58 protein-coding genes (2 of these 58 running past the window's edge) are annotated in these 57,491 nt (G+C 58.2%); 36 read left to right on the top strand and 22 right to left on the bottom strand.

Annotation, left to right across the window (positions count from 1 at the left end):
* From ccoG to A3709_RS07695, 14 genes are all read right to left on the bottom strand, one after another.
* Positions 1–358, bottom strand: the 5' end (the start) of a protein-coding gene (gene ccoG / locus A3709_RS07750) for a cytochrome c oxidase accessory protein CcoG (RefSeq protein ID WP_066052560.1). Its footprint begins 1,055 nt before the window's first position; only the first 358 of its 1,413 coding nucleotides appear in the window; it begins with the start codon at positions 356–358; its stop codon lies off the left edge, out of view.
* 74 nt (positions 359–432) lie between these two features.
* Entirely contained in the window at positions 433–1,308 is an 876-nt protein-coding gene (gene ccoP / locus A3709_RS07745; RefSeq protein WP_066052557.1) for a cytochrome-c oxidase, cbb3-type subunit III, read from the bottom strand.
* A complete protein-coding gene (locus A3709_RS07740) occupies positions 1,301–1,480 on the bottom strand; it encodes a CcoQ/FixQ family Cbb3-type cytochrome c oxidase assembly chaperone (protein ID WP_066052551.1) in 180 nt (59 codons plus the stop codon). The genes ccoP and A3709_RS07740 overlap by 8 nt, the downstream gene beginning before the upstream one ends.
* 4 nt (positions 1,481–1,484) lie before the next feature.
* Positions 1,485–2,093: a cytochrome-c oxidase, cbb3-type subunit II gene (ccoO, locus tag A3709_RS07735; RefSeq protein ID WP_066052548.1), complete on the bottom strand. Its 609-nt coding sequence runs from the start codon at positions 2,091–2,093 to the stop codon at positions 1,485–1,487.
* Positions 2,094–2,107: 14 nt separating this feature from the next.
* Positions 2,108–3,547, bottom strand: a complete 1,440-nt coding sequence (ccoN, locus tag A3709_RS07730) for a cytochrome-c oxidase, cbb3-type subunit I (protein WP_066052545.1) — start codon at positions 3,545–3,547, stop codon at positions 2,108–2,110.
* A gap of 53 nt (positions 3,548–3,600) precedes the next feature.
* Positions 3,601–4,200 carry a Yip1 family protein gene (locus tag A3709_RS07725; protein WP_066052543.1) on the bottom strand — a complete coding sequence of 200 codons (600 nt, stop codon included), beginning with the start codon at positions 4,198–4,200 and terminating at the stop codon, positions 3,601–3,603.
* 145 nt (positions 4,201–4,345) lie between these two features.
* Positions 4,346–5,098 (bottom strand): fumarate/nitrate reduction transcriptional regulator Fnr, encoded by a 753-nt coding sequence (gene fnr / locus A3709_RS07720; RefSeq protein WP_066052539.1) that lies wholly within the window; start codon positions 5,096–5,098, stop codon positions 4,346–4,348.
* Positions 5,099–5,176: 78 nt separating this feature from the next.
* Entirely contained in the window at positions 5,177–5,758 is a 582-nt protein-coding gene (locus tag A3709_RS24490) for a hypothetical protein (RefSeq protein ID WP_231871127.1), read from the bottom strand.
* A 6-nt stretch (positions 5,759–5,764) separates the two neighbouring features.
* Positions 5,765–6,124, bottom strand: coding sequence for a hypothetical protein (locus tag A3709_RS24485; protein WP_231871126.1), 360 nt, complete (start codon positions 6,122–6,124; stop codon positions 5,765–5,767).
* A gap of 21 nt (positions 6,125–6,145) precedes the next feature.
* Complete coding sequence (locus A3709_RS24480) at positions 6,146–6,382, bottom strand: hypothetical protein (RefSeq protein WP_231871125.1); 237 nt, start codon at positions 6,380–6,382, stop codon at positions 6,146–6,148.
* An 87-nt stretch (positions 6,383–6,469) separates the two neighbouring features.
* A complete protein-coding gene (locus tag A3709_RS07710; RefSeq protein ID WP_066052537.1) occupies positions 6,470–7,630 on the bottom strand; it encodes a helix-turn-helix transcriptional regulator in 1,161 nt (386 codons plus the stop codon).
* Between the two features lie 6 nt (positions 7,631–7,636).
* Positions 7,637–11,524 (bottom strand): DUF1631 family protein, encoded by a 3,888-nt coding sequence (locus A3709_RS07705; protein WP_082849979.1) that lies wholly within the window; start codon positions 11,522–11,524, stop codon positions 7,637–7,639.
* A 98-nt stretch (positions 11,525–11,622) separates the two neighbouring features.
* Positions 11,623–13,851, bottom strand: coding sequence for a lipopolysaccharide kinase InaA family protein (locus A3709_RS07700; RefSeq protein ID WP_066052530.1), 2,229 nt, complete (start codon positions 13,849–13,851; stop codon positions 11,623–11,625).
* Between the two features lie 67 nt (positions 13,852–13,918).
* Positions 13,919–14,698, bottom strand: coding sequence for an SDR family oxidoreductase (locus A3709_RS07695; protein ID WP_066052527.1), 780 nt, complete (start codon positions 14,696–14,698; stop codon positions 13,919–13,921).
* 208 nt (positions 14,699–14,906) lie between these two features.
* Here A3709_RS07695 and npdG point away from each other — a divergent pair, with 208 nt between their 5' ends.
* From npdG to ung, 5 genes are all read left to right on the top strand, one after another.
* Positions 14,907–15,590: an NADPH-dependent F420 reductase gene (gene npdG, locus A3709_RS07690; RefSeq protein WP_066052522.1), complete on the top strand. Its 684-nt coding sequence runs from the start codon at positions 14,907–14,909 to the stop codon at positions 15,588–15,590.
* Between the two features lie 16 nt (positions 15,591–15,606).
* Entirely contained in the window at positions 15,607–16,374 is a 768-nt protein-coding gene (gene cofE / locus A3709_RS07685; RefSeq protein WP_066052518.1) for a coenzyme F420-0:L-glutamate ligase, read from the top strand.
* Positions 16,374–17,336, top strand: coding sequence for a 2-phospho-L-lactate transferase (gene cofD, locus A3709_RS07680; RefSeq protein ID WP_066052515.1), 963 nt, complete (start codon positions 16,374–16,376; stop codon positions 17,334–17,336). The genes cofE and cofD overlap by 1 nt, the downstream gene beginning before the upstream one ends.
* On the top strand, positions 17,333–20,500 hold the full coding sequence (gene cofH, locus A3709_RS07675) for a 5-amino-6-(D-ribitylamino)uracil--L-tyrosine 4-hydroxyphenyl transferase CofH (protein WP_231871124.1): 3,168 nt from the start codon (positions 17,333–17,335) through the stop codon (positions 20,498–20,500). Before cofD ends, cofH begins: the two co-directional genes overlap by 4 nt.
* Positions 20,493–21,194 carry a uracil-DNA glycosylase gene (gene ung, locus A3709_RS07670; protein WP_369795128.1) on the top strand — a complete coding sequence of 234 codons (702 nt, stop codon included), beginning with the start codon at positions 20,493–20,495 and terminating at the stop codon, positions 21,192–21,194. Before cofH ends, ung begins: the two co-directional genes overlap by 8 nt.
* A gap of 1 nt (position 21,195) precedes the next feature.
* Here ung and A3709_RS07665 read toward each other — a convergent pair whose 3' ends face one another.
* Complete coding sequence (locus tag A3709_RS07665) at positions 21,196–21,765, bottom strand: phosphoribosyltransferase (RefSeq protein WP_066052646.1); 570 nt, start codon at positions 21,763–21,765, stop codon at positions 21,196–21,198.
* Between the two features lie 150 nt (positions 21,766–21,915).
* On the opposite strand from A3709_RS07665, the gene A3709_RS07660 reads away from it, so the two are divergent.
* Entirely contained in the window at positions 21,916–22,647 is a 732-nt protein-coding gene (locus A3709_RS07660; RefSeq protein WP_066052512.1) for a hypothetical protein, read from the top strand.
* Between the two features lie 66 nt (positions 22,648–22,713).
* Entirely contained in the window at positions 22,714–24,453 is a 1,740-nt protein-coding gene (locus A3709_RS07655; RefSeq protein ID WP_066052509.1) for an isocitrate/isopropylmalate family dehydrogenase, read from the top strand.
* A 7-nt stretch (positions 24,454–24,460) separates the two neighbouring features.
* Here the strand turns inward: A3709_RS07655 and A3709_RS07650 are convergent, their stop codons facing one another.
* Positions 24,461–25,390 carry a folate-binding protein YgfZ gene (locus tag A3709_RS07650; protein ID WP_197484114.1) on the bottom strand — a complete coding sequence of 310 codons (930 nt, stop codon included), beginning with the start codon at positions 25,388–25,390 and terminating at the stop codon, positions 24,461–24,463.
* 127 nt (positions 25,391–25,517) lie between these two features.
* Between A3709_RS07650 and A3709_RS07645 the strand changes: the two genes are divergently transcribed.
* Together A3709_RS07645 and A3709_RS24965 are read left to right on the top strand one after the other, a co-directional pair.
* Positions 25,518–25,784, top strand: a complete 267-nt coding sequence (locus A3709_RS07645; protein ID WP_066052502.1) for a succinate dehydrogenase assembly factor 2 — start codon at positions 25,518–25,520, stop codon at positions 25,782–25,784.
* Entirely contained in the window at positions 25,666–26,163 is a 498-nt protein-coding gene (locus A3709_RS24965; protein WP_369795127.1) for a protein YgfX, read from the top strand. The genes A3709_RS07645 and A3709_RS24965 overlap by 119 nt, the downstream gene beginning before the upstream one ends.
* Here the strand turns inward: A3709_RS24965 and nadB are convergent.
* On the bottom strand, positions 26,140–27,741 hold the full coding sequence (nadB, locus tag A3709_RS07640; RefSeq protein WP_066052499.1) for an L-aspartate oxidase: 1,602 nt from the start codon (positions 27,739–27,741) through the stop codon (positions 26,140–26,142). The genes A3709_RS24965 and nadB overlap by 24 nt on opposite strands.
* 266 nt (positions 27,742–28,007) lie before the next feature.
* Here nadB and rpoE point away from each other — a divergent pair, with 266 nt between their 5' ends.
* From rpoE to A3709_RS07555, 17 genes are all read left to right on the top strand, one after another.
* The gene (rpoE, locus tag A3709_RS07635; RefSeq protein ID WP_066052496.1) at positions 28,008–28,592 is read left to right on the top strand and encodes an RNA polymerase sigma factor RpoE; all 585 of its coding nucleotides are present in this window, start codon (positions 28,008–28,010) and stop codon (positions 28,590–28,592) included.
* Positions 28,593–28,637: 45 nt separating this feature from the next.
* A complete protein-coding gene (locus A3709_RS07630; RefSeq protein WP_197484113.1) occupies positions 28,638–29,234 on the top strand; it encodes a sigma-E factor negative regulatory protein in 597 nt (198 codons plus the stop codon).
* 1 nt (position 29,235) lies between these two features.
* The gene (locus A3709_RS07625) at positions 29,236–30,174 is read left to right on the top strand and encodes a MucB/RseB C-terminal domain-containing protein (RefSeq protein WP_066052493.1); all 939 of its coding nucleotides are present in this window, start codon (positions 29,236–29,238) and stop codon (positions 30,172–30,174) included.
* A gap of 1 nt (position 30,175) precedes the next feature.
* On the top strand, positions 30,176–30,643 hold the full coding sequence (locus A3709_RS07620; protein WP_066052490.1) for a SoxR reducing system RseC family protein: 468 nt from the start codon (positions 30,176–30,178) through the stop codon (positions 30,641–30,643).
* 23 nt (positions 30,644–30,666) lie between these two features.
* On the top strand, positions 30,667–32,061 hold the full coding sequence (locus A3709_RS07615) for a Do family serine endopeptidase (RefSeq protein ID WP_066052487.1): 1,395 nt from the start codon (positions 30,667–30,669) through the stop codon (positions 32,059–32,061).
* A gap of 84 nt (positions 32,062–32,145) precedes the next feature.
* The gene (gene lepA, locus A3709_RS07610; RefSeq protein WP_066052484.1) at positions 32,146–33,945 is read left to right on the top strand and encodes a translation elongation factor 4; all 1,800 of its coding nucleotides are present in this window, start codon (positions 32,146–32,148) and stop codon (positions 33,943–33,945) included.
* A 21-nt stretch (positions 33,946–33,966) separates the two neighbouring features.
* A complete protein-coding gene (lepB, locus tag A3709_RS07605) occupies positions 33,967–34,806 on the top strand; it encodes a signal peptidase I (protein WP_066052638.1) in 840 nt (279 codons plus the stop codon).
* A 45-nt stretch (positions 34,807–34,851) separates the two neighbouring features.
* Positions 34,852–35,238, top strand: a complete 387-nt coding sequence (locus A3709_RS07600) for a DUF4845 domain-containing protein (protein WP_082849977.1) — start codon at positions 34,852–34,854, stop codon at positions 35,236–35,238.
* The gene (rnc, locus tag A3709_RS07595; protein ID WP_066052477.1) at positions 35,235–35,927 is read left to right on the top strand and encodes a ribonuclease III; all 693 of its coding nucleotides are present in this window, start codon (positions 35,235–35,237) and stop codon (positions 35,925–35,927) included. Before A3709_RS07600 ends, rnc begins: the two co-directional genes overlap by 4 nt.
* Positions 35,917–36,816: a GTPase Era gene (gene era, locus A3709_RS07590; RefSeq protein WP_066052475.1), complete on the top strand. Its 900-nt coding sequence runs from the start codon at positions 35,917–35,919 to the stop codon at positions 36,814–36,816. Before rnc ends, era begins: the two co-directional genes overlap by 11 nt.
* A 19-nt stretch (positions 36,817–36,835) precedes the next feature.
* Complete coding sequence (recO, locus tag A3709_RS07585) at positions 36,836–37,552, top strand: DNA repair protein RecO (RefSeq protein ID WP_066052472.1); 717 nt, start codon at positions 36,836–36,838, stop codon at positions 37,550–37,552.
* Positions 37,553–37,556: 4 nt separating this feature from the next.
* Positions 37,557–37,928, top strand: a complete 372-nt coding sequence (acpS, locus tag A3709_RS07580) for a holo-ACP synthase (RefSeq protein WP_066052469.1) — start codon at positions 37,557–37,559, stop codon at positions 37,926–37,928.
* 40 nt (positions 37,929–37,968) lie between these two features.
* Positions 37,969–38,865 carry a cysteine synthase CysM gene (cysM, locus tag A3709_RS07575; RefSeq protein WP_066052466.1) on the top strand — a complete coding sequence of 299 codons (897 nt, stop codon included), beginning with the start codon at positions 37,969–37,971 and terminating at the stop codon, positions 38,863–38,865.
* Between the two features lie 5 nt (positions 38,866–38,870).
* Positions 38,871–41,105 (top strand): GTP diphosphokinase, encoded by a 2,235-nt coding sequence (gene relA / locus A3709_RS07570; protein ID WP_066052463.1) that lies wholly within the window; start codon positions 38,871–38,873, stop codon positions 41,103–41,105.
* Positions 41,102–41,914, top strand: a complete 813-nt coding sequence (gene mazG, locus A3709_RS07565; protein WP_066052460.1) for a nucleoside triphosphate pyrophosphohydrolase — start codon at positions 41,102–41,104, stop codon at positions 41,912–41,914. Before relA ends, mazG begins: the two co-directional genes overlap by 4 nt.
* Positions 41,915–42,031: 117 nt before the next feature.
* Positions 42,032–42,676 carry an adenylate kinase gene (adk, locus tag A3709_RS07560; RefSeq protein WP_066052457.1) on the top strand — a complete coding sequence of 215 codons (645 nt, stop codon included), beginning with the start codon at positions 42,032–42,034 and terminating at the stop codon, positions 42,674–42,676.
* A 146-nt stretch (positions 42,677–42,822) separates the two neighbouring features.
* The gene (locus A3709_RS07555; RefSeq protein WP_082849976.1) at positions 42,823–43,593 is read left to right on the top strand and encodes a hypothetical protein; all 771 of its coding nucleotides are present in this window, start codon (positions 42,823–42,825) and stop codon (positions 43,591–43,593) included.
* A gap of 61 nt (positions 43,594–43,654) precedes the next feature.
* On the opposite strand, the gene mobA is transcribed toward A3709_RS07555, so the two are convergent.
* Positions 43,655–44,257, bottom strand: a complete 603-nt coding sequence (gene mobA, locus A3709_RS07550) for a molybdenum cofactor guanylyltransferase MobA (RefSeq protein ID WP_082849975.1) — start codon at positions 44,255–44,257, stop codon at positions 43,655–43,657.
* A gap of 68 nt (positions 44,258–44,325) precedes the next feature.
* On the opposite strand from mobA, the gene tsaB reads away from it, so the two are divergent.
* From tsaB to A3709_RS07520, 6 genes are all read left to right on the top strand, one after another.
* Positions 44,326–45,027 carry a tRNA (adenosine(37)-N6)-threonylcarbamoyltransferase complex dimerization subunit type 1 TsaB gene (gene tsaB, locus A3709_RS07545; RefSeq protein ID WP_066052453.1) on the top strand — a complete coding sequence of 234 codons (702 nt, stop codon included), beginning with the start codon at positions 44,326–44,328 and terminating at the stop codon, positions 45,025–45,027.
* Complete coding sequence (locus A3709_RS07540) at positions 45,027–45,830, top strand: undecaprenyl-diphosphate phosphatase (protein WP_066052633.1); 804 nt, start codon at positions 45,027–45,029, stop codon at positions 45,828–45,830. The genes tsaB and A3709_RS07540 overlap by 1 nt, the downstream gene beginning before the upstream one ends.
* 10 nt (positions 45,831–45,840) lie before the next feature.
* Complete coding sequence (locus A3709_RS07535) at positions 45,841–46,713, top strand: NAD(P)-dependent oxidoreductase (protein WP_066052449.1); 873 nt, start codon at positions 45,841–45,843, stop codon at positions 46,711–46,713.
* A 14-nt stretch (positions 46,714–46,727) separates the two neighbouring features.
* Complete coding sequence (locus A3709_RS07530; protein ID WP_066052446.1) at positions 46,728–48,038, top strand: M18 family aminopeptidase; 1,311 nt, start codon at positions 46,728–46,730, stop codon at positions 48,036–48,038.
* The gene (locus tag A3709_RS07525; RefSeq protein WP_066052443.1) at positions 48,039–49,142 is read left to right on the top strand and encodes a DUF3524 domain-containing protein; all 1,104 of its coding nucleotides are present in this window, start codon (positions 48,039–48,041) and stop codon (positions 49,140–49,142) included.
* A 54-nt stretch (positions 49,143–49,196) separates the two neighbouring features.
* Positions 49,197–50,204, top strand: coding sequence for a tryptophan--tRNA ligase (locus A3709_RS07520; protein WP_066052440.1), 1,008 nt, complete (start codon positions 49,197–49,199; stop codon positions 50,202–50,204).
* A 261-nt stretch (positions 50,205–50,465) separates the two neighbouring features.
* Here A3709_RS07520 and tal read toward each other — a convergent pair whose 3' ends face one another.
* The 3 genes from tal to A3709_RS07505 form a co-directional block, all read right to left on the bottom strand.
* Positions 50,466–51,425 (bottom strand): transaldolase, encoded by a 960-nt coding sequence (gene tal, locus A3709_RS07515; RefSeq protein WP_066052438.1) that lies wholly within the window; start codon positions 51,423–51,425, stop codon positions 50,466–50,468.
* Between the two features lie 13 nt (positions 51,426–51,438).
* On the bottom strand, positions 51,439–52,482 hold the full coding sequence (dusA, locus tag A3709_RS07510) for a tRNA dihydrouridine(20/20a) synthase DusA (protein WP_156507608.1): 1,044 nt from the start codon (positions 52,480–52,482) through the stop codon (positions 51,439–51,441).
* Between the two features lie 86 nt (positions 52,483–52,568).
* On the bottom strand, positions 52,569–52,973 hold the full coding sequence (locus A3709_RS07505; RefSeq protein ID WP_066052436.1) for a hypothetical protein: 405 nt from the start codon (positions 52,971–52,973) through the stop codon (positions 52,569–52,571).
* Positions 52,974–53,128: 155 nt separating this feature from the next.
* Here A3709_RS07505 and A3709_RS24475 point away from each other — a divergent pair, with 155 nt between their 5' ends.
* From A3709_RS24475 to A3709_RS07490, 4 genes are all read left to right on the top strand, one after another.
* On the top strand, positions 53,129–53,836 hold the full coding sequence (locus tag A3709_RS24475; RefSeq protein ID WP_231871122.1) for a Rieske 2Fe-2S domain-containing protein: 708 nt from the start codon (positions 53,129–53,131) through the stop codon (positions 53,834–53,836).
* 13 nt (positions 53,837–53,849) lie between these two features.
* Positions 53,850–54,299, top strand: a complete 450-nt coding sequence (locus A3709_RS24470) for a hypothetical protein (RefSeq protein WP_231871121.1) — start codon at positions 53,850–53,852, stop codon at positions 54,297–54,299.
* An 850-nt stretch (positions 54,300–55,149) separates the two neighbouring features.
* Complete coding sequence (locus tag A3709_RS07495) at positions 55,150–55,749, top strand: isochorismatase family protein (RefSeq protein ID WP_066052433.1); 600 nt, start codon at positions 55,150–55,152, stop codon at positions 55,747–55,749.
* A 378-nt stretch (positions 55,750–56,127) separates the two neighbouring features.
* Positions 56,128–57,009 carry a TIGR03620 family F420-dependent LLM class oxidoreductase gene (locus A3709_RS07490; protein WP_066052430.1) on the top strand — a complete coding sequence of 294 codons (882 nt, stop codon included), beginning with the start codon at positions 56,128–56,130 and terminating at the stop codon, positions 57,007–57,009.
* A 14-nt stretch (positions 57,010–57,023) separates the two neighbouring features.
* Here the strand turns inward: A3709_RS07490 and A3709_RS07485 are convergent, their stop codons facing one another.
* Positions 57,024–57,491: the 3' portion of a DMT family transporter gene (locus tag A3709_RS07485; RefSeq protein WP_066052627.1), read on the bottom strand. It continues 420 nt past the right edge of the window; the window shows 468 of its 888 coding nt (coding positions 421–888); the start codon falls outside the window, past its right edge; its stop codon occupies positions 57,024–57,026.

Raw genomic sequence — 57,491 nt, 5'->3', positions numbered from 1 at the left:
GTGGACAGGTATAGCCACACCAGATTCGCCCTGCGAAGGTGGTCACCGCGAACAACATGTAGGCGGCAATAATGAGCAGGAAGGCCAGCATCGGAAAATCCTGCGGCCAGAAGGTGAGACCGAGGATGTGGAATTTGCGCTCGGGTAAATCGAACAAAATGGCCTGGCGCCCATCCCAGGTGAGCCATGGCATCAGATAGTAGCCGAGCAACAACGGCCAGCCGGTGTAGAGCCTGACCTTCTGGAAAAAGCCTTCAACCTTGCGCGTGTAGATGCGCTCGCGCCGTTGATAAAGATCGACCTCGCCAACCTCGGCGGGGGCGACTTCTTTCAGATCAATCAGGTCCTTGTCAGACATGGCATGTGCTCACAGAAAAGGGGCGTGAGGTTGAGGGACCGGCGTCGGGCCCCTCGAGTGGACGTTGTTACAGTTTAGTTGCTCAGGCCGTAGACGTAGGCCGTCAGGATGTGAATCTTATCCTCACTGAGCAGGCCCTTCTGCGCAGGCATAACGCCGTTGCGTCCTGCGCGAAGACTGTGCGTGATCTGCTCCAGGGAGCCGCCGTAAAGCCAAATCCCGTTGGCCAGGTTGGGAGCGCCCAATGCCTGATTGCCCTTGCCATCTGCACCGTGACAGGCGACACAATAGGTCTGGTAATGCTTCGCGCCGGCTTCTTTCTGAGCGCTATCAATTTCGCGGCCACTGAGTGACATCACATAGGCTGAAACATCGGCCACACCCTGGTCGCCGAGAATGCCACCCCAGGCAGGCATGGCTGCCTTGCGCCCGTCAACCAGTGTGGCTTTGATGGCCTCGGGGGTGCCGCCCCAAATCCAGTCATCGTCCGTCAGATTGGGGAAGCCGTAGGCGCCCTTGGCATCGGCACCGTGGCAGATAGCGCAGTTATTACTGAACATACGCATGCCCATTTTGCGTACCGCAGGGTCATTGGCGATTTCCTCAATGGGCATGGCAAGGTAGCGATCTCGCATGTCGCGATAGCGCTTCTCTGCGGCGGCCACATCCTTATCGTGCTGTGATTCCTGGGACCAGCCGAGTAGGCCCTGGAAATTACCCATGCCCGGGTACATGATCAGATAGCCAATGCTGAACACAATGGTGATGACAAACATCATGAACCACCACGCCGGCATCGGGTTGTCGTACTCTTCGATACCGTCGAAGACGTGGCCGGTAGTTTTGGCTTCCGGGTTCTCGCGTGAACGGTTGGCGAACAGTATCCAGGTAATGAGCACTATCGTGAGTGAAGTGAGGATGATTACCCACAAACTCCAGAAACTAGTCATTCCTTACTTCCTCCTGCATGGTGTTCTGATGCTGCTCTTCATCTGCGAAGGGCAGTTGTGCGGCTTCATCAAAGGCCGATTTTCGTTTGCTGCTGTAGGCCCAGATACACACGCCGATGAACGAGATCATCAGGAATAGCGTACTCAGGCCGCGGAGATCGTTGATGTCCATGGTGTTAGCGCCTCGATTGCAGCAGCAGACCGAGCTGCTGCAGATAGGCGACCAGGGCGTCGATCTCTTTCTTACCTGAGACAGCCGCCGCTGCGTCAGCAATGTCATCATCGGTATAGGGCACACCCACCGTGCGCAGAGACGTCATCTTCTGGGCGGTGTGCTCGCCACTGAGCGTCTTTTCAAACAGCCAGGGGAATGCCGGCATGTTGGATTCAGGAACGACGTCGCGGGGGTTGTACAAGTGCGCGCGATGCCAGTCGTCAGAGTAACGACCACCTACGCGGGCAAGGTCAGGGCCGGTTCGCTTTGAGCCCCACAGGAAGGGATGATCGTAGACAAATTCGCCAGCCACTGAGTAGTGCCCGTAGCGTTCGGTCTCGGCGCGCAGGGGACGAATCATCTGCGAGTGACAGGTGTTGCACCCTTCGCGAATATAAATGTCGCGGCCTTCCAGTTCGAGTGCGGGAAGGGGTTTGAGGCCCGCAATGGGTTCGTTGGTTTCCTTAATGAACATCAGGGGCACCAATTCCACTAGCGTGCCAAAGCTGATGGCGATGATCATACCGACAATCATCAAGCCTATGTTGGTCTCAACTGCTTCGTGTTTCATATTCTCGTCACTCCTCAGGCGGCGCTGGCTGCAACAGGTGCAGGCTGGGCTTCGACGTCGCGGCGGGTTGTCATGTATACGTTGTAGGCCATGACCAGCATGCCACCGAAGAACACGGCGCCACCCAGTACACGGACCACATAACCGGGATAGCTGGCGGCGACAGACTCAACGAAGCTGTAGGTCAGGGTGCCGTCCTGGTTGTAGGCGCGCCACATCAGGCCCTGCATGATGCCGTTTACCCACATGGAAGCGATGTACATCACCGTGCCAATGGTCGCCATCCAGAAGTGGACGCTAATCAGGTCGGTGGAGTACATGCGGTCGCGGCCGAACACGATCGGAATCAGGTGGTACAGCGAGCCAATGGAAATCATGGCTACCCAGCCTAGTGCGCCAGAGTGCACGTGGCCAATGGTCCAGTCGGTGTAGTGAGACAGTGCGTTAACGGTCTTGATGGCCATCATCGGACCTTCAAATGTCGACATTCCGTAAAACGACAGACTGACGACCAGGAAGCGCAGAATTGGGTCGGTGCGCAGCTTATGCCAGGCGCCGGACAGGGTCATCATGCCGTTAATCATGCCGCCCCAGGAAGGAGCCAGCAGAATCAGTGACATGATCATGCCCAGGCTTTGTGCCCAATCGGGCAGGGCGGTGTAGTGCAGGTGGTGGGGGCCGGCCCAGATGTAAATCGAGATTAGCGCCCAGAAATGGACGATAGACAGGCGATAGGAATACACGGGGCGCTCCGCCTGCTTGGGCACAAAGTAGTACATCATGCCCAGGAAACCCGCGGTCAGGAAAAAGCCCACGGCGTTATGGCCATACCACCACTGGACCATCGCATCCACGGTGCCGGCATAGGCTGAATACGATTTAAAGGCCGATACAGGTACTGCTGCGGAGTTCATGATGTGCAAGATAGCAACTGTGACGATAAACGAGCCCAGGAACCAGTTCGCGACATAGATGTGGCGCGCCTTGCGCTTCATGATGGTGCCGAAGAACACCACGCCGTAGGCCACCCAGACCACGGCGATCAGGATGTCGATGGGCCATTCCAATTCGGCGTACTCCTTACTGGAAGTCAGGCCCAGTGGCAGGGTAATAGCGGCCGCGACGATCACGGCCTGCCAGCCCCAGAATGTAAATGCAGCGAGCTTGTCCGATACCAGGCGCACCTGGCAGGTGCGCTGGACAATAAAATATGAGGTGGCGAAGAGGGCGCAGCCCCCGAAGGCAAAGATTACCGCATTGGTGTGCAGCGGGCGCAGGCGCCCGAAATGCAGGTATTCGATACCCAGGTTCAGCTCGGGCCAGGCGAGCTGGGCGGCGATAATCACGCCAACCAGCATGCCCACTATCCCCCAGACTACCGTCATAATTGCAAACTGGCGCACCACCTTATAGTTGTAGGTGGGATGTTCCAGTGCGGAGTTAAGCTCGCTCATGGTTTCGTTCCAAAGTCAGATTTTGAGAAAGGCAAAAATCATTGTTGAGTGGGCTAGTCGGTAAAGGCAGGTGCCGCTCCGAAGTCCCATAAAATCACTGCGCCGACCATAATGCAGATCAGCAATACCAGTGCCACGCCCATAACCGCACTCGAAAACAGAAATCCGCGTTCCTCGGGGATGTCCATTAATATGGGGATGCCCAAATACATCAGGTAGACGGCCCAGCACACGGCGACAATGCCGATGAGTAGGTCCAGCCAAAGCACAGGGTAAAAACCCACTGCGCCAAAGATAAACATGGGGGTGGCTGCCAGGGAGCAAATGATGATGCCCTTGGCAATACTGGACTCCGCGCCGTAGGTGTCGCTCATCCAGTGAACGAAGTAGCCCAAAACGGCGAGGCATACTACCTGAGTTAAATAAAATAGGATACAAATTTGTAAGGCACTGTCTTTGGTCAGTCGGACGCTCTCTCCATCGCCGACTGTCCAGCCTATGTCGGTGGTCCCGTAGTACCAGGCCACAGCTGGAATAATCGACAGAATCCAGGGATACAGCAGCAAAGTCTTGAAGGAGCTGTCGGACAGCTCAGAAATGCTCTTCCACTGGGAACTAGGCTTAACAAGCAAGCCGAAGGTATGTTGAATCATTTGGTTATTATCTCCCCAAATCTACTCTGGTAGTTGCGTGCATTCTAGGATTTGTCAGGTAATTCACCATGATGTGAATCAAGATAGAAATGGTCGTCGACTGCGTCAAATACAGGTGTACACAACAGCGGCCGATAATCATGCGCTAGCTACTGAGGTTGGCAATGTTCCTCAGGCCCTGACTATCCAGAATTTCTATTTCCTTGTTGTCCACTTGCAGAATGTCCATTTTCTGCAATCGGCTGAATACCCGGGACACGGTTTCCACCGTGAGCCCAAGATAGTTGCCAATGTCTACCCGCGGCATGGGTAGACGGAACTGGGTTGCGCTGAGCTTGCGGCGCGCATTGCGACCGGAGATGCTCAGCAATAGTGCGGCCACACGTTCATCTGCCGAATTTTTGCTCAGCAGGGTGATCAGTTGTTGATCCTCGGTGATCTCGTGGCTCATCAGCTGGAAAAAGTGGCGCTGCAGGTTCGGTATCAGCGCACTGTGTTTTTCCAGTGAGGTAAAGGGAATTTCGCAGATGGCTGCGGTCTCCAGCCCCTTGGCGGAAGAGGCGTGGGAGTTGTTGGAGATACCATCCATGCCCAGAATTTCTCCGGGAAAGTAAAAACCAGTGACCTGCTCGCGGCCGTCATCAGCGGTCTTGTAGGCCTTGAGCGTGCCCGAGCGAACGGCATATACCGACTCGAAGTCGTCGCCTTCGCGGTACAGGTGCTGGTTTTTTTGCAGAGGTTTGCTGCGCTGGATGATGTCATCCAACTGGGCGATGTCGTCTGACTCCAGGGCCAGCGGCAGGCAGATGCTGTTAAGGCGGCAATTGCCACAGCTGACCTGAAGGTCGTGGGTGCAAGTCTGGTAGCTTTTGCTTCTCGACTCTGCAATGTTCGTCATGAGAAATCCCGTGCACTAGAACGGTGCTAATTATAATCTAAAATCCACAGTGGCAGTAACGTGATTTTTGGGCGTAAATCAGACGGTTGCGGAGAATCTGGGCGCGGGTTCGTCACCTTTTGGAGCCGTCAGATAGGCGTCGAAAGGCAGGCAGGTATTGCGTAGAAAGGGCCGCCCCTGCTGGTGAATTCGCACCTCGTCCCCAGAGATGCTCAGAAGTTCGTCGTCAACAAGCGGTTGGAGCGAGATCAGCTGCGTCGCAAACTTCTCGTTAAAGGCGATGCCAAAGCGTTCGTTGCACTCGCTCAGGTCCAGTCGCAGATTGGAAATCAGGCGCATGATCACGTGGCGGCGCAGCTGGTCTTCGGCGGTTGTCTTTACACCGCGATTGACCGGTAGCGCGCCGCTGTCGATGGCGCTGTAGTAGTCGCCCAGGTTGCGTTCATTCTGCAGGTAGTAGTCGCCCATCTGGCTAATGGCCGAAATGCCCAGGCCCAACAAGTCGTCTGCCATATGCAGTGAATAACCCTGGAAATTACGCTGCAGGCGTCCCTCTTGTTGAGCGATTGCCGGCTCATCGTCAGGAAGCACATAGTGATCCATGCCGATCAGGCGATAGCCGGCTTTCTGCAGCGTGTGGCTGATCAGCTCATGTAACAACAGGTTCTACTCCGGGGTGGATAGCGTTAAACGATCGATGGCCCGCTGGCTGGTGAAACGCTCGGGGAGGTGAGCGTAGTTGTAACAGGCAATGCGTTCGGGCCGCAGGGCGATGGTGTTGAGCTCCACTGTGCGCGGATCAATCTCGATGGAATATTCCCGATAGCCCTTGTCCAGCAGGTTGAAGTGGCTGGCCAGCATATGCATGAGCTCGGTGATCTGGGCGTGATCCAGGTACGTTGGAGTGCCCCCGCCCCAATGCATCTGGGTGATCGGCCGGGTGTCGCCAACCAGTGCTGATTGCAGGCGAATTTCCTGCTGCAGATGTTCCAGGTAGGTCTGGGCAACGCCTTGCTCACGGGTCACGATTTTATTGCAGGCGCAGTATTAGCAGATGTCCCGGCAGAAGGGCAGGTGCAGATAAATCGACAGCGGGTCGCGGCGGCGGTCGCCGTCGATTGCCTGCCAATCCAGATATTGTTGAAACGGAAAGTCCTGGCGAAACTGGTGAGCGGTGGGATAAGACGTATAGCGCGGCCCCTGACAGGCGTACTTGCGCGCGATGGTCATTTCCTCACGAAATTCCGAGGTGATAGTGGTGGTTGTGATAAGGTCGTTGTTCATCGTGGAAGGCCGGCGGTCATACAGGCGCAAAGTATCAAATTCCTGCACAGCGCTTGTTGATCTGGGTCGACGAGAGGCGGGGATAACCTAGCCCAGTGAGGCAACGCTCTTGATAATCAATCGCACCAGTTCGGCCTGTCGGGAAATACCGGTTTTCGCGAAGATCGACTTTAACTGGGCCCTGGCGGTGTGCTGGGAAATATTCTGTACTTCAGAGACCTCTGCCAGGCTCAGGCCGCGCGCCAGCAAAATGGCCAGATTGGCTTCTGCGGGAGTGAGCTCAAACAGCTCTCCGAGGGTTTGTTTGGAGGCCGATTCGTGCTGATCGGGGTCCGAGATAAAGACCGCTGCGCAGGGGCTTGATTGGCCCTGACTCCATTCGGAGTGCGGCACCGGGCGTACTACCAGACCGAGATCGGAGCGGCTGCCAGAGCGCGGAACTCGCAGCGCGTGAGCCACTGAGGGTTGCCCCTGGGCCTGTGCGGCAATGATTGTTGCCAGCGCCTGCTGCAGCTGACGGTTGGCGTCACGCCCGGCCAATTGCAGGCTGTCGCCGTTGCGGGTGAGACCATCACCTTCTTCGAGTAGCACCTGGGCGATCGGATTGGCGTTGCGAATTCTGGCTTGCTCGTCGAGGATGATGGTGGCCACCGCCAGTTGCGAAACGGCGCCGGCATAGACATCGCGTTCCGAGGTGGTGCGGTTGAGAGTTGCGTATATTTCTATGGCTCGTCTGAGATGGGGGGTCAACCGTCGCAGCAACTCGCGGTCGCGTTCGGTGAAACGAGGTTCCTGCTTTCGGCGCGAGAGACGCAGCCGTGCCAGCATACCGCCGGGCTCTGCAGTGTCGACCCCGAGAATCCTGAACAATCCAATCGGGTGCAGGTATTGTCGATAGTAGTCCGACGCAGTCAGCGCTTCGTCGGGCAATATGTCTTCCAGCGCTGTCACTTTTTCCAGCGGCAGATTAACGAACGGGTCGAGGGAGAAAAACTCATCGCGATAGGCTGTCAGTTCCCAGTCATCGGGGCTGGCCAATGCGGGCGCATCGGCACCTTCAGGGCGGACGCTATTGAGGATCAGCCCGGGATCACCGACGGCGGGGGGGCGCAATACCAGTGACACTACCTGAACATCGAGCATCTCGCGCAGCGCTGGCAGTGCAGTTTGCCAGGGCTGTTCTTCCAGCGGGCCCTGGTATATCAGCCCTATCAGCTCGTCGTAGTCAGTGTCGAAAGAAGCGTGCACGGCGGATTATCGCGCTATGGTGGAAAGTTCGGCAGTAATCTCGAATAGGGGTTTCGGTTTGCCCACGCCCCAGCCCTGCAGGTAGTCGACCCCAATTTCCTTGAGCTTGGCAATAATCTCATCGTTTTCCACCGATTCGGCAATGGTTTCCTGGCCGAGGAAGTGCGCCAGATCGTTAATCGATCGGGCCATGGCGTAGTCGGCTCGGCTGTGGTGGATATTGGAGATAAATGTGCCGTCAATTTTGACATAGTCAACGGGCAGTTCGCGCAGATAGTTGTGGCTAGCAAGCCCGGTGCCGAAATCATCGATTGAGAACTTACAGCCAATGTTGCGAAACGCCTGGACGAAGTCGGCGGCCTTGACAAGGTTGGAGATAGTGCCAGTCTCAGTGATCTCGAAGCAGATGAGGCTGGTGCCCACACCGAACTCGGAGATCTGCTCCAGCAGGTACTCCATAAAATCGTCGTCGGTGACGCTGACGCCGGACAGGTTAATGGCCAGGTGCGGGACTTCTTTCTGATCGTCCATCAGCTGGCTGATCCAGCTGAATGCCTCGCGGATCACCCAGCGGTCGACCAGTGTCATAAAGCCGTACTGCTCGGCAGACTGGATGAACTCTTCCGGCGACGTGATGGAGCCGTCCTTGTTGCGTAAGGCCAGCAACAATTCATAGTGCCGACGCTGCGGCGTATCGCCATCGACAGCGCTTTGCACAATGGGCTGAGCTCGCAATACAAAGCGATCGGTCGCCAATGCCTGCTCGAGATCTTCCCGGGAGCGGTCTTTCTCGTTTTGGTAGGTAGTCGCCTGGGCCTGATCCTCGTGATACATCTCTACACGGTTGCGCCCTTGTTCCTTGGCGTGGTGCATCGCCACGCGGGCTGACTCGAGCAGCTCCGCGGCCGCCTGGCTGTGCTCGAGGATCGGTGCGACACCGATGGAAACGGTAAATGAGACTTTTTCGCCCTCGATATCGAGACTGGCTTGCTCGATATCACTGCGAATTTTCTCTCCTAACTGGGCCGCCTGTTCCGCTGAGCGATCTAATAACAGCAGCGCGAACTCGTCGCCCTCCAGACGCGCTGAAGAACACTTTTTGCCGTGCAGCTGCGCGAGGAGTTTGCTGAATTCCAGTAGTACCTGGTCGCCGCTCACCTGGTCATAGACCTGGTTGACCAGATCGAATTGATCGACGTTGATATACAGCAGCGCGTGTTGCGTTTGTTTCTGCCGGGCGTGGTTAAGCGCTCTTTCCAGCTGATTGACGAAGGTATCGCGGTTAACAAGCTGGGTCAGCGAGTCGTGATTACGGGCGAAGCTGAGGGTTTTCTGCGCCTGTTCCAGTGTCCGGTAAATGCTCTTGTCCACGACCGACATGTCGTCCGCGGGCGTAGGTGTTTGCGCTCCCTGGCTGAGTTTACGCGCCAGCTGTACCGCGTTTAGATCGGCGGTTTTGTGGCCGCGTTCATCGACAAAGATAAATCGATCTTTCTCATCACTAATCCAGGCCAGGCGCATACGGTGGCGCTGCCCCTGTGCGTCCCGGTAACTTAACCAGGAATCGGGCTGTAATTGTTCAACGCGACGTACCCAGCGTCGCAGGCGCGGTAGTTCCCGTACCTTAGAATGAAGTGCTTCGGTATCTTTATCTTCGCTTGTCGGCGTCGCATCGACCTCGGCCGATTCAACGCTTTGATTGTTGGTCAGGATGTCGCGGAGTTCTTCCAGCACGGACTCGTGAGCCACGTTGGTAGGCAGTGCTGAAGTAATTTGCTGACCTACCATATCCAGCAGCGTTTCCGCTTCCATGCCGCGCTGCATGCCCACGTCACGATCAGCGTCGCCGTCCTGCAGCTGGGCTAACCACGAGACTAGCAGGTCGAGGCTGTTGACCTGATCTGACCAGACCTGGCTGTCGGGGCCCTCTTTGACATGGGTGAGAACCAGCAGGTCTCGATAGCCACTTTCAACCAGGTCCAGCAATACGCGCGGCGCAGCCGGCGGGCGGATACGCTCGTTAATCACATCGCTGACGGCGCGCCTTGCCTGGTGCAGTTTCTCCTGACCTTCCTGGGTGCGAACGACTCGCTCAACATTGCGCGCAATGGCGCGCTGCTGCTGATCTACCAGACGGTCGATTTTGCTCAGGGCGCGGCTGAATACAGCGTCGTCCTGGTGATAGTCGTTAACAATTTCGTCAACGACATGGTTAATGCGTTCTTCGAGTACGCGGTTGGGAAAGTTCGCCGAAGTGGCCAATGAGGACAGTTTGTCGACCATGTCGCGAGCCACGTGGCCGCGATCGGCAAAAAATGTCTGGTCCAGCAGGGCAAGTTTTGCCAGTGGAATCTGCAGGTTACTCAGAGTGGGTTTAAGCTCATCGTTGACATTGAGTTCTGCGTGAATCGTTCCGAATAAATTGTCGACCAGATCGAGCTGGTTGAGACTGTCGGCGCTGAGACCGCCGGTGCCGTGTAAATCACCCAGCTGCTCGCGGTGATCGGCGAGAAATTCGCGCAGCGAGGTGGCTTCACGCAGGGCCGCCTGCACTGCGGTGTCGCGCTGGATGCTGCCCAGCGCACTGGCCACTGCCCGGGCATCTGCCAGCGGGTTGGTGTTTGCAGTACCGTCAACAGGCGCTCCCCAGTTATCCGGCGCTGCCTGCTGTACGCCCAGCCCGCGTCTTAGATTCAGGGCGTCGATGATGGACTGGTATATACTCAGCGCAGAGGGATCGATACTGCCGGGTGTTGTCTGCGGCGCAGCTGCTGTATGAGCCTGTTCGCCCTGACCGTCGCTGCTCGCGTGAGAGTCAACGGCCGCGGGTGGGCCCGAGCGCGGGTTGCGCGTGGTGGTCCCGGTGGTCGGTGGGCGCAATAGTGATCCTTTGGTGCGTATCCGTTCCTCCAGCCCGCCGCCGATGCCGTGCTCCTCGAGGAAACTGTTGAGGTGCTGATAGGGCTCATCGAGCTTGCGGATGACCTTGCGCGCAAAGTAGTCGTAGCTTGCCCCAGCTGCTTCCGGGGGAAGTTCCAGCGAGCTGATGCCTATCTGAAAGGCCTGGCTCAGCTGGCGTGGGTGGATGGGCAGACGCACCTGGAGAGGATCGGCGCTGATCAGTTTGGCCGTGCGGAGAATAAGCGCTTCCAGCGGCAGGGCGTGTTGCTCCTCACCCATAGCTACCATGCGATTAATCGCCAGGTCGTGCTCATAGTCGTTCAGGTCAACCAGGTCCAACTGATCGGCCGGCGTACCTCCCTGAGTAAAGTTACGGCCTCCTTCAGGGGGGCAGAACTCGTTGAAATAGCCGGCCACCGTATGCAAGGTGATCTGACTAAGGCGCTCCATCTCGTGGCGAATTTTGTTGGCACCGTCGTACAGTGGGTGGCCTTGGTCATTTCTATTGCCGGTCTGGGCTGACTTTTCCACCAGGTGCGGTACCAGATCGTGAAGAAAGTGTTTGAATAGCTCAGAGACCCGCAACATCGAGCGGGTGCGCAGTTCGCGCAGCAGGCGGGTATGCTCGGCGCTGGAGCCTTTCAGCTCGTGTTCTGCGTCGGACAGGCTCTTCTGCTCCTGGCGAGCGAGCAGGCACAGAATCGTGTCGCGATGGCCGGTTTCGAGTAGCCGCAGGGTAAGGTTTTTGCCATCGATGGCCGACACCTGAATCGTCACTTTTTCATCGGGCTCATCGGGGTTGTAGTAAAGGGTAGCCTCGATACCGGGTTTAACCCGGACTTTGTCTCCAGTAGTGGATCCTTGAATAAGTTGAACCTGAGCAAGGGTAAACTCGCTCCTGTCGAGCACTGCGAGTTGGCCGGCTAGTCGGGCGGACGTCTCCAATTCCAGCATGGCGTGTAGGGAGGGAGGTTGTTCTGGCGCTCCGGGCATTCTTATCCTGATGTTATTGCAGCTGCTGGCCGGGGCAGGGCCCCGTTTTCTCTGGCAGTATAACGTTATAACGGGTGGCGACAAACCGCGTGAGGGCGCTACTTGCCGCGTTTGCGCTTAAGCCACTTTTTGAACCTTTGTTTGTTGTCGTAGTAGTGGAACGGTATGCGCCACAGCGGGGACAGTGATTTGCCCAGATGCTGCTCGTATACGTCAATAAAAAGTTCGCGATCCGGCCACGTGAGTTTGTAGGCGATGCGAATCAGATCTAGCATGCGGTCCCGATTGCGGACTTTTGAGCCGGGCCCGGACCAGGTCCGCGCCCTGCCTATATCGATCGCCATGGCCTCTACCTGGCCGTCATCAGCCTGGATGAGCAACAGGTTTCCCGAGGACAAGTCGCGGTGGATGATCTGCTTGTCGTGCATGTGGCACACGAAGCCGGCGATGATGTCGAACCAGGTGGCCTTGTCGAGGCCCCGATATGTCGCAGCACCGTCATTGAATGCGCGATAGACGTCGCGGCTTGAAAACGCATTCGGGACGAACTGGCAAACGTACCAGGAGTCGCGAATGCCAGCCTGTTCCGGCGCCTCGAAGAAGGCCACCGGCAGTGGTGTGGCGACGCCGCGGCGCAACATCTGACAGGCATTGTCCCAGTGGCGACGGCCTTTACTGGGCCTGAACCGGTAAGTGAATCGTTTGAATCCGACAACCCGATTGAGTTTTACCGTCAGCGTGTTGTCAGCCTGGCGTGGGTCGGCGATGTTCCACAGCCGGTTGCGCTTATCGCGCATGACCTGCAGCTCGGGGTATTGGCCCAGTGCCGCAGGATGCAGCAGTGGTGCCGCTTCCAGGTCCTCTTGTTGCGCGTCCGCGCGCAGCATGGCCGCGCCATACCAGGCACTGTCCTGTAACGGCGTGGATTGCCACTGGCGACTGCTTAAGTGGGCGAGGCTGGTCATGGCAGGAGCAAATTGTGGGTTCGCCAGCCCGGGGTGGAGCGTGTCCATGGGCAAATCGATATACAGGGGGTGTTCGTTGATGACCACGGGCGCATCCATTGACTCTCCGCCGGCATTGCGGAAGCTGGCATGACGCAATTGGCCACTGCTGAGTACGTTCGACAGCGGCAAGGCTTGAGCATCGCGGCACCATGTGAGTAGAAATGATTTCCCCTCAGAGTCTATGAACTGTCCCAGGGTCAGCCCGGCCGGATCATGATGAAACTGTTGGCACTGGGCACCTGCCATACGATCGATCAAATACCCCAGTGCGGTAAATGCCGGTGTCGGCTGAAAATGTGCGGCGTTGCCCCGAATACGCTGGTAGTAGCTCACCTGGTCAATGACCGGGTAGTCATCGGCTGCGTCGTCGATCAACCCATCGCGGGAACAGATCAGCGGGCCCCAGTAGACTTTGTCGAGTGCTTCACTGGCGCTGGCAAGGGCCAGGTAGCGCACCAGGTAGTCGACCCGCTTTTGCTCGGGCTCAGCGTAGCGTCGCTGTAGCCGCTTAATCGTCCAGCAGGTGTAGGTGCAGTACAGCTGGCTGGCGCCTACCGAGGTGCCCATGGCTTTCAGCATGCGCGCTTTCTTGACTAGATTCAGCTTGAGCAGATCGCGGGCGAGACGCCCCAATACGCGGTGGTCGAACGCTTCCGGCTCAACCACCCGCTCCACGAATAAATTGTCCGTGTGGATGGCAGGCGCTACATCCAGGTGGTTCAGCATGCTGAGATAGGTGGCGTTGTACAGCGGTTCGAAATCGGACACGTTAGGCCCGCCAACCGGGACTGTCGCGTCGCGGGTGCGCTGTCTGGCGATGTAGGTCGCCATGACGATGCCGGGAGAGCTAAACCCTGACCACTTGCCGCGATTGGGTGTATTGCCAATTTCGATCGCATGCACTCGCTCACCCCAGCGGGAAAATACTGTCTCGACGAAATTGCCCCAGCGCTGCTGCGCCTGGACATCATCGAATATCAGGTTGGCTTCGGCTGCCGGGGGCAACAGATCGAGCATGACCTCAAAGCCGTCGCCCAGCAGTCGTTCGAGCAGTCGCTCGGCCGGCCCCTGAAGACTTTCATAGCTGAAGTGCATGCGCACGTGGCGAAGGCCCAGTTCACTGAGTCGAGCGCAGATATAATCGTCGCCCTCTGCGTTGTCGGCGGGTGCCACGTTCACCCCGAAAAAGTGCTCGGCGATGGTGTGCTGCGGGCTTGGCTGGTGTGATTCGCCGAGGTGACGCATGCTCTGGCCAATCGCACGAATAAATTCCAGCCCCGCCAGCGGGTAACCGTATAGCGGGTGAAGCAGCTTGTTCAATGGCGAGGTTCCCTGTGCCGGGTCAGTGGACAGGGGGCATTATAACAGGCTGTGATGGACCTTGGGGTCAGCCTTGCTCGACGTTTGCTGCGCTGAGGAACGCGGGCTTTTCGCCTCCACCGTGAACGGCGAAGCTGGTGCCGCTGACATAGGACGAGAGCGAGGAGCCCAGGAACAGGCAGGCATTGCCAATATCCTGCGGAACCGCCATGCGTCCCAGGGGGATTGTGGCGCCCACCGCGGCAATACCCTCATCATCACCGTAGTGCAGATGCGCCTGTTCGGTCTGGGTCAGGCCTACAATCAGCGCATTGACGCGCACTTTCGGCGCCCATTCAACCGCGAGTGACGTGCCCAGATTGACCAGGCCGGCCTTGGCTGCGCCATAGGCCGCGGTTCCCGGAGACGGGCGTATGGTGCTGACACTGGCGATATTAATGATGCTGCCCCCGCTTTCCTGGGTTTGCATAACCCGGTTGGCCACCTGGGCGAAATTAAGCGGGGCGATGAGGTTGAGGCGGATGATGGATTCAGAGAAACGCGGCGAGGCTGTCGCTGCGTCGGCATAGGGCGCACCGCCGGCATTGTTGACCAGCACATCCAGCGTGCCGAAGGTCTGCACCGCGAAGTCGACGCAGGCTTCTACCTGCTCGTAGTCGCGCACGTCACAGGGGGTGAAGCGGGCGGTATTGCCATTGGCACGGGGCAACTTGTCGGGTTCGCTGCGGCCGCAGATCACTACATTCGCACCCATCGCCAGAAAACGTTCACTAATGCCTTTGCCGACGCCCTTGCCGCCGCCAGTGACCAGTATGGTTTTGCCGGTGAAATCCAGGGGGTTGTCCATATAGTTTTACTCCAGTTGACAGCCGTTGCGCCGGGCTTGTGGTGGTTTGACTAAACACATACTATGCCGGTCCGGTGCCCATCCTAAAGCAAATGGCCACGGCAGAACATTTGATCTGCTTTAGCCGCCCGGCGGTACCAATGACAAGCAGCGCATGGTTGGAATTGCTGTACTGCGCTGCCTTCATCGATTATTGGGAAATAACATCATGACAACAGATTCACTACCGGTGCTGGCCATTCTGGGCGGCACAGGCGACCTAGGAACAGGCCTGGCACGACGCTGGGCGCAAGCTGGCTACCAGGTAATTATTGGTTCTCGCACCCAGGAAAAGGCGGATGCCGCCGTCACTGATCTCAAGGAAGTTATGGCTGAGCGCGGCGTTGCCGAGATCAGCGTTTCTGCCGAGGAAAACCTGGCCGCCGCTGAGGCTGCAGATATTGTTGCGATTACCGTGCCTTTCAGCCACCAGGCGTCGACCCTGGAACTGGTCAAACCGGCACTCCAGGGTAAAATTCTGATCGATGTCACCGTGCCGCTGGTGCCGCCGAAAGTGGCCCGCGTACAACTGCCCGAAGGCGGCAGTGCCGGTCAGATCGCCCAGGACCTGCTGGGTGAAGAGGTTATGGTCGTGTCGGCGTTCCAGAATGTTGCCGCCGCCCACCTTCAGGAAGGCAGTAACCTGGATTGCGATGTGCTCGTCTGTGGCAACAAGAAGGCTGCCAGGGAGCAGGTAATTACCTTGGTAGAAGCAGCGGGCATGCGCGGCTTCCATGCGGGTATGATTAATAACGCTGCTGCAGCAGAGGCACTCACTTCCGTACTGATCGTCATCAACAAGCAGTACAGCTGTCACGCCGGTATCCGTATTACCGGCCTCGGCGACGAGTGAATATACTGGCTGCACAATGAGCGGCTCCCTCCAGCTGACCGCCCTGGTGGATTTTCCCAGGGTGGAGCCCGGCGATGACCTCGCCAAGATGCTGACTGACAGCCTGGCCCACAACGGGCTTGAGCTACAGGCAGGCGATGTGTTGGTGTTGGCGCAGAAAATCGTCTCCAAGGCGGAGGATTGCTACGTCCGCCTGGCAGATGTGGAGCCCAGTGCCCAGGCGCATGAACTCGCAGCAAAAGCCGATAAAGACCCCCGCCAAGCCGAACTCATTCTCCGGGAGAGCAATGAAATTGTGCGGGTGCGTCCCGGCGTAGTTATCGTCGAACACCGCAACGGTTACGTGCACGCCAATGCCGGTATCGACAAGTCCAATATCGAAACTGCCCCGGATGACCCGCGGGTGTTGCTGTTGCCGCATGACGCCGATGCGTCTGCCGCCAGACTGCGTGCCGAACTCGGCCAGACCTGTGGCGCTGCGCCCCATATCATTATCAATGACAGTGCCGGCCGCGCCTGGCGCAACGGCACCGTGGGCATTGCCATTGGCACTGCCGGGTTTGACCCCCTGTTCAATCAGGTGGGTGAGCTGGATATGTTCGGCAACGTGCTCGAGGTGACTGAGGCGGCAGTTGCCGATGAACTTGCTGCGGCGGCATCCTTTATCATGGGGCAGGCCGCAGAGGCCTGTCCGGTCGTGCATGTGCGCGGTGCGCGGCTCCGTGCCGCCGAGACCAACTCTCGGGTCCTGTTGCGCGATAAGGCGATGGACATGTTCCGCTAATGGCTGAGCCTGTTTCGAAAACCCTTGCCCTTTCCGGCGGTGTTGGTGGGGCCAAGCTCTGCCTGGGCCTGGCGCGCGAGCTTGCAGGGCCTGATCTCGATATCCTGGTGAATACCGGCGACGATTTCGAGCATCTGGGCCTGCCCATCTGGCCGGATATCGATACCCTTCTGTATACCCTCTCGGGGCGCGCCAACCAGGCGCAGGGCTGGGGTATTGAAGGCGAAACCTGGAATTTCATGGAAGCGCTGGAGACCCTCGGAGGTGAGACCTGGTTTCGCCTGGGCGACCGTGATCTGGCGACGCATACCTGGCGTTCCCAGGCGCTGCGCGAGGGCCGTCATGCCAGCGACATTGTTGCATCGATGGCGAGCACCATGGGTATTGAGGCCGCGGTCTACCCCATGAGCGACGATCCAGTGCGCACTCAGGTGCACAGTGATGAAGGGGACTTGCACTTTCAGCATTATTTTGTGCGTCGCCAGTGCGAGCCTGAGGTCACGGGCTTCAGTTTCGAGGGGATTACCTCCGCGCGGCCCAATCAAACCGTAATGCGGACACTGCAGCAGGGTGGCTACCGGCGCGTGGTCATCTGCCCCTCTAATCCCTATGTCAGTGTCGATCCAATATTACAGGTGCCCGGTGTCTGGACTGCACTGCGCGATGCGGTGGCGCCGGTCATCGTGGTCAGTCCGATCGTGGCGGGGCTGGCGATCAAGGGGCCTGCTGCCAAAATGATGAGTGAGCTCGCCGTCCCTGTCACCGCTCTGGGTGTGGCTGAGCATTATCAACGGCGATACCCGGGCCTGGTTGACTATTTCGTGATCGACGAAAGTGACGCTACACTGGCCCCAGAAATAGAAGCACTGGGCATCCGGGTGGAGATAGCACCAACCATTATGAGAGATCTGCAGCACAAAATCACGCTCGCACGTCACTGTCTGGCTTTGGAGGCGATGTGAACAGGGCCCGCGCCATTGTGGCTCTCAAATCCCTGCAGCGTGCAAAAAGCCGGCTGGCACCCCTGTTAACGGCCGGGCAGCGGGCCGGGTTGGTGGAAGCCATGGCCGGTGACGTGCTGGCCATGCTGACCAGCCACAGGCAGGTGGGCGAGGTCTACGTGATTTCTGACGATCCCGCGGCGCATGAACTGGCGCAGCGATACGGCGCCACCGTTATTGCCGAATCTGATTTGCAGCTGAGTGGCCTGAACGGGTTGTTGACCTCGGCCAGCACCCAGTTGCGCGCCGATAACACGACTCCGCTGCTGGTGCTGCACGCAGATCTGCCGCTGTTGCGCGAAAGCGATCTCAGCGCTGTGCTGGCCGCACTGGCGGACGCCGACGTGGTTATAGGTGCGGACACGGCAGGGCAGGGCACCAACCTGCTCGCACTGGCAGAGCACGTGGAGCCTGAGTACCACTTCGGCGAAGGCAGCTTCCAGCGCCACCGGCGCTGGGCCACTCAGGCCGGTCTAAGGCAAGTTCCACTGGAACGCCCGGGTATTGGCCTGGATATCGATGAACCTGACGATTTGGCATTGCTGCTGGCTTGTGAGCATATCGGTGAGCAAAGCGCTCGCTGGTTGCGCGACTCCGGCGTTGCCGCCCACTTCAGCCCCGCCCCTGAACTGGACTGGCAGCAGCTGCACGACACAGTTACCTCTGGCGGCACACCCGATGCATCTCAGGCGCTGGCGCTGGCCGACTATGACGATTTACCAGCCATGGTTTCTTTGGCTGGAGCGGTGCGCGATCAGGGGTACGGCAATGTCATCACCTATTCGCGTAAAGTCTTTATTCCGCTGACCAAACTGTGCCGCGACGTCTGTCATTACTGCACCTTTGCCCAGACTCCCTCAAAACTGGAGCAGGTCTTTATGCCGGTTGAGGAAGTGCTGGAGTTGTGTCGCCAGGGAGCGGCGCAAGGATGCCAGGAAGCCCTGTTTACGTTGGGTGAGAAGCCCGAGCTGCGATACAAGGCTGCGCGTGAGGCGCTGGCTGAGATGGGCTTTTCGACCACGCTGGAGTATGTACGCGAGGTGGCAAGTCGCGTTCTGGCGGAAACGGGCCTGTTGCCCCACATCAACGCCGGCTGTATGACCGCCGAAGAAATCGCCTCACTGCGCGAGGTGAGTGCCTCGATGGGCATTATGCTCGAATCGGCGTCCGAGCGGCTGTGCGAGCAGGGCATGCCGCACTTTGGGTCGCCCGACAAGATTCCTGCGGTGCGGTTGGAAACCATGTCGCTGGCGGGCGAGGCCGGCGTGCCGTTTACGTCCGGTATTCTCATCGGTATCGGTGAAACTCGTCGCGAGCGGATTGAGTCGCTGTTGGCCCTGCGTCGCATTCATGAGCGCCACGGCCATCTGCAGGAAGTCATTATCCAGAACTTCCGGGCCAAAGAGGGCACCCTCATGTCGCAGGCGCCGGAGCCGGACCTGGCGGATCTGCTGTGGACGATTGCTGCGGCCCGTTTGGTGTTTGGCGCCGATATGAGCATTCAGGCGCCACCCAACCTCAGTCCAGGGGTGTTGCCTCAATTGGTAGCTGCCGGCATTAATGACTGGGGCGGTGTATCTCCTCTTACCCCGGATCACGTCAATCCTGAGGCGCCCTGGCCGCACTTGCAGGAGCTGGCCCGGGAGACTGCGGCGGCGGGTAAGTTCCTCGACCAGCGGCTGACGATTTATCCTGCGTATATTCGCGATGCCGAGCGCTGGCTTGCCCCGGGTATGCTGGGTCCGGTAATGCAGCAGTGTGATGCCACCGGCTATGCCCGCCGCGACAGCTGGGTGCCCGGTGAAGAGCGGCCGGTACCTGATGTGGACGCTGCGCTGCTGCGCGAAATGCCCTCCGGGATTGCCCCCAGTGACGATATTCGTGCCATTGTGGCGCGTGCCGTTGCGGGAGAGGCCCTTGGGGCGGCACAGGTGACGCGGCTGTTTGAGGCCCGCGGCGCCGATTTTTCCCATGTGGTGCAGGCGGCAGACGCACTGCGTGCAGCCCAGGTCGGTGAGGAGGTGACCTATACGGTTAACCGCAATATCAATTACACCAACGTCTGCTACTTCAAGTGCCAGTTTTGCGCCTTTTCCAAGGGTAAGCAAAGCGAGAACCTGCGCGGCCGGCCCTACGATATCAGCGGCGAAGAGATTGCCCGCCGCTGCATAGAGGCCTGGGATCGTGGCGCCGGTGAAGTCTGTATGCAGGGCGGAATCCATCCGGATTACACCGGCCAGACCTATCTGGATATTATCGCGACGGTGCGCAGTGCCACGCCGGATATGCACATCCATGCGTTCTCACCGCTGGAGGTGTGGCAGGGGGCGGCGACTCTGAACCTGCCGGTGGCCGATTACCTGCGCCAGTTGAAAGCGGCGGGGCTAGACACGCTCCCCGGAACCGCAGCGGAAATTCTTCACGATGATGNGCGCGCGACGCTCTGTCCCGACAAGCTCAACAGCGGACAGTGGCTGGAGGTGATGGAGGCTGCCCATGAAGTGGGGCTGCGCAGCACCGCCACGATCATGTACGGCCACATTGAGTCGCCCCAACACTGGGCCCATCACCTGCTGGCGGTGCGGGATTTGCAGCAGCGCACGGGCGGGTTCACCGAATTTGTGCCTCTGCCATTTGTGCACATGGAAGCCCCCATGTATCTCAAGGGGCGCGCCCGCAAAGGCCCGACCTTCCGCGAGGCAGTGCTCATGCACGCGGTCGCGAGGCTGGTGTTTGCAGGCCTGATTGACAATATCCAGACCTCCTGGGTAAAGATGGGAGAGGCCGGCGTTGGGGCCTGTCTCGGCGCGGGTGCGAATGATCTGGGCGGCACACTGATGAACGAGAGCATTACTCGCGCAGCCGGCTCCGGCCACGGTCAGGAATGGGCGCCGCAGCACATGGAAAACCAGATTGAGCGCGCCGGTCGCGTGCCGCGCATGCGCACGACGCTTTATCGCAAGCCGCGTGTGGAGCAGCGCATGAAGGCATTTAACGCGCCGGCGCTGGGGCCGGCGGTCAACGAGGGTGCGGGTAAGCGCGAACGCAGCAAGTTGATCCCCACCATCAACATTCAGGCCGACGCCGGCACTGATCAGGTGTACTTGATGGCGGCCTGTGATTGAGGTGACGGGCCGTGAGGTGCAGTTGGAGCCGAGCTGGCTGGCTCACCTGGGTAAAGAATTCGACCAGGCTTATATGCAGGAACTGCGCGATTTCCTGCGCGCCGAAAAGGCTGCCGGTAAGCGCATTTTTCCCCGCGGCAGCGAGTTCTTCAACGCCTTCAGCCACACGCCACTAGCCGATGTGAAAGTCGTTATTCTCGGTCAGGACCCCTACCACGGCGAGGGCCAGGCCCACGGGCTGTGCTTCTCGGTGCAGCCGGGTGTGAAAGTGCCGCCCTCGTTGAAGAATATCTATAAGGAGATCAATGCCGAGCTCGGTCTCCCGATTCCGATCCACGGTCACCTTACTGCCTGGGCGAGCCAGGGGGTGCTGCTGCTGAACAGTGTACTGTCGGTAGAGTGCGCCCAGGCCGCTTCACATCAGGGCAAGGGATGGGAGAGGTTTACCGATAAGGTGATCGAGGTGATTAACCGCGAGCGCGAAGGGGTGGTGTTTCTGCTTTGGGGCAGCTATGCCCAGCGCAAGGGTGCAATCATTGATACGGAGCGCCACTGCGTGCTCAAGGCGCCGCATCCTTCGCCGCTAAGTGCTCATCGCGGTTTCTTCGGGTGCGGCCATTTTGCCGCCGCCAATCATTATCTGCAGGGCAGGGGGCAGGCGCCGGTGGACTGGTCGCTGCCCGCCGAGGCGTGAATTATTCCGGGTGCAGGGCGACAATGCGATCTCGCAGCCCCTGCAAACCAGGCTTGTCTTCCAGTACTTCGGCTGCGCTCAGCCCTTCGAGTTCATGGGGAAACACCAGCCACTCTTCGCTTTCATAGAGGAAATAGTCCGGTACCAGCTCGGTCTTGTTATTGCTTGGCTTGAAGTAGGGCGTGGCTATCTTGAACGTGGGGGTGTTGCGACGGCACTTGGCTTCCAGGTCCCAGATCACCTGCTGGATTGACCGTCCCGAGTCGAATACATCGTCCACGATGAGCACATTGTCTTCAGCGTTAACGTTCTCAATGAGATAGTGCAGGCCGTGCACAATCACCGACTCACTGGTCTGGTTGATACCGGTGTAGTGCGAGGTGCGAATGGCGATGTGGTCGGTTTTGTGGCCCGCGTACTTGAGCAGCTCCTGGATGGCGATACCCACCGGCGCGCCGCCACGCCACACACCCACGATGTAGTCCGGTCTGAAATCGCTGTCGAGCACATTCAGGGCCAGTTCATAGGAGTCAACGAGTAACTGGTCGGCGCTAATGTAGGTCTTCTTGATGGTCATGCTTTCGCTTCCTGGGGCGTCAAGGGGGCGATTGTCCGTGTCGAAGCGCCGGATAGCAACCCTGAGGGCCTGTCTAGAGACGCGGTTCTGTGGCAGAATGCGCGCCTCTCGGGGGGCGGTGTGCGAATCTGGCAAAGACTGACAGTGGTAATTGTTGTTGCGGCGGCACTATTGTGGGTGGCCCAACCAGCACCGCTGTATCGCGACCCGCCTCGACAGCTACCCTGGACACTACCTGATTATCGCGACAGCAAGCGCTATTGGCATATCGATGCCAACGGCCTCATTCAGGCCCGGGTAGAGCATTTTTTCCTGGCTGACATCAGCCCGTCCATGGTGGCCTGGTTTTACCGGGTGTTGCCGGTGTCGACCGTTGACCTCGGCGGTGAGCGCATGCCGCTTTACCATATTTTTCATCCCACTGAGCACGGCAGGATTCGGGTGGTTGAAGCGGCGGACGATGGCTCAGCCGGGATGGGAAAGGGTGCGTTGATTCAGCGTGAAGAGTGGTTTGGTCCTTATGACAGTCGCGGCCAGGCCCGTCTGGAAGAACTGTCCGCAGAGCGCATGGTGGCGATACCGGAGTTTGCGGGCCTGCCCATGGGTCGGATTGAACACCGTTTAGAGCAGCGCGATGGGGGAACCTATTACACAGTAAGCTCGACCGTTGGCTCGCAGATGCCGGTGCTGGGCGGGCTGCTCAACTATTACATTCGCAATGTCATGTTCCATCCTGCTGTCATGGAACAGTGGCAGCGCCATCAGGTGGAGGAGGTAGCGAGCCTCAATTATTTTCTGCCTGAACTGTATTCCCAGCGAGGTGAGGTTACCCACTTTACCCTCGCTGATAACCGGGTATCGACTAAAATCGAGTAGGCACGCGCACCCGGAGCGACTAATGTCCGGTCTTTTGCCTGAGACCGCTTTTTAACTGGAGATAGCATGACTAATAAAATTCAGGTCGCCAAACCCATGGTGATACTGCACGGCGACGAAATGGCCCAGATCGCCTTCGAGAGGATTCTGGAGCAATTTGTTACCTCGCGACTGGACATTGATCTGGTGGAGATTGATCTGTCTGCAGAGCAGCGCCTGACCAGTAATGGCCAGGTGGTTCTGGATGCGATCGATTCCCTCAAGGAACACGGTGTCGGTATCAAGAATGCGGGTATGACAGTCAACCGTTCGCAGCTGGATGATTTGCTCGCCAAGTACCCTGATATCAGCGAAGCCGCGCTAGACAAACTGGCGACCAAGTCGCCCAATGGCGCGATCCGCAAGGGCATAGGCGGCAACATCACGCGCGAGGATATCGAGTTTCGCAACCTGAAGAGCGTGCGCCCAGACTGGGTCGGCCGGGAAATCGAAGTGGATACCATGGACTCCGGCGGTCTCGACTTCAGCTACAGCGAACTGTCTGACGCCACCGGTGTTGCCAAGGTCTATTTCGTGGGCAGCAGCGGTGATCCTGTAGAGCTGCACCGCCGCACGCTGCGCAAGGGCGATCCCTGGATGCTCGCGTCCAACGACCTGGATGAGGTCAAGGCCTGGGCCCATCGGTTCTTCCAGCGCGCACTCGATGAAAAGCGCGACATCTACCTGGGTCTCAAGGATACCGTGGTGGCGGGCTACGACGGCGTTATGCGCGCCGCGATCGAGGAAGTGTATAACAGCGACTACAAGGATAAGGTCGCTGCTGCCGGCCTCGAGTATCACTACGAGCTGATCGATGCCCAGGCAGCCCGCATTGTCTCCAATCCTCCTGAGCGCGCGCTATGGGGCGTTCCCGATAACGTCAGTGGTATGAAGTTGTACAAGCTGGTGCAGCAGCTCAAGCGCTATGGACTGCCCGAGCGCAAGGCTCACGTCTCGATCTCGCGGATGAGTGCCGGTGGTGGTGACCAGTACGGCAGTTACAACACTCCGGCGCCCGAAGACGGCATTATCAAAGTGGTTATGGACGGCGTTGAAAAGCACGCCCGGGACGTGAAAGCGGGTGATCCGCTGTTGTTTATGTCCAACGACCGAGCGGCGATCAAGGATTGGGTCAAGCAGGTGTTCCGCGACGCGGCCTTGAACAAGAAAGAAGTGTACTTTGGGCTGAAACGGGAGTTTGTCAATTACGACGAGGTATACAGCTCGATTATCCTGGAGATCCGGAAGGAACTGGCTGCCCTGGATACACCGCCGCCGTCGTTCATGATCATGCGTCCTTCACGCCAGCTTAGCAAGATGATCTGCGATCCCCCGCGCTGGGGCCTGTACCCTGCACAGAACCTCGACGGCGATATCTTTTCGGATATTTCAGCCGCCCTCGGTGGCAGTCTAGCCACTGCCAGCTCGGTGATTGAGAGCAAAGACGGCACTATGCTTTACGAAGCTCCGCACGGCACAGCACATGATCTCTACCTGCGTTATCTCGAAACGGACGGCAAAGAGGCCAACTTCAATTCCTCCGCACTGATTTTTGCCGTGGCAAATGCACTTGAAGAACTGGCTCGCCGTGAGGATAACGCCGCCCTGGCCGAGTATTCTTCGCGCCTGAAGTCCGCCCTGATTGAAACCGTGGCGCAGGGCACAATCACCGGTGATCTCAAGGGCAAGACCCTCAATCCCGACGATGAGAAGGTCGTCGATATGTACGGTTTCCTCGATGCTATCGAGGCCAATCTGGAGAGCTGAGTAAAGCTCAGTCTTCCAGGACGTAGGGTAGTGGCAGGGCCTCCAGCAGGGGGCCGTCTTCACTGCCCACGCGCAATCCTTGTTGCAGCCCCTCGCGGGTGGCGCTCACCAGGCACAGCACCTGATCGCCATCCCGGCCGCTATTAACCACCGTACCGACACTCTGTGATTTGCCTGCCGTATACAGCGCCACACCTGCGGCCGGCTGTTCAGTCGTGGCGGCCACGGTGGGGTACGCACGGCGTTTGGCCTTGCCGCGATAGTGCAGGCGAGCGACGATTTCCTGGCCCGTATAACAGCCCTTGCTGAAGTTCACATGGCTGGTGACATCGTAGTTGAGATCCTGTGGCAGAAACATTTCACTGGTGGTGTCTTCCACGCGGCCAATACCCGCGCGAATCTGTGCGCCATTCCAGGCATTGGCGTCGCCCGCCTGCAGCGCCTGTCTCAGGCGATCGTAGTGCGCACTGTGTTCCTGCATGTCGATCCAGGCTTCCAGGTAGTGACCCTCGTCGTCCAGTTGCACCAGCAGCCAGCCCTCGCCAGCGGTTGATTGATAGCGGCCGCCGGGTACGTCAATACCTAACTCGGACAGCGCCTGGGCACTGCTTTCGCCCCAGATGCCGACAACCTGCCAGTCGCTGCGTTCGGGGGCGATGTCTGCCTTTGAAAACACAATATATTTGCCAAACGTGGAAGCCGCGACATCCGCGACGCTGCGCCTTAGACGCAGAGCATAGTGTTCCTCGCCCAGTTGGCCAAGCAGGAAATCGCAGACCATGCGGCCTTTCGGGGTGCAATAGGCGCCCACAACGGCCTGCGCTGCAGTGACGGCCGCAGCATCACAGGTTGTCTGTCCCTGCAGAAATTTCAGCGTATCCGGGCCGGTGATATGGAGCAGGGATTCCTGCTCAAGCAGTACGAATTGGGCGTTCAATGTCATTACCTCTGATCTGGGGCGCCCATGATAGGCGCTGGCGGGTCCGCTGTCAGCCGTCCCACTACGGCCGCTTTTGCCTGTATAATGACCGGCGTCGATGAATACAACCGTCCGTGAATCTGTAATGGTAGCTGAACAAGAGATTAACCGTATGCGCTGGGCTGCCCGGCGCGGCATGCTGGAACTGGACCTGGTGCTGGAACCTTTCGTGCAGGCTCGCTACGCCGACCTCAATGATGTCGATCGGGAGCGCTTCCAGCAGCTGATGTTGTGTGAGGACCAGGATTTGTTTGCCTGGTTCTTGCAGCGCCAAAAGCCAGAAGACCCGGAGCACGCTGCGATTGTCCAACAGATTCTCAACTTCGCCCACACTCCGCCTGAGTATCGCTGATTCGCCGCGATATCGGGCCTGTCAGCTTATACACTGTGTAGCCTGTCTGGCTGCGTGCGTACTGGTGGGCGCGTCCGGCCATATTGAGCTGGCGGCGTTATGTGCGCTGTTCATAGGTCTGTGGTCGCCGCAACTGGTGGCCCAGCCCTGGGTAGGCTGGCAGCTGGGGTGGCACGGGGGCGGGTGGACGCTGGATCGGTGCAACGGCAATGAGCCGGTGCAGTTGGAGCGCGCTTCAAGGGTGGGCCCTGGGGGTATATACTTGTCCCTGCGTGATATGCGGGGTGTTCGCTACCCGGTGTGGATTCTGGCGGATGCTGTGCCCCACGAGGCCCGGCGCAGATTGCGCGTCAGGTTAACCCTGGAGCGGGGAGTTTAGCGGTCGCAGGATTGTGTCGTGCGCCTCTGGTAGCTGCTCCGGGTAGTCGAGGGTGTAGTGCAGTCCGCGACTTTCCTTGCGCTCAATGGCACAGCGAATCATTAGTTCGGCCACCATAGCCAGGTTACGCAGTTCCAGTAAATCGTTGCCCACCTTGTAGTTGCCGTAGTATTCGGCAATCTCAGACTGCAGTAACTGGATACGATGGAGTGCCCGCTGCAGTCGTTTGTCCGTGCGCACAATCCCTACGTAGTCCCACATAAAGCGACGCAGCTCATCCCAGTTGTGAGAGATAACCACATCCTCGTCTGAATCGGTGACCTGGCTTTCGTCCCAGCCGCGCGCCGGTGCCGGAGAGGGGAGCTCGGGCAATAACGCGGCGATATCATGAGCGGCCGACTCCGCGTAAACAATGCACTCCAGCAGCGAGTTTGACGCCATCCGATTGGCGCCATGCAGGCCCGTGGATGAGGCTTCACCGATGGCGTACAAGCCCTCTAGGTCGGTGCGCCCCGCGGTGTCGACGATGATCCCGCCACAGGTGTAGTGGGCAGCGGGCACCACTGGAATCGGCTCTTCCGCGATGTCGATACCGAATTCACGGCAGCGGCTCATCACAGTAGGAAAGTGGGCTTCGAGGAAGTCGCGTGGCTTGTGGGAGATATCCAGAAACACGCAGTCGGCACCGAGGCGTTTCATTTCGTGGTCGATGGCGCGGGCGACAATATCCCGGGGGGCCAGTTCACCGCGTGGGTCGAAGCGGTCCATGAAGCGTTCGCCGTCGGGCAGCAACAGGTGGGCGCCTTCGCCACGCAGGGCCTCAGTGACCAGGAATGACTTGGCCTTGGGGTGGTAAAGACAGGTCGGGTGGAACTGGTTGAATTCCATATTGGCGACCCGGCAGCCGGCGCGCCAGGCCATGGCAATGCCGTCGCCGCTGGCGCCGTCGGGGTTGCTGGTATAGAGGTAGGCTTTGCTGGCCCCGCCGGTGGCCAGAACCACCGCCTTGGCCTGAAACAGCTCCACGTGCCCGGTATTGCGGTTGAGAATGTAGGCGCCCTGGCAGCGATCCTCGTGGCGAATCAGGTCGACGGCAACGCGATGGGTGAAAACTTCGATATTGTCGGCGCTCAGGGCCTGCTCAGTCAGTACCTCGGATATGGCTCTGCCGGTGCGGTCCGCCGCATGGATAATCCGCCGATGACTGTGGCCACCCTCCATCGTGAGGTGGAATTCACGGTCATCGGCGTCGGCCTGGTCCTGGCGCAAATCGAAGTCGACCCCTTGTTCGACCAGCCATTCGGTGCAGCGCCGGGAGTTGCGCACGGTAAACTCTACCGCCTCGCGGTCGCACAGACCGGCGCCGGCCGCCAGCGTGTCTTCCACGTGGGAATCGACCGTATCCCGGTCGTGCAGCACGGCCGCCATGCCACCCTGAGCCCAGTAGGTCGAGCCCTGATTCAGGTCGGCCTTCGACAGGAGTGCTACGCGGCAGTCTGTCGGCAGGTGCAAGGCCAGGCTCAGGCCTGCGGCACCGCTGCCAATAACCAGGACGTCGTGCTTGTGAGTGGTGGGCATGGCGCGCTCGCTTGCTGCCTCGGAATGCGAAATATATGATGTGCCTCAACAACTTAGCCGGGTTGGGCACGGCCGGCTGCGAGTATATACGACCTCCGGTGGAATAAGGAATTCCCGCAGGGGAACTTTTCGATGCAAACAGTTTCATACAGGCGCCCGGCATTGTACCGGGCTGAACTTATGCCCGCGAAGACGGTCTATGCGGGTACACTACAGAAACATTATTGTCAGGGCGGTTTTGCCATGACCACGGAGGGGACAGGGGAGTGACGGCCGCCGAGACGGACCAGCAGCTTGTCGCGAGAGTGCAGAAAGGGGACCAACGGGCCTTCGATCTGCTGGTGCTCAAGTACCAGCACAAGATCATGAGCCTGATTGGCCGCTATGTGCACGATGCTGATGAGGTGCAGGACGTGGCCCAGGAAGCCTTTATCAAGGCTTATCGGGCGCTGCCCAAGTTCCGGGGCGACAGCCAGTTCTATACCTGGTTGTACCGGATTGCGGTAAACACGGCCAAGAACCATCTGGTGTCGCGCTCTCGCAGGCCACCGGGCTCCGACGTGGAAGTAGAAGATGCCGAGTATTACGAGGGCGGCGGTGCCCTGCGGGATATCGAGACCCCCGAAACCGCCCTGTTTGGCGCTGAGCTCAAGGCCGTGGTGGATGCCGCGATAGCCGATCTGCCAGATGATTTGCGTTCTGCGGTAACTTTACGTGAATTTGATGGTCTCAGTTATGAGGACATCGCCGACATCATGGAATGCCCGGTGGGAACGGTCAGATCGCGGATTTTCCGTGCTCGTGAAGCGATCGACACCAAGGTGAAAGAACAACTGGAGGGTCAGCACTGAATGCTGATGCTCCCCGATAGACGCGTAACGACGCGAGGACAACACATGAGTGACAAAATGCGGGAATCTCTCTCTGCCCTGATGGACGACGAGGCCAATGAGCTTGAGTTGCAGCGGGTACTTAAGCAGATTGAAGACGACGGCGAATTGCGCCAGACATGGCTGCGCTATCACGCCACCCGCTCGGTGATGACAGGGCAGGGCGTCGGTGATCTCAAGCTCGATATTTCGGCGCGAGTGCGCACCGCCATCAACGAGAGCGAGGCTGCACCGAGCCTGCGCCAGCGCATTGGTCGGCCATTCGCCAGCTTTGCGGTTGCCGCGTCTGTGGCGGCCACGGTGGTGCTGGGCGGTCAGCAGTTGGCCAAGATCAGCTCCGCTGACGACCCCTATGGCAGCCAGTCGGTGGCCACGGTAGGTTCGTCGCCCGTGGGCCTTGTGAATACCATGGGTGCCACTGCGGTCCAGGCCAGCTACGGCAACCAAGCCGTACCCTCGCTGCAGCCAGCGGGGAAAACCGCGTACAAGGAACTGGCCCGCCAGCGTATGGAAATGTACATGCAGGAGCATGCCGAACAGGCTGCGCTTAACAGTCCGCAGGGTCTGATGCCTTTCGCCCGGGTAGAGAAGATTCGCAAATAGTATGAGCGCAGCCCGCTTGCCCCGACTCGCGGCACTGGCCCTGGCGTTTGTCGCCGCGCCAGTGCTATCCGCCGATGATTGCGCAGACGTCAATCCGGCGGCCATTCAATGGCTGGACAAAATGTCCCGCAGTTCCGATCAGGTCAGTTATCAGGGTGTGGTTACCCTGCAGCGTGACAATGAGGATATGCAGGTCGTCCAGGTATCCCACACCTTTGACGGTGAGGCCATTTCCGATCGCATGACCCAGCTCACCGGGCAAGGGGCAGAGGTCACGCGCAAGCATAACCCATTGGATGCTGTGCACCCCGGACAGAAATTACTGCGCCTCGAGGGTGACAAGTGCGGCATTGCCGTCAATTACAAGCTAACCGTCACCGAAGGCGATCGCGTGGCAGGGCGTAAGTCTGTCCGTATCGCCGTGGCGCCTCGCGATATGTACCGCTACGGCCACATTATGGAACTTGACCGGGAAACCGGTCTGTTACTAAAGTCCGCCACGATTGGCCACGGCAATACCGTACTGGAGAAATTTCAGTTCGCAAGCCTGACCATCGAGGAATCTGTCGCTACCGATGCTGTGGCTGCTGCCGCGATGCCGGCTGCCACGGCAGCCCGCACGATGCCCGAACCCACAGCAATCGCCGATAGCCATGGCTGGAAGGTGGGCTGGTTGCCGGCGGGCTTTACATCGACTGATCTCGCGGGGTCACCGCGCGGCCGCAAGACCTTTACCGACGGCCTGGCGGTATTCTCGGTGTTTATTGAAGAGCTCGAACGCGAGATTCGTCCCGGCGAGGGCGTGGTGCGCAAGGGCAGTAGCACCTCCTATACCCGTGGCGTGAAGATTTCCGGCCATCCCGTGTTGTTGACCGTCATCGGTGAAGTGCCAGTGAATACGGCGCGCATGGTCGCCGATTCGGTGGCCTGGGAGCGCTGATATGCTGTTGGAAACGGGCCGCGTGGTAGCCGTTGAAGACGACAGCGTCTGGGTCGAAACCATTCGCAGGACAACCTGTGGCAGCTGCGCGGCAAAAAGTGGTTGTGGCCACGGTGTGATGAACCGGATTTCCGAGGGGCATCGCTCCCTGATTCGCGCCTTGCCCGGCAAGGTACACCCCCGCCAGTGCGCAGTGGATGACGAGGTTCGCATCAGCATTCCCGAGGAAGTGATTCTGCGCGGTTCAATGATTGTCTATATGGTGCCGGTGTTCGGCATGCTGGCCTTGGCTACACTGGGGTCAGCATTCGCTGGCGATGTTGGCGGAGCGCTTGGCGCTGTTGCCGGCCTGGCCGCAGGTGTTGGCCTGGTGCGGTTGCACGCCCATCGCCATCGTCAGGACGCCAGTTTCCAGCCGGTGCTGGAAGAGGTTCTAAGCAGTTCTCCCCAGGCTCTGCGCCTGGGCTGACTTTTCGTTGTAACGAGGTAACTATGAAGGTATCCATTAAAAACACTCTGCTTTTGGTGATTGCGGCCGGGCTGCTGTTTGCTGCCCAGGTGCGCGCAGCCGGACTACCTGATTTTACCGAGATCGTGGGCGAGAGTTCTCCCGCTGTGGTCAAGATCATTGTTGAGGCAAGCGGCCCCCCGCAGGGGCAGGGGCCCCAGGAAGTGCCTGAATATCTGCGTCGCTTTTTCGAGTTCCGCGGCGATGGCGCGCCCCAGCGCCCCCGCATGGGTATGGGATCAGGTTTCATTATCGACGCGGATGGCCTGATTGTGACCAATGACCACGTGGTGTCCGGTGCCGACAAGGTACTGGTGCGGATGAGCGATCGCCGCGAGTTCGAAGCCGAGATTGTCGGTACAGATCCGCGCAGCGACCTCGCATTACTGCGTATCGATGCTGAGAAACTGCCCGTACTCGAGTTCGCCGACGCAGGCGAGTTGCAAGTAGGCGAATGGGTGCTGGCTATCGGTTCGCCATTCGGACTCGATTACTCAGTGACTGCCGGCATCGTCAGTGCCAAGGGCCGCAGCCTGCCTACCGAAAATGGCGAGAATTATGTGCCCTTTATCCAGACCGATGTGGCCATTAACCCCGGTAATTCGGGTGGCCCGCTGTTTAACCTCGAAGGCGAAGTCGTGGGAGTGAATTCCCAGATATTCACCCGTAGTGGTGGTTCGATCGGTCTGTCCTTCGCTATTCCGGTCAGTGTGGTGCGCAACGTTGTGTCTCAGCTTGAGGAGCATGGCAAGGTGACTCGCGGCTGGCTGGGCGTGACCATTCAGGACGTGGACAAAAATCTGGCTGAGTCCTTTGGACTGGATCGGCCTCGCGGTGCCTTGGTAGTCCAGGTGGTCGAGGATGGTCCCGCGGATGAGGCGGGNCTGCGCGAGGGCGATGTGATTGTAACGTTCGATGGCAAGGATATACCCACTTCCTCCGACCTGCCGCATGTGGTGGGTCTGATCGCCCCGGGCGCCCGGGTGAGCGCGGAAATCGTCCGCGATCGCAAGCGCCGGACCCTGAAGGTAGAGGTCGGCGGTCTCGCTGCCGATGACAGCTATGCGCTGGCCAGCGGCGGTGCAGAGGGCGATGAGGGGGGGCGGATCGGCGTCGTTGTCGCCGAAGCGGATAACGAGATGCTGGAGCGCTGGAGCCTCGGTGGCGGTGTCGTGGTCCATGAGGTTGTGCCCGGTTCGCCGGCAGCCGAGGCGGGCGTGCGCCCGGGCGATGTGATTACCTTGATCGGTAATACGCCGGTGAAGAGCCTGGATGCCTTCGCCAGCGTTGTCGAGGGCCTGGAAGCAGGCGCTTCCGTGCCCCTGCGACTGATGCGTCGCGGCACGCCGTTGTTTATTGGATTACGCCTCGAGCAATAGCGGCGGGGGGCCGCTTGAGGTACAATCGCGCGTTTTTTGGGCGACCTGTTCCGGCCGCCCTGTAATCTTGTCAGGCCCGATTGCGTGAGCGACCTCCAACACATCCGAAATTTCTCCATCATTGCCCATATCGATCACGGCAAATCGACGCTGGCTGACCGCTTTATCCAGCACTGCGGTGGTCTGTCCGATCGTGAGATGGAGCAGCAGGTGCTCGATTCCATGGATATCGAGCGCGAGCGCGGTATCACGATCAAGGCACAGAGTGTCACCCTGGATTACAAGGCCAGGAATGGCGAGACCTATCAGCTCAATTTCATTGATACCCCCGGCCACGTGGACTTTTCCTACGAAGTGTCACGTTCTCTTGCGGCCTGTGAGGGTGCGCTGTTAGTGGTAGATGCCGGGCAGGGGGTTGAAGCCCAGTCGGTTGCCAACTGCTACACCGCCATCGAGCAGGGGCTGGAAGTGCTGCCCATTCTCAACAAAATGGACCTGCCACAGGCCGACCCTGACCGGGTGAAGATCGAGATCGAGGAAATTATCGGCATCGATTCCACCAACGCTGTGCCCGTATCGGCGAAATCAGGTATGGGTATCGAGGATGCGCTGGAATATCTGGTTGAGGAAATTTCCCCGCCCGAGGGCGATCGCGATGCACCGTTCCAGGCGCTGATTATCGACTCATGGTTCGATAATTATCTGGGCGTTGTCTCGCTGGTGCGTGTGAAGCAGGGGGTGCTGCGTAAGCGCGACAAAATTGTGGCCAAGAGCCAGGGCAAGGCGCATCAGGTGGACAGCGTAGGCATTTTTACGCCCAAGCGGCACGAGAAAGATTGCCTGATGGCCGGCGAAGTGGGCTTTGTTGTGGCTGGCATCAAGGATATTCACGGCGCGCCTGTGGGCGATACGCTGGTGCACGAAAAGCAGCAGGATGTGCCTGCGCTGCCCGGTTTCCAACAGGTCAAGCCCCAGGTATACGCGGGCATCTTTACGATTTCCTCTGATGACTACGAGGATTTCCGAGATGCGCTGGGCAAGCTCACGCTCAACGATGCCTCGCTGTTCTATGAGCCGGAGAGCTCTGACGCCCTTGGCTTTGGTTTTCGCTGTGGTTTCCTTGGCATGCTGCACATGGAAATTATCCAGGAGCGCCTGGAGCGCGAGTACGATCTTGATCTGATTACGACTGCGCCCACGGTAATTTATGAGGTGGTCACCAAAAACGGTGAAACTATTAAGGTCGACAACCCCTCATCACTGCCGGACGTGGCTGATATCGAGGAGATGCGCGAGCCCATCGCCCGTTGCAATATTTTGGTCCCCCAGGATTATCTGGGTAATGTGATTACCCTGTGTGTAGAGAAGCGTGGCGTACAGAAGGACATGCAGTTCCTCGGCGCCCAGGTGCAGGTGGTATACGACATCCCCATGGCCGAAGTGGTGCTGGATTTCTTTGATCGCCTGAAATCGGTCAGCCGCGGCTATGCCTCTCTGGACTACAGTTTTGAGCGTTTTGAAACGGCCAAACTGTCGCGCCTGGACGTGCTGATTAACGGCGATCGCGTCGATGCGCTGGCAGTGATTGTCCACCAGGACCAGGTACAGTATCGCGGTCGTGCGCTGACCGAAAAAATGAAAGAGCTCATTCCAAGGCAGATGTTTGACGTGGCGATCCAGGCAGCCGTCGGCGGCAAGATTGTGGCGCGTACCACGGTGAAAGCCCTGCGCAAGAACGTCACCGCAAAATGTTATGGTGGCGACGCGACCCGAAAGAAGAAGCTGCTCGAGAAGCAGAAAGCGGGCAAGAAGCGCATGAAGCAGGTAGGCAGCGTGGAAATCCCCCAGTCGGCTTTCCTCGCAGTACTTAAGGTAGACAGCTAGGACGGACCCTGAATGAGTGGTATGACAATAGATTTTCCCCTGATCCTGGTCATCCTGGTCGGCGGTACCGGCCTGGTATGGCTGCTGGATGCGCTGTTTCTGGCTCCAGGGCGACGCAAGACCATTGCTGGACTGCAGGAGCAGTACCCGGATTGGGAGGCAGAGGGTAGCCCGCAGCGAGAGCAGTTTCGCGCCGGCGTAGCCAGCCAGGCTGCGGAGCCGGTGGTGGTCGAATATGCGCGGTCGTTCTTCCCGGTCTTGTTTGTGGTGTTCGTGTTGCGCTCGTTTCTGGTCGAGCCGTTCCAGATTCCGTCGTCGTCCATGGTTCCCACACTGCAGGTGGGCGATTACATCCTGGTGAACAAGTTCACTTACGGCATCCGCCTCCCGGTAACGCGCACCAAAGTCGCGGACCTGAATGAACCGGAGCGCGGTGATGTGATGGTGTTTTTCCCGCCCCACATGAATGACACCTACTACATCAAACGCGTGGTCGGTTTGCCCGGCGATACGGTGAGTTACCGCAATAAGCGCCTGTTTGTGAATGGCGAACAGGTCAGTCGCGAAGACGTGGCCATTATTCCGGGTCCCAATGTGCGTCAGCGTGTTGGTCTTGAGACGCTGGGCGAGGCCCGCCATCTGATGCAGGTCGACGAGGGCCGCATGCCCCGTGACTTCACGGTGCTGGTGCGTCCGGGACACTACTTCATGATGGGCGACAATCGCGACAATAGCTCCGATAGTCGCGTTTGGGGTCAGGTCCCCGAAAAGGATATAGTAGGCAAGGCTTTCGCGATCTGGATGCACTGGGACTCGTTCCTGAGTATCCCCAGCTTCAGCCGCGTTGGCCTGATTGAATGACTATAATTAATTAGCAGCAAACGGAATAGCTCAGGGGAAGCGGATATGCGTCAACGTCAACGTCAAGCAGGTATGGGCCTGTTCGGTGGTCTGATCATCGCCATGATGGCCGGTTTTTATGTGCTCTGCATCGTGAAAATTGTCCCGGTGTACTCTGAGTATGAGTCCATCAAACACATCCTCACAACGATCTCCGACGAACACAAACCCAATGTGACGACCATTGGTGAGATGCGTCGGCGCCTGGCCAACCTGTTTAACTCCAACCAGATCAAGGCGATCAAGGTGAAGGACGTCCAGTTCTATCGCAAGGGCGGCAAGATGTATATTGATGGCCGCTACGAGGGCCGGGTCAATGCCGTCGCCAATCTCGATCTGGTGCTGCGTTTTGACGACCTGCTGTTCGTGGCGGGACAGCCCAACGTCAAGTGAATGACCGCGAGCTAAAGGCCGCGCGCCTGCAGCGCGCTCTCGGTTATGAGTTTGCAGACCGCAGTCTGCTTGAGCTGGCGCTGACCCATCGTAGCGCCGGTAACCGCAACAATGAGCGGCTGGAGTTTCTCGGCGACTCCATCGTAAATCACATCATTGCCGAACAGCTTTACCACAAGTTTCCCGATGCCCGCGAGGGAGATATGAGTCGCATGCGCGCCGCCCTGGTTAAAGGTGACACCCTGGCGGAGGTAGCTCAGGAATTGGAGCTGGGTGAGCATTTGACCCTCGGCGCCGGCGAGCGCAAGAGCGGTGGAAGGCGACGTACGTCTATTCTCGCGGATGCCCTGGAGGCCGTGACCGGCGCTATTTTACTCGACAGCGATGTCGAAACCTGTCGCCGCTGTGTGCTGGCCTGGTTTAGTACGCGACTTGAAGAACTGGACCTGGGCAGCGCGGGTAAGGACGCCAAGACCAGTCTGCAGGAGTACTTGCAGGGGCGTGGCAAGCCACTGCCCGAGTACGAATTACTCGGTGTGCTCGGCGATGATCACAATCAGCAGTTCCACGTCGCCTGCCGCCTCACCAAGCCGGCGCTGGTGGTGGAAGGCGCGGGGAGCAGTCGTCGCAAGGCCGAGCAGGCCGCTGCTCGCACTGCGCTTGAGAGGTTGAACGCCTATGGCAAGTGAATCCAAACGCTGTGGCTATGTCGCCATTGTCGGGCGCCCGAACGTGGGCAAGTCTACGCTGCTCAATCACATACTCGGCCAGAAAATCAGTATCACCTCGCGCAAGCCCCAGACGACCCGCCACCAGGTGCTGGGCATTAAGACCGAGGACGATCACCAGATTATTTTTGTCGACACGCCCGGGCTGCACAAGGCCGCTGAGAAGGCCATTAACCGCTATATGAACCGAGCTGCGAGTTCGGCGATCAAAGATGTGGATCTGGTGCTGTTTCTGGTTGACCGCACCGCTTGGACCGACGAGGACGAAATGGTCCTGCAACAGGTGGTGCAATCGGGTCTGCCAGCGGTACTGGTGGTGAACAAGGTAGACCTGCTCGACGATAAGGCCGTATTGCTGCCCCACCTGCAGATGCTGGCCGATAAAGCCGATTTCAAGGCGGTGATTCCTGCTTCGGCGCTGCGGCAGCACAACGTCGATGAACTGGAGGCAGAGATTCTTAAATACCTGCCGGAGTCAGAGCACTTTTTTCCTGAAGAACAGATTACCAACCGCAGCCAGCGCTTTCTTGCCGCGGAGATCGTGCGCGAAAAAATCATGCGCCAGTTGGGCGACGAGTTGCCCTACGCTGTGACCGTGGAAATCGAAGAGTTTGCCTACGACGAAGGCATTGTGCATATCTCCGCGCTGATTCTTGTCGAGCGCGACGGGCAGAAAAAAATCATTATTGGTGAGAAGGGCAGCCGTCTGCGTTCGATCGGCACTGAAGCGCGCCGAGATATGGAGCGCTTGTTCGATAATAAAGTGATGCTGCGGCTGTGGGTGAAAGTCAAATCGGGTTGGTCTGACGATGAGCGCGCTTTGCGCAGTCTCGGCTACGACGATATCTGAACCGTCGCCGGTGTAGCCCATGCGAGTATCGCTGCAACCAGGCTACGTGCTGCACAGCCGCCCCTATCGGGATTCGAGTAATCTTCTGGAAGTTTTTTCCGCCGAACACGGCCGCGTCAGTCTTGTGGCCAAGGGAGCACGGCGCAAAACCCGCGGTGGCAGCCAGGCGGCGCTGCTGCAGCCATTTTCACCACTGTTGATCAGTTTTACCGGTCGCTCCGAGCTCAAGACCCTTACCCAGGTGGAGTCGGCGGGGCCCGCCACCCACTTGCGCAGCGAACGTCTCTACAGCGGCCTTTACCTGAATGAGATCCTGGTGCGTCTGTTGCATCGCCACGACCCTCATCCGCGCTTGTTTGCAGGCTATGCCGCCGCCGTGCAAGCCCTGGGTGAGGGTGTCGATGTGGAGCACGTGCTGCGGCGCTTCGAACTACAACTGCTCGACGAACTGGGATATCGGCTGGATCTGGACCGGGAGGGCAGCAGCGGCGAACCGCTCGATGCAGCCACGTGGTACCTTTTCGATCCGGACACAGGCCTGCTGCCTTGCGCCGGCAGCAATGCCCAGAATCGCCCCGCTTATCTGGGCGAGGATTTACTGCAAATAGCCGCCGGGGTGTTCGATGGCAGCGCTCGGCTGACGGCGCGTCGATTGATGCGCCAGGCGCTGGCAGTGCACCTGGGAGACGCACCCTTGCGCAGTCGCGAGTTGTTTCGCGCCCAACCACAGGAGTGATTGAGTGATAGCGATAGGCACCGATATTCTGAAACTCGAGCGCATCGACGAGGTGTTGGGGCGCCTGGGTGATCGCTTTGTTGAGCGGATCCTGACCCCCGAGGAGCGTGTGGAATACGCCGCCAGTTCGCGTCCTGGCAATTTGCTCGCCAAGCGCTTTGCGGCCAAAGAGGCGGTTGCAAAATGCCTGGGGACGGGNATTGGGCGGGGGGTGAGTTGGCAGGATATATGCATAGTTCACGATGAGAACGGGGCCCCCGGTGTGGTGCTCAGTGGCGGCGCACTGGAAGTGGCCAGGACCCGGGGCGGTGCCAGGGTTTTGCTCAGCCTGGCAGATGAAACCGACTGTGTCGTCGCCTTTGCGGTGTTGTCCTGAGCCTGTACACTGCGCGGTGCGAAATAGAATGTGAAAAGCAATGCCTGACTATCCAACGATAGAAGCCTGTATTGGCAATACTCCCCTTGTGCGCCTGCAGCGCGTACCCGGTGAGACCAGTAACACGCTGTTGGTCAAGCTGGAGGGGAATAACCCGGCTGGCTCGGTTAAAGACCGTCCTGCCATCAGCATGATCGCTCAGGCTGAAGCCCGCGGCGATATCCAGCCCGGAGATACTCTGATAGAAGCCACCAGTGGCAATACCGGCATTGCCCTGGCCATGGCCGCAGCCATTCGCGGCTATCCGCTCACGCTGATTATGCCCTCGCATATGAGCGATGAGCGCAAACTGTCAATGTCCGCCTATGGCGCCACATTGGTCGAAGTTTCCCAGGAGGAGGGCATGGAAGGCGCCCGGGATCTGGCTATGGCGATGCAGGCTCGCGGCGAGGGTCGGGTGCTGGATCAGTTCGCCAACCCGGACAACCCGCGCGCCCACCTGACCGGCACAGGGCCGGAGATCTGGCAGCAGACCGACGGCACCATCACGCACTTTGTCAGTTCAATGGGCACGACAGGCACCATAATGGGGACCTCGGCCTACCTCAAACAGCAGAATCCCGACATCCAGATTGTCGGCCTGCAACCCGAAGATGGTTCCAGTATCCCTGGGATTCGCCGCTGGCCGGAGGCTTATCTACCGGCGATCTATGATGTTGCCCGAGTCGATCGGGTGCTCGATATTTCCCAACAGGAATCTGAGAGGGTCATGCGCCGAATGGCCGCCGAGGAGGGAATTTTCTGTGGCGTCTCTTCAGGCGGGGCCGTGGCCGGAGCGCTGCGCCTGTCGGCTGAGCTTGAGAATGCCGTCATCGTGGCCATTATTTGCGATCGCGGCGACCGCTACTTATCGACCGGCGTGTTCGCAGGGTCCTGAATTACATGGTCCAGGTTCGCAAACAACTTCCCGACCCCGCCAGTGGCGCAGCCGTTGACCTCGATGAGTGGGTTGAACACCTGGCCATCAGCCTCGATGACCAGGATGGAGGCCAGTTGCTGGAAGCCTGTCGATTGCTGCAGCAATTGGCGGCAGGCGAGGGCGAAGACCCCGGCGACTGGGCGACCGAAAGCGACTGTTTCGCGGCGGGGCTGGACACCGCACTAATTCTCGCGGAGCTGCACGTGGGGGCCTCCTGCCTGGTAGCCGGTGTGCTCTATCGGGCTGTGCGCGAGAAGCGAATTACCCTCGAAGAGGTGGGAGCCCGGTTCGGTGAAGAGGTAGAGGAGCTGCTACAGGGCGTATTGCGCATGGCTGCCATCGGCGAGCTGCGCCTGCACCAGGAGCATCCCGTGCTAGGCCAGGCACACGCCCAGAAAGACAACATACGCAAGATGTTGATTGCGCTCGTGGACGATGTGCGGGTGGCGCTGATCAAACTGGCGGAGCGGACCTGCGCGATCCGCGCGGTGAAGAATGACGAGGAGCGCCGTGAACTGGTCGCCCGGGAAGTCTTTGACGTGTATGCACCGCTGGCTCACCGGCTCGGCATTGGTCATCTCAAGTGGGAGCTTGAGGACTTGTCGTTCCGCTACATCTACACCGATGCCTATCGCAAAATTGCCCGGCTGTTGGACGGCAAGCGCCTTGAACGCGATCAGTTTATCGTTGATGTTAAAGAGTTGCTCAGTCGCGTCCTCGGTGGCGCTGGCCTTGAATTTGAAATCGAGGGTCGGGCGAAACACATTTACAGTATCTGGCGCAAAATGCAGCGCAAGGGTATTGGCTTTTCCCAAGTTTACGATATTCGCGCGGTGCGCATCCTGGTACCAGAGGTGAAGGACTGTTACGCGACGCTGGGGCTGGTGCATGGCCTGTGGCGCAACATTCCCAACGAGTTTGACGACTATATCGCCAACCCTAAAGAGAACGGCTATCGCTCACTGCATACCGCGGTAATCGGCCCGGAAGGGAAAATCCTGGAAGTACAGATCCGCACCCACCAGATGCATGAAGAAGCCGAGCTCGGGGTTTGTGCACACTGGCGCTACAAGGGCTCTGATGGTGGTGATGGCATGGCCAGCACCTACGAGGAAAAAATTGCCTGGTTGCGCCAGGTACTCGATTGGCATGAGGAAACGGGTGACGCCGACGAGGTCGCCGAACAATTCAGCTTCAATGTCGCCCAGGATCGGGTGTATGTCTTTACGCCAGATGGCGATGTCGTCAATCTCGCCCACGGCGCGACACCGCTGGATTTCGCCTATCACGTCCATACGGAAGTCGGTCATCGTTGTCGCGGCGCTAAAGTCAACGGGTCGATCGTGCCCCTTACTTATGAGCTCAAGACCGGTGAGCGAGTTGAAATTCTCACCAGTAATGAAGGCCAGCCCAAGCGCGACTGGCTGCAGCCGGGGCTGGGCTATCTGCGCACCTCTCGGGCGCGAGCCAAGGTGCAGCACTGGTTCCGGTCCCAGGCGCGCGAGGAAAATATTGCCGCCGGGCGTCAGTTGCTGGAGCGGGAGTTCAGGCGTCTGGCGCTTACCAGCGTCGACTACCAGCGCATCACTCGCAAAGTCAGTGCGAAATCCGTTGAGGACATGTTTGCGTTGGTCGGCTCCGGGGAACTCGTCTCCAGCCAGGTCCTGAATGCAGCCCAGGGCCTGGTAGAACGCCGCCCCGAACCCGAGCTCAAGCTGGCCCGGCCGGGGGCGACCCGCTACCGTAGCGAGGTGCAGGTGCATGGTGTCGGTAACCTGCTCAATCACATGGCGGGTTGTTGCAAGCCGCTGCCCGGCGACGCCATTACCGGGTTCATTACCCAGGGTCGCGGCGTCAGTATTCACCGCACGGATTGCGCACGCCTGGTAAAACTCCAGGAGGCATCTCCGGAGCGGGTGATTGAAGTCGAATGGGGTGGCGCGCCCACCGATAACTACGAAGTGGATGTGGCGATTGAAGCCTATGATCGCCACGGTCTGCTGCGCGATATTACCGGCTTATTCGCCAACGCCCATATCAATGTGTTGTCGATCAATACCCAGACCAACAAGAAGTCCCACACTGCGACCATGCGCCTGCGGGTTGAAGTGCCAAATCTGGCGTCGCTATCCAAGCTTTTGGAGCGGATCAACCGTTTGCACAATGTGATTTCCGCGAATCGGTGCACAGCTGAATGAGCCGCAGTCAATATACGATCGACGATCTGCTCAGGGTGATGGAGCGTTTACGCGATCCGGAGCACGGCTGTCCCTGGGACCTCAGGCAGGACTTCGCCAGTATCGTGCCGTCGACGCTGGAAGAGTGCTACGAACTGGCGCACGCCATTGAAGAACAGGATTTCGGTCATGTTGCCGAGGAGCTTGGCGATGTGTTGTTCCAGGTGATTTTCTACAGTCAGCTGGGGCGAGAGCAGCAGTTGTTCGAATTTGGCGAAATTGTCGATACCCTGGTTGCGAAACTGGTACGGCGTCACCCGCACGTGTTCGCCAATGGTGATATCGAAGGAGTCGTCGGCGGTGATATCACTGAAGCTGAGGTCAACGCCAGCTGGGAAGCCATAAAACAGCAGGAGCGTGGCGAGCGTGACCTTCATGACATCCTGGCGGATGTCCCGGTAGCGCTGCCGGCACTGCCGCGGGCACAAAAGCTACAGAAGCGGGCTGCCTCAGTCGGCTTTGACTGGCCGGATGTAGAGCCGGTGCTGGAAAAACTGGAGGAAGAAATCGGTGAATTGCGGGCTGCACTTCGTGAGGGAGAGGCTGCCGAGATTGAATCCGAGATGGGAGATGTGCTGTTTTCCGGCGTCAATCTGGCCCGTCACCTAAAGCTGGATGCCGAAACGACTTTGCGCCGCGCCTCGAGTAAATTCGAGCAGAGATTCCAAGCTATGGAGAAAATAGCGCGCAAGAATGGCGAGTCTCTCGACCAGCTCGACGAGGCTGCTCTGGACGCCCTTTGGGAGCGTGCCAAGGCCGCTCAGTCCTAGCGAAAGGTAGGGGTTGTATCCGCGCAACCCGCTGTGTATGGTTACTTTCCTCCCACGTTACCAACCTAGCCAAGCCGCTGTTGACGGCGGCCGATATTATCACGAGGAACCTCGTCAATGCGTTTGATTTTGCTGGGCGCCCCGGGCGCCGGAAAAGGCACCCAGGCCCAATACATTACCGAAAAATTCGGTATTCCCCAGATTTCCACCGGCGACATGCTCCGTGCCGCGGTCAAGGCTCAAACCCCGCTGGGCATCGAAGCCAAGCAAGTGATGGATGCCGGCGGTCTGGTGTCAGACGACATCATTATTGGTCTCGTGAAAGAACGTATCGCTGAAGACGATTGTGCCTCTGGTTTTCTGTTTGATGGTTTTCCCCGCACGATCCCCCAGGCTCAGGCCATGGTGGAAGAGGGTGTCAGTATTGATCATGTCGTTGAGATTGCCGTGGACGACGAAGAGATTGTGTCCCGCATGAGTGGCCGTCGTGTACACCCGGGCTCTGGTCGCGTCTATCACGTTATTCACAATCCGCCGAAGACTGAAGGCGTGGATGATGAGACCGGCGAAGCACTAGTGCAGCGTGACGATGACCAGGAAGAGACTGTTCGCAAGCGCCTGGAAATTTATCACGAACAAACCAGTCCACTGGTCGACTTTTATCAGGATATGACGGGCAGCGATGCGCCTGCCTATCACCGAATAGAAGGTGTGGGCAGTGTCGAACAAATTCGCGATCGCGTATTCGACGAACTTGGTTGACGCGTAAAAACGGTTTTTGCAGTAAAAAAGGAGCCGCCGGCTCCTTTTTTTTGCCTATGAAAAACCGTTTGCATTTGTTGTAAGCCTTTAACTTTGTTGCTATTTTTGAACTGCGTTACCTAATAACTTCCCTGGAGATGAACGTAATGGCAACGGCAAAGAAGAAAACTACAGCAAAAAAGGCGCCGGCTTCCCGTAAAAAGGCACCGGCTAAGAAGCGTCCAGCAGCTAAGAAAACAGCAGCAAAACGCAAAGCAGTAGCGAAAAAACAAGCAGTATCTCCCGCAGTAGCGAAAGCTACTGAAACTCTGGCTAAAGTTCAAAAGGCTTTGGATGCAGAGAAGAAGTCGCTTGCAGGCGCGCGTAAGAAGTTGGAAGCAGCGCGTAAGCAGGCAGCCAAAAAAGCCACAGCAGCTAACAAACGTGCTGTGAAAAGTGCACAAAATGCTTCTGCCAAGAACAGTGCGCGTATTAGGGCCATGCGTGAAAAAATGGCTGACGCCAAAAAGCGTCTGGCTGATACGGCCGAAGCGGCTCGCCTGAAGGCACTCAAAGTTGCGGCAGACGAGAAATTGAAAGTACGTAAAGCCGAACTGGCAGCTAAAGCTGAAGCAGACAAAGCCATTGCCATGGCCAAAGCTGCTGAAAGTTGGGTGAAAGCTCGCGCCAAGGCAGACGCCAAAAAGCTGACTGACCTGGAGAAAAAACTGGCCAAGCAATTGAGTTTGGCAGAGAAGAAGTCTGCTGCCAAAGCCAAGGCCGCAGCCAAGAAAAAGTCGGCGCCTAAGAAAAAAGCGGCAGCGAAGAAAAAGCCCGCAGTCAAAAAGGCAGCTCCTAAGAAAAAAGCAGTAGCCAAGAAAAAGGCAGCACCAAAGAAGAAGGCAGCGCCAAAGAAAAAAGCAGCGAAGAAGAAGTAAACGCCGCGAGTTTGTATGAGAAACCTGCTGTCAGCGATGACAGCAGGTTTTTTTATGCCCGCTATTCAGCTGTGACCATGACATCCGTCATGGTATTGATATTGATAAAGGCCTCGGCTGTGTCGCTGAAATCCACGCTGACGGCCCCCTGTTGGCCGTACCATAGTCTGACAGCCCGTTCGCCAGTGTCGAGGAAGTCACTTACTGTTGCGAGGCATGAGCCGCGCATTAACGCGCATAGGTAGTGTTCACGTTGTACGGTGCGCGCGTAGCTGATATTTGCGCCGGGTTTGTGCTGCAGGGCTGTTAAAAGACGCTGGGCCAGGTCCAACGGCAGTTGCGGTGTATCGCAAGGCGCTAGAAATAGAAACTCGGTCTTGCAGTGACCGGCCATGGCTTCCACGCCCGCCAGCGGACCCTGGAAATCTGCTCTCTCATCACTAATCAGTGCGCAGTCGAACTGGTTGTAGAACGCCTGACTGCGATTACAACTGATATACAGTTCCTTGACCTGTGGCGCCATTCGCTCGACACAGTGGGTGGCCATAGGCCGGCCGCGCCAGGGCAATGTACCTTTATCGCGGTTGCCTACGCGTCGTCCTGCGCCTCCAGCCAGCAGTAGTCCTGTGATTGTATTTGCGGGAAAAAGGTTTTCGTCAGCCAACGGTTCTTACTCGACGGTGCCTGTGGGATAATCGCAGCTTAACATTTGTAGCGGCATACCGAGAAACCATGACCGGCATACTTGCCATTGAAACGGCCACTGAAGCCTGTTCCGTCGCTCTTTGGCGTGATGGTAACACTGAGCATCGCCACGAACTGGCGGCGCGGCAGCATAACCAACGCCTGTTTAGCATGCTCCGTGAACTGTTGCCTGATGGTGTCAAAGATATCGACGCCATCGCCTATGGCTCGGGGCCAGGGTCGTTTACCGGGCTGCGGATTGCTGCGAGTGCAGTGCAGGGGCTGGCGTTTTCAGCAGGTGTTCCTGCAGTACCGGTTTCTACGCTGGCCTGCCAGGTGCAGACAGCGCTGCGCGAGGGGCTGGTGGAGGAGGGCGGCTATGTGCTGTCCTGCCTCGATGCTCGAATCAAGGAAGTCTATTTCGCCCTGTATCGCATCGAAGGCGATGAGGTGTTCGAAGTTCAGGCCGCAGCGGGCGTAAAACCCGAACAGATGACGATTGCGGAACTGCCTGCGCAAATGGTGGCGATCGGCGATGGATGCGCTTTTGTCGATCAGTTTCCCGAATCAGTGCAGAAAGTACTAACGGCGGTTCACGCTCAGGTGCTTCCCGAGGCGCGTGACCTGATACCTGCGGCGCGCCGAATGCTGGCGTCAGGCACTTCTCAGAAAGCGGCAGATGTACATCCCGTGTATGTGCGCGATGAGGTTAACTGGAAAAAAATTCATGAACAGGGCAAACCGTCGTGATCGATGCTTTTCAAGCTATCGTATTGGCCCTGGTGCAGGGGCTGACTGAATTTCTGCCCATCTCTAGCTCTGCGCACCTGGTTATACCCTCGCTGGTACTTGAATGGCCCGACCAGGGGCTGGCGTTTGATGTCGCCGTGCATGTGGGATCGCTGGTCGCGGTGTTGTACTACTATCGCCAGACATTGCGTGAACTTGCCGTGGACTGGTTTGGTTCATTGGCCGGGCAGGGCACCACCGTCAATAGCCGGATGGTCTGGTATCTGGGATTTGCCACCATTCCTGCGGGCCTGGCAGGCATAATTCTGGAGCAATTTATTGAAGACCACGCGCGCAGTCTGTTGGTCATTGCCAGTACCACGCTGATCTTCGGATTATTGCTGGGTCTTGCCGACCACCACGCAGAGCGCACGCCTGGCGATGAACCGCTGACATTTTGGCGCGGCCTGTTTATCGGATGTGCACAGGCAGTGGCACTGGTACCCGGCGTTTCGCGCTCTGGCGTTACGATAACTGCGGCGCTCATGCTGAATATGAGTCGCCAGGACGCTGCGCGTTTCTCTTTTTTGTTGTCTATTCCAATTATTGCCAGCGCTGGTGGCCTGAAAACCTGGGAGCTGATGGGGCTGGGCGAGCCCTTTGACGTGCCAATGATGGCGCTGGGTGCCGTGGTGTCCGGGGTTGCTGCTTACGCGTGTATTGCGCTGTTCCTGCGCCTGCTAGACAGGGTAGGAATGCGGCCTTTTGTTTATTATCGCATTGCCCTGGCCATTGTGCTCTTCAGCATCTGGCTGGGCAGCTAGAGGAAAATACATGAAACTCGCATTTATTGGCCTGGGGGTCATGGGCTATCCGATGGCCGGACACTTGCAGCGCGCTGGTCATGAGGTCACGGCTTACAATCGTACTGTCAGCAAAGCCCAGGATTGGGTAGATGAATACGGCGGCGCCATGGCGCTGACACCGGCCGCTGCAGCGACTGAAGCAAACCAGGTGTTTGTCTGTGTGGGTAACGACGACGATGTGCGATCGGTGATCTACGGTGACGAAGGTGTGCTGGCCGGCCTGGCGAGTGGAGCCGTTATTGTCGATCACACGACGGCCTCCGCCGAGCTCGCCCGCGAATTGGCGGCCGCTGCTGCCGATCAGGGTATTGGTTTTCTCGATGCCCCGGTATCCGGTGGTCAGGCGGGTGCAGAGAACGGCGTATTAACCGTCATGGTGGGTGGCGAGGCGGAGACCTTTGCCATGGCTGAGCCCGTGCTGCAGTGTTACGCACGCTGCGTGCGCCTGCTCGGTGCCTGTGGCAGTGGACAGCTGGCGAAGATGGTTAACCAGATATGTATCGCCGGCGTGGTACAGGGGCTGGCTGAAGCGCTGGAGTTCTCAGAGCAGGCGGGTCTCGATTCTGCTGGCGTGGTTGAAGTTATTTCTCAGGGCGCCGCTCAGTCCTGGCAGATGGNAAATCGCTACCAGACCATGCTGGCCGGTGAGTATGAGCACGGATTTGCGGTGGACTGGATGCGCAAGGATCTGGGTATGGTATTGGCAGAGGCGAGCCGTATGGGGCTGGAACTGCCAATTACCCAAATTGTGGACGGTTACTACGCCGACGTGCAGGGCATGGGAGGTGGCCGCTGGGACACCTCCAGCCTGTTCGCGCGTATGCGCGAGCGCAGTAAATAGATCAGGAGTACAGTATGGATAACTCGCAGCAGTTCAACGAAGACCTCTGCCAGTTTCTGGCACGGGCTACCACGCCGTTTCATGCCGTCGCGGAGATGGTCAGCCGCCTGGAAGCCGCAGGCTTTAGCCAACTCATTGAGGATACCGACTGGGATATCCAACCCGGTGGCCGCTACTATGTTGTGCGCAACGGCAGTTCGATCGTGGCGTTTGGCATCGGTGAGAAACTGGGCCCCATAGAGGGCCTGCGGATGGTGGGTGCACACACGGACAGCCCTTGCCTTATGGTCAAGCCTGCGCCCGAGCGGCAGCGACATGGTTACCTGCAACTCGGTGTGGAAGTGTACGGCGGAGCGTTGCTTAATCCCTGGTTTGACCGCGACCTGTCTCTCGCGGGCAGAGTATCGTTTCAGTGTGACGCTGGCAGCTTACGTACTGCGCTCATCGATTTTCGTCGGGCGATTGCCACCATTCCCAGCCTGGCAATTCACCTGGATCGCGAAGCCAACAAAAATCGTTCGGTCAATCCACAAAAAGACATTCCGCCAATCCTCTGTCAGCTAAGCGCAGATGAGAAAGCAGACTTCAGGGAAATTCTGCGCGAACAATTGGTGGTAGAACATCCCGGATGCGGCGTTGAAAAGGTGCTGGATTACGAACTGTGTTTCTACGACACGCAGCCGGCGGCCGTCACCGGGCTCAAGGGCGAGTTCCTAGCGTCTGCGCGCCTGGATAACTTGCTGAGTTGTTATACCGGACTGCAGGCGCTGCTCCAGTGGGATGGTCAGGCTACCGTGCTGCTGGTATGCAATGACCACGAGGAAGTCGGCAGCCTGTCAGCCGTTGGCGCCCAGGGCCCCATGCTGGGGAGCGTACTGAAACGACTGGCGGGAGACCTGGCAGGCTATAGCGCACTCACCGAACGCTCTATGATGATCTCCGCTGACAATGCGCATGGTATCCATCCCAACTACGCCGACAAGCACGACGAAAATCACGGGCCGCTGCTCAACGCCGGGCCGGTAATCAAGATCAACAGTAATCAGCGCTACGCCTCCAATAGCGAGACGACTGGCCTTTATCGCATGCTGGCAGCAGCGGAAGGCGTGCCCGTACAGTCATTCGTGGTGCGCACGGATATGGCCTGTGGTAGTACGATCGGTCCGATAACTGCCGGGGAAGTAGGGGTGCGCACCCTTGATATTGGTGTGCCTACTTTTGGCATGCACTCTATACGGGAGTTGGCCGGCACCAAAGACGCCTTCAATCTGTCGCGTGTACTACGCCGCTTCTACAACCATCCGGGGTCGCTGGCAGCCAGCTGAGTGAAGGTTCTCCTGCTCTCTGCCTACGCTGCCCAGAGTCACCGTTACTGGCAGCGCGGTCTGCGGGAGATGTTCCCCGCGTGGCGTTGGACCGAACTGGAACTGCCGCCGCGCTACTTCAGCTGGCGGGTTCGCAGTAACCCCCTCAGTTGGTCGCTGACCGAGCGAGCCACCCTCGAAGCCGACTACGATCTGCTCATCGCCACCTCCATGGTGGATCTGGCGACGCTGCGCGGACTGGTCCCGAACCTGGCCCGGCTACCCTCGCTGCTCTATTTTCATGAGAATCAATTCGTCTATCCTCAGGATCGTCAGCAACACAGCCTGCTGGAGGCGCAGATGGTCAGCCTGTACGCGGCGCTGGCAGCGGACCAGTTGCTGTTTAACTCCGCTTACAACCGCGATACGTTCCTCACGGGTGTCGCAGGCCTGTTAAGTAAAATGCCCGATGAAGTGCCTCCTGGCGTCGCAGATCGGCTGGCGGGCAAAGCAGGGGTATTGCCCGTGCCGCTGCTCGACACTTATCCGTCCGATGCCTCCCTGCCATGGCCGGGTCGTCAGGGTGAGTATCCAGATCGACCGTTGCGTCTGCTCTGGAGTGCGCGCTTTGAACACGACAAGGGCGGCGAAGATTTGGAAGCCATTCTGCAGGGACTGGAAACCACAAACCTCGACTATGAGCTGGCCGTAACAGGTCAGCAGTTTCGCAATTCGCCCGCGGTGTTCACCCGGGTGGAACAGGCCTTTGCGCACCGTTTGGTCAGCTTCGGCTTCGTCGAAAACGAAGCAGACTTTCGCGCCTTGCAGGGCGGTGCCGACGTGGTTCTGTCGACGGCCGGGCATGAATTCCAGGGCCTGGCGGTGCTGGAAGCGGTGCTCGCGGGTAGCGTGCCGCTGGTACCTGACCGGCTGGCCTACCCGGAAATCTACCCGCCTGAGCTTCGCTACGACTCGCCTGAAGACGCCGTCGCCCTGGTATTGTCACTCGCGCACATATTGACCAGTGGCCAGCGGCCGAACGTGGCGCTAGAGCGCTTCACCGTCGCAGCGTTACAGCCGTGCTACGCCGCCATATTGACGGCCCTGGCGGCCACGGCAGGATAGCCAGCCGTCCCACCAGCCGGTATCATTGCGCCTTTTTCTCAAAGGGCGCATTTCATGGCCAAACAGCGTGTTCTCACGGGTATTACCACTACCGGCACCCCTCATCTGGGTAACTATGTCGGTGCCATCCGGCCGGCGATTGAAGCCTCGCGTGACGATGCCGTGGAGTCCTTCTTTTTCCTGGCGGACTACCACGCGCTGATCAAGTGTCAGGACCCGGATCTGGTGCGTCAGTCGACCAAGGAAATCGCGGCCACCTGGCTGGCCCTAGGTCTGGATACCGACAACGCGGTGTTCTACCGCCAGTCGGACATCCCCGAAATTCCCGAGCTGACCTGGGTCCTTAACTGCAACGCGGCCAAGGGTTTGATGAACCGTGCTCACGCGTATAAGGCCGCCGTGCAGGCGAACGAGGAAGCGGGCGAAGATCCGGATTTCGCAGTCACCATGGGCCTGTTCAGTTACCCGGTGCTGATGGCGGCGGACATCCTGATGTTTAACGCACACAAGATCCCGGTGGGCAAGGACCAGATCCAGCACGTGGAAATGGCGCGTGACATTGCAGGCCGTTTTAATCACAACTTCGCCGATGTCTTCACGCTGCCCGAGGCGGTGGTCGACGACAGTGTTGCGGTGCTGCAGGGCCTGGACGGACGCAAGATGTCCAAGAGCTATAACAACACCATTCCGCTGTTCCTGACCGAGAAAAAGCTCAAGAAGCACATCAACAAGATCAAGACCAACCTGCTGGAGCCGGGCGAGCCCAAGGATCCGGATGACTCTACGGTGTTCCAGGTCTGGTCGGCGTTTGCCGATGCGGTTGAAACTGCTCGGATGCGCAAGGAATTTGAAAATGGCATTGCCTGGGGTGAGGCGAAGAAGCAGTTGTTTGAGCTGGTGAACGACGAGATCGGTGCGGCGCGGGAGCGTTATAACGAGCTTATGGATGATCCGGGCTACATCGAAGAGACGCTGCTCAAGGGTGCCGAGCGTGCGCGGGAGCACTCTTCGGCGCTGATCGCCAATGTCCGCGAAGCGGTCGGAATTTCCGCGATTCGCTGATAGTTTTCCATTCCCGCCGCTGAAACTGCTGGTCTCTTGTCGCTAGCCGCTGTTTCGATGGCCGTTCCGGATTTCTTCACGGCCACAAACTCCGCTCCGGCGGCTAAGGCCGCGGGGCAACTCGGAGTGTGATTGCTGCGCAATCCTCGAGCACTGCTCAGACACTCCCCACGGAAAGCCCTCCGCCGCCTCGACTGCGTAAAAAGCGTGGCCCGATTGTTCAGAAACCCCGAACCGGCTAGTAAGAACAGTTCCGAGAAATTAAACCGAGCGAGCAGCAATCAGCTGTTCGAGCTTGATCTGATCGACCACGAAGTTGCGGATACCTTCGGCCAGTTTCTCGGTGGCCATGGCGTCGGCGTTGAGGTCAAAGCGGAATCCAGACTCGGTAGGGCTGTGTTTGGCGACGTCGGAGCTGGCGTTGTCGGCGCTGAGCTGACGAGGCAGGTCGCCCGTGTCGGCAGCGAGTTCCTCCAGCAGCGCAGGGCTGATGGTGAGGCGGTCACAGCCGGCCAGGGCTTCGATCTCGCCGGTGTTGCGGAAGCTCGCGCCCATCACCACCGTGTTGTAGCCGTGCTGCTTGTAGTAGTCGTAGATGCGACTTACCGACTGCACGCCGGGGTCGTCCTGTGGCGTTGCAACGACGACATCGGTGTTGGCCTTGTACCAGTCGAGGATACGGCCCACGAAGGGTGAAATCAGGAACACACCGGCGTCTGCGCAGGCCGCGGCCTGGCCGAAGCCGAACAACAGCGTCAGATTGCAGTTAATGCCTTCTTTTTCCAGCTCCGCAGCGGCGCAGATGCCTTCCCAGGTAGAGGCCGCCTTGATCAGGATACGATCGCGGCTGATGCCGGCTTCTTCATACATGCCGATCAGTTTGCGCGCCTTGGCCTTGGTCGCCTCGGCGTCAAAGGACAGGCGGGCGTCGACTTCGGTAGAGATGCGGCCGGGGATAATGGCGAGAATTTCCTTGCCCACGTCGACCGCAAAGCGGTCGCAGCAGTTGCTGAGCTGTTCTTCATTGGAGCCGCCCTGGGCAGTGGCCCAGTGCTTAGCCTGATCGAGCAGTTCGGCGTAGTGGGGGAGGGCTGCTGCTTTAAGTAGCAGTGAGGGGTTGGTTGTTGCATCCAGTGGCGCGAAACGTTTGATCGCTTCGATATCGCCGGTGTCGGCCACCACGTCGGTCATGGCCTTTAATTGGTCCAGTTTACTGGTCATTACAGAGTTCCTGTTAGTGGGCGCTGAACTCGTTTGCGGACGGCTGCCGGTTTCTGGCTTCGGCGTAGGCCGTCGCTTCCTGCACCAGTCTGTGTGCCTCGGTGAGTACCTCAAGTCCCGCTTGTTGCTTGTAAGCGTTCTCGCTGAGGTGGCGCCGGAACTTCCTCGCTCCCGGAACTCCCTGGTAGAGGCCGAGAATGTGCCGGGTAATGTGATTCAGGTGGGCGCCGCCTTCGAGCTGGTCGGCTACATAGGGCAGCAAACCAGCGATGACATCATCGCGGGATTGTACGGTTTTGTCCATCCCGTAAAGGCTCGAATCCACCTCGGCCAGCATCCACGGATTCTGGTAGGCCTCGCGGCCAATCATGACGCCGTCGACGTGTTGCAGATGATCTTGGCATTCAGCAAGGCTCTTGATGCCCCCGTTGATGATTATTTCCAGGTGCGGAAGGTCCCGCTTCAGCTGGTAAACCCAGGGATAGTTGAGCGGCGGGATCTCCCGATTCTCCTTGGGTGACAGACCCTGCAGCCAGGCCTTGCGGGCGTGTACGATAAAGACCTCGCAGCCTGCCTCGGCAATTGGACTGATAAAGTCGATGAGTTCCTGATAGGACTCCATATCGTCGATGCCGATGCGATGCTTGACCGTCACTGGCAGTTCACAGGCATCTCGCATGGCTTTAACACCGTCCGCCACACGCTGGGGTGCAACCATCAGACAGGCTCCGAACATGCCTGACTGGACCCTGTCGGATGGGCAGCCACAGTTCAGGTTAACCTCATCATAGCCCCACTCCTGGGCCCATTTGGCGCACCGGGCCAGATCAACGGCATCAGAACCTCCCAGTTGCAGGGCCACGGGATGTTCTTCTGCATTGAAATTCAGGAAGCGATCGCGGTCGCCGTGCAGCAACGCGCCGGTGGTCACCATTTCGGTGTAAAGCAAGGCCTGGCGGGTCAGCTGTCGCCAGAAAAAACGGCAGTGACGATCACTCCAATCGAGCATGGGCGCGATCGAAAAGCGGCGATTGAGTTTGGTGGGGCTGGCTGACATGGTGGCTCTCGGCTTTAAGAGCGGCGATTTTACAATAAAAAAAGGCGCCATTCAGGCGCCATAAGCGGGGACATAGGATGGGGTGTTCAGATCGTGGACTCGGGCAACTCGTCCAGGTGCAGCTTGGCTACCTGCTCGCCAACCTCGCGAACTTCCAGCTTGCTGCGGGTGTTGCGTACAGTGAGGCTATACTCGACGTAGTGGACTTGGCCGGGCTTCAGTTTCAGTTCAGCAGCAGGGCTGTTGGGAAGGCTGGAGCCGAATTGTACGGTTCCGGCGTCGCGAGTAATGACTATTACCTCGCCAGTTGCGATGCGGCCCTCGTTACGGTGGTCAGCGCGGACGTCGACCTTGATGCCGTGGCTGCGGGCGTTTTTGTCAAAGCGATATACGATGAGAGCTGCCTCGCCGGTCGCTTCCGCGGCGGCAGCAGCGCTTTGAGCGAACGCCAGGCTCAAGGCAATGGCGACGGAAGTAATCAGGTGCTTCATTGGAACTCTCGTCGTGACTTGGTTGGAGATACGGGCTGAATCCGGCGTTTGGTTCACCTCCTGAAGTTTTTTTTTGGCGAGAGCCCAACACGAGCTGGACAGTGATCCGAATAGCGCCACAGGGCGTAGTCTGGACGTTAGCTGGAAGAATAATCATGCTAATCAACTTGTGGTATGTGGCCGAATGGGTCGACAAGGTAAAAGACCAGCCAGTGCGGGCCAAACTACTGGGACAAAATCTTGTGCTGTTTCGCGACAGCAAGGGGAAAGTTCACTGCCTGAGCGATGTCTATATTCATCGCGGTGGCGCACTGTCAGGTGGCTGGACCACCGAACACGACTGTGTGGTCTGTCCTTATCACGACTGGGAATTCGACCCGGAGGGCAAAGTACAATTGACGCCCTCCCGGGGTGAGGGCGGTGCGGTGCCTGAGCATGCGCGGATAGACGCATATCCCACGGAAGAACGCTACGGCATGATCTGGGTGTTCATGGGCGAACTGGACGAGGCTGATCGCTACCCCATCCCACCTTTCCCGGAATATGATGATCGGGATAACTGGCGCCCCATTTATACTGAGTTCACCTGGAATGCCGATGTCAACCGCGTGGTTGAGAACGGCATTGACATCGCCCATACGTCATTTGTCCATCCTGGCTTTGGCTATCGGGAAATGGCAGACAAGAACCACATCGTGAAAATCGAGCGCACGGAGTATTCCGGCAGTTCCTCGTGTGTGCTTTATCCGCCGCCCCTGGAAGGCGGCATGGGCATTAATCGCCTGTTCAGGAAGGACAAGGCAGCCACTCACGTGCCCCCCTTCGTTCTACCTGCCCGGGCATACCGTGCGCCTGCACATTGAGGTCAATTCCTGGATGTCGATGATTATTTTCGACTGTAATACGCCCATCGATGAAAACACCACCCGCTCGTTTGTGGTGCAGGTGCGCAACTTCTTCAAGTGGGGCATGTTCGACGGCGGCTCCGTAAAACGTACGCTGCGGGTGTTCCAGGAGGATGCCGACATCGTCGAGGCGCTGTCACCTCATTACTTGCCTGAGTCGCTCGAGAACGAAGTATCGGTAGAGCAGGACAAATTTACGGGTGCCTGGCGCAAGGTGCGCAAAGTGCACGTAGAGAAGCACGGTTGGAAGATCGACAGCAAGGCGATGGCATTGCATGAAGGGGAGAAGATATTCACGATTCCTTCACCGGCACGCCGTCGCAATCCCGAGTTGCGCCGGGCGCTGGAGACCGTGCCGTTGATTGAGCCCTCTAATCCGTCCTCAGGGCCCGATAATCTCGTCAGTATTAACGAGGGATAGTGCGCGCAGGCTGGCTTCGCTGGGCACGGCTCCAGCGCCACAGGGCAATGCCCATCCACAGCACGCTACAGCAGATAAACACCAGCGCATACTCACCATCGGGTGCGATTCCGCGGCCCCGGACCGTGAACCCTGTAAACGGCGAAAATGGTCAGAAAGCCAAACGGGAACATGGATCACTTCTCACCATGAATGGACACATAGGACGCCAGCGCTCCGTGGATGAGCACGAAGGTTTCCAACAGCCGGGTCCAGAGGCAGTTGCGGTGCGCCCTGGTGAAAAACAAGCTGCCCTGCAGCATTAGCATCAGGGCGTAGAGCGTGCCAGTAGGTGCCCTAACTGGTTTTCGATGGGGTGGAACCAGAATGGTAGATAACGGCCCAGACAGTGGTCGGCAAACGCTGCGATTGCGTAGATATATGGGCCTTGAAATACAGTAGCTAGAAATAACGTTTGGGTACATGGCAGAGTGGTCATACAGAGCCACGGATAGGTATGGTAGAAATGGGCGATTGGGTGTCCGTTCCGCGTAAAATTCTCACAAGTGCAGCGGGTTAGTTAGTATGCAGAGCTTAAGCAACAATGATTCTGGACCAAGTAGAATTTACGGCATCTTTATTGGACGCAGAAGCGGTAACTGCAGTACTGCAGGTTTGTATTAGCTAGTAGCTACAGGGCAGTGAGGCCGCTGATAACCGCCTGACACGATTCTGGGCAGTCGCTAGACTCGTTTCTGCAGTTCGGGCTCAACTTAGATTGCCTCGCCCTCTTCTCTTATCAGTAATACTGCCGAATGAATAAATGCATTGACCGCGTTCTTTTGATTAGCCTATGAAAACAGGGAATGACATGGATCTGAACAGAAAGAGCTTGGGTTTGGGTAACAAGCCGGCACTGGTGCTCGTGGATATGATCGAGGGCTTTACTAACCCGGAGTGTCCGCTGGGCTGTGACTGCCCCGATGTCGTTGCTGCCAACGCTGAACTGCTGGCTGTATTTCGCGGTGCGAACTTGCCAATCTTTTTTACAACGGTGGTGTTTTATAGTGACGACCAGGCACGGGTTTTTCGCGAGCGCGTGCCTGCACTGAATGTACTCACGCCGGACTCGCATTGGGTCAAGGTGGACCACAGGCTGGTCATGCGAGACGGAGAGGTGCTTGTCGAAAAGCAATGGGCGAGTGCCTTCCGCGGTACTGACATTGATGAGCAATTGCGTGCGCGCGGAGTCGACTCATTGGTTGTAACCGGTCTCAGCACCAGCGGCTGCGTGCGCGCAACTGCTGTGGACGGTTTGCAGCACGACTACCGTGTTGTAGTGGCCAAAGAGGCAGTTGGTGATCGAAATATGGAGGCCCACGCGGCAAATTTGTTCGACATGCACGCCAAGTATGCGGACGTGCTGCCGATGAGTGATGTGCTCTCCGATATTGATAAGAGGACTGAGTGACATGTTTGCATCGATCGTCGTTGCCAACAGGCAAGTGGCTAGGTTTCTACCTAATCTAGTGTTTTGATTTCGACAACGTTACCTCGCCACTGCTATGCCTCTTTGCAGCTGAGACAGATATGGGACTGATCTCAGCCAATCAAGAGAATATCAGCCTTAATCGCTGCTGGTAGCAGCAAGCGCCCTATAAAGATTGGAGAGCATATGTTGTTATAAATACCGCGTTAATAGGCGCAATCTTATACCTTATGTCGGTTAGTCGGTAGACATTGCCTCGCCGGTCCCGCATTTTGGATTCTTAATTCGGCGCGTACGGTGCGCTTTCTTAGTAATATTCGTCTGATAAATATTTAACGCTTGGACGATAAGGGATTGAAAATGAAGAAACACAATATAGGCAAGCTCGGTATCTGGAGCTGGATGGACAACAATAATTTCGATGAGTGCCGGGCGTTCGCTCAGCGCGCAGAGAGTCAAGGCTACGGTGCCATATGGGTCCCAGATGCCGTAGGTAGAGATCCCTTTGTCACTTTGTCGGTTATAGCAGAAGCCACTGAAACGCTCTGCGTTGCCACCGGCATCGTCAACCTATATGGCCGTGATGCGATGGCGATGAAGGCGTCCCGCAATTCGCTAGACGAGTTGAGCGGCGGCCGTCTGATTCTAGGCATCGGAGTTTCGCACGCGGAGATGGTGGGCGGTCTCCGCCAACAGGAATACGGTAAACCCCTGACGACCATGCGCAACTATCTGCAGCGTATGGAGGAGGCCATGTATATGGGCCCCCAGCCTGAAAAGCAGGGCCTGCTGGTACTGGCAGCGCTGCGCGAAAAAATGCTGGGGCTTTCAGGTAGCAATGCAGATGGCGCACACCCGTACTTTGTAACGCCAGAGCATACCGCCCGGGCCCGCAGTATTCTCGGTCCAGATAAGTTTCTCGCGCCCGAGCAGAAAGTGCTGCTAGAAACCGACGCTACCAAGGCCCGCGAAATCGCCCGCGGCGCGATGGCGATGTATCTCGGTCTGCCGAATTACCGCAATAATTTGCTCACTCTGGGCTTTGAAGAGGCCGACTTTGAAGATGGCGGTAGTGATCGACTGGTTGACGCGATTGTCGCGTGGGGTGACGAAACTGCCATCATGAAGCGTATTGAATCGCACTGGGAGAATGGCGCGGACCACGTGTGTATTCAGGCCCTGCGCAAAGACGGCGTCAATGGTTTTGACCCCGTGGCCATCGACGCCCTGGCGCCGGACTAAGGCTGCCGTGGCCCTCAGAACAGTAAGAGTATTAATACGCAACCGGAGATGAGGGCCATCCCTATCCATTCCCTTCTCGACAACGTTTCTCCAAACCAGAACCTTCCCATTAACAGCGCGAAAAGTAATTCAACCTGACCCAGGGCGCGGACCAGCGCCGCGTCCTGAAGTGTCACAGCGGTATACCAGCCTATGGATCCCATCACACTGCTAACGCCAATAAACAGGCCCAGCTTCCACTCGCTGGCAAGTCGGCGGAGTTGTTGGCGTTCCTTGATGATGAGATGGACAATGCAAGCTGCGGTCTGTAGTGACACCGCGTAGACCAGCGTAATGGCGGCGCTCTCTATCGCAGTGCCCGTCAGTGAAGTGCTGGCCGCCCGCAGCCACAGAGAAGTGAGCGCAAACCCCAGCCCGGCCAGCAAGCCGAGGCTAAGGCTCTGTGGCTCAATTTCCAGCCGGCTGCCGGGAATGGCCAGCAC

Origin of the sequence: Halioglobus sp. HI00S01 (assembly GCF_001635445.1) — a bacterium.
Classification (GTDB): domain Bacteria; phylum Pseudomonadota; class Gammaproteobacteria; order Pseudomonadales; family Halieaceae; genus Halioglobus; species Halioglobus japonicus.
Note: the sequence above shows the minus strand (reverse complement) of the source record. Positions and strands in the feature narration are given on the sequence as shown.

Excerpts from the sequence above, each read along its gene's own strand:
- dusA (WP_156507608.1), bottom strand. The coding sequence starts at position 52,482 with ATGTCAGCCAGCCCCACCAAACTCAATCGCCGCTTTTCGATCGCGCCC.
- A3709_RS24475 (WP_231871122.1), top strand. The coding sequence starts at position 53,129 with ATGCTAATCAACTTGTGGTATGTGGCCGAATGGGTCGACAAGGTAAAA.
- A3709_RS07695 (WP_066052527.1), bottom strand. The coding sequence starts at position 14,698 with ATGGACAACCCCCTGGATTTCACCGGCAAAACCATACTGGTCACTGGC.
- era (WP_066052475.1), top strand. The coding sequence starts at position 35,917 with ATGGCAAGTGAATCCAAACGCTGTGGCTATGTCGCCATTGTCGGGCGC.
- A3709_RS07625 (WP_066052493.1), top strand. The coding sequence starts at position 29,236 with ATGAGCGCAGCCCGCTTGCCCCGACTCGCGGCACTGGCCCTGGCGTTT.
- ccoO (WP_066052548.1), bottom strand. The coding sequence starts at position 2,093 with ATGAAACACGAAGCAGTTGAGACCAACATAGGCTTGATGATTGTCGGT.
- lepB (WP_066052638.1), top strand. The coding sequence starts at position 33,967 with ATGACAATAGATTTTCCCCTGATCCTGGTCATCCTGGTCGGCGGTACC.
- A3709_RS07705 (WP_082849979.1), bottom strand. The coding sequence starts at position 11,524 with ATGCCCGGAGCGCCAGAACAACCTCCCTCCCTACACGCCATGCTGGAA.
- A3709_RS07555 (WP_082849976.1), top strand. The coding sequence starts at position 42,823 with ATGGCAACGGCAAAGAAGAAAACTACAGCAAAAAAGGCGCCGGCTTCC.
- A3709_RS07530 (WP_066052446.1), top strand. The coding sequence starts at position 46,728 with ATGGATAACTCGCAGCAGTTCAACGAAGACCTCTGCCAGTTTCTGGCA.
- tal (WP_066052438.1), bottom strand. The coding sequence starts at position 51,425 with ATGACCAGTAAACTGGACCAATTAAAGGCCATGACCGACGTGGTGGCC.
- tsaB (WP_066052453.1), top strand. The coding sequence starts at position 44,326 with ATGACCGGCATACTTGCCATTGAAACGGCCACTGAAGCCTGTTCCGTC.
- ccoP (WP_066052557.1), bottom strand. The coding sequence starts at position 1,308 with ATGACTAGTTTCTGGAGTTTGTGGGTAATCATCCTCACTTCACTCACG.
- cofE (WP_066052518.1), top strand. The coding sequence starts at position 15,607 with ATGAGCGGCTCCCTCCAGCTGACCGCCCTGGTGGATTTTCCCAGGGTG.
- adk (WP_066052457.1), top strand. The coding sequence starts at position 42,032 with ATGCGTTTGATTTTGCTGGGCGCCCCGGGCGCCGGAAAAGGCACCCAG.
- nadB (WP_066052499.1), bottom strand. The coding sequence starts at position 27,741 with ATGCCCACCACTCACAAGCACGACGTCCTGGTTATTGGCAGCGGTGCC.
- A3709_RS07740 (WP_066052551.1), bottom strand. The coding sequence starts at position 1,480 with ATGGACATCAACGATCTCCGCGGCCTGAGTACGCTATTCCTGATGATC.
- recO (WP_066052472.1), top strand. The coding sequence starts at position 36,836 with ATGCGAGTATCGCTGCAACCAGGCTACGTGCTGCACAGCCGCCCCTAT.
- ccoN (WP_066052545.1), bottom strand. The coding sequence starts at position 3,547 with ATGAGCGAGCTTAACTCCGCACTGGAACATCCCACCTACAACTATAAG.
- A3709_RS07495 (WP_066052433.1), top strand. The coding sequence starts at position 55,150 with ATGGATCTGAACAGAAAGAGCTTGGGTTTGGGTAACAAGCCGGCACTG.
- A3709_RS07630 (WP_197484113.1), top strand. The coding sequence starts at position 28,638 with ATGAGTGACAAAATGCGGGAATCTCTCTCTGCCCTGATGGACGACGAG.
- relA (WP_066052463.1), top strand. The coding sequence starts at position 38,871 with ATGGTCCAGGTTCGCAAACAACTTCCCGACCCCGCCAGTGGCGCAGCC.
- mazG (WP_066052460.1), top strand. The coding sequence starts at position 41,102 with ATGAGCCGCAGTCAATATACGATCGACGATCTGCTCAGGGTGATGGAG.
- A3709_RS07645 (WP_066052502.1), top strand. The coding sequence starts at position 25,518 with ATGGTAGCTGAACAAGAGATTAACCGTATGCGCTGGGCTGCCCGGCGC.
- A3709_RS07725 (WP_066052543.1), bottom strand. The coding sequence starts at position 4,200 with ATGATTCAACATACCTTCGGCTTGCTTGTTAAGCCTAGTTCCCAGTGG.
- A3709_RS24470 (WP_231871121.1), top strand. The coding sequence starts at position 53,850 with ATGTCGATGATTATTTTCGACTGTAATACGCCCATCGATGAAAACACC.
- fnr (WP_066052539.1), bottom strand. The coding sequence starts at position 5,098 with ATGACGAACATTGCAGAGTCGAGAAGCAAAAGCTACCAGACTTGCACC.
- cysM (WP_066052466.1), top strand. The coding sequence starts at position 37,969 with ATGCCTGACTATCCAACGATAGAAGCCTGTATTGGCAATACTCCCCTT.
- npdG (WP_066052522.1), top strand. The coding sequence starts at position 14,907 with ATGACAACAGATTCACTACCGGTGCTGGCCATTCTGGGCGGCACAGGC.
- A3709_RS07655 (WP_066052509.1), top strand. The coding sequence starts at position 22,714 with ATGACTAATAAAATTCAGGTCGCCAAACCCATGGTGATACTGCACGGC.
- A3709_RS07505 (WP_066052436.1), bottom strand. The coding sequence starts at position 52,973 with ATGAAGCACCTGATTACTTCCGTCGCCATTGCCTTGAGCCTGGCGTTC.
- A3709_RS24480 (WP_231871125.1), bottom strand. The coding sequence starts at position 6,382 with ATGAACAACGACCTTATCACAACCACCACTATCACCTCGGAATTTCGT.
- A3709_RS07600 (WP_082849977.1), top strand. The coding sequence starts at position 34,852 with ATGCGTCAACGTCAACGTCAAGCAGGTATGGGCCTGTTCGGTGGTCTG.
- cofD (WP_066052515.1), top strand. The coding sequence starts at position 16,374 with ATGGCTGAGCCTGTTTCGAAAACCCTTGCCCTTTCCGGCGGTGTTGGT.
- A3709_RS07490 (WP_066052430.1), top strand. The coding sequence starts at position 56,128 with ATGAAGAAACACAATATAGGCAAGCTCGGTATCTGGAGCTGGATGGAC.
- A3709_RS07620 (WP_066052490.1), top strand. The coding sequence starts at position 30,176 with ATGCTGTTGGAAACGGGCCGCGTGGTAGCCGTTGAAGACGACAGCGTC.
- A3709_RS07520 (WP_066052440.1), top strand. The coding sequence starts at position 49,197 with ATGGCCAAACAGCGTGTTCTCACGGGTATTACCACTACCGGCACCCCT.